At 59.9% G+C, this 55,266-nt stretch carries 55 protein-coding genes and 1 tRNA gene (2 of these 56 running past the window's edge); 21 read left to right on the top strand and 35 right to left on the bottom strand.

The window, feature by feature from the left end; translation table 11 throughout:
- Positions 1 to 805 carry the 5' portion of an ABC transporter permease gene (locus tag ACQZ6F_RS23425; RefSeq protein WP_449094278.1) on the bottom strand. Its footprint begins 260 nt before the window's first position, so only the first 805 of its 1,065 coding nucleotides appear in the window; it begins with the start codon at positions 803 to 805; its stop codon lies beyond the left edge, outside the window.
- A 171-nt stretch (positions 806 to 976) separates the two neighbouring features.
- On the bottom strand, positions 977 to 2,002 hold the full coding sequence (locus ACQZ6F_RS23420; protein ID WP_449094277.1) for a substrate-binding domain-containing protein: 1,026 nt from the start codon (positions 2,000 to 2,002) through the stop codon (positions 977 to 979).
- Positions 2,003 to 2,249: 247 nt separating this feature from the next.
- On the opposite strand from ACQZ6F_RS23420, the gene ACQZ6F_RS23415 reads away from it, so the two are divergent.
- Both ACQZ6F_RS23415 and ACQZ6F_RS23410 read left to right on the top strand, forming a co-directional pair.
- Complete coding sequence (locus ACQZ6F_RS23415) at positions 2,250 to 3,497, top strand: ROK family transcriptional regulator (protein ID WP_449094276.1); 1,248 nt, start codon at positions 2,250 to 2,252, stop codon at positions 3,495 to 3,497.
- Complete coding sequence (locus ACQZ6F_RS23410; RefSeq protein ID WP_449094275.1) at positions 3,481 to 3,915, top strand: RbsD/FucU family protein; 435 nt, start codon at positions 3,481 to 3,483, stop codon at positions 3,913 to 3,915. Before ACQZ6F_RS23415 ends, ACQZ6F_RS23410 begins: the two co-directional genes overlap by 17 nt.
- 3 nt (positions 3,916 to 3,918) lie before the next feature.
- Here ACQZ6F_RS23410 and ACQZ6F_RS23405 read toward each other — a convergent pair whose 3' ends face one another.
- The 5 genes from ACQZ6F_RS23405 to ACQZ6F_RS23385 form a co-directional block, all read right to left on the bottom strand.
- Positions 3,919 to 4,956 carry a 4-hydroxyproline epimerase gene (locus tag ACQZ6F_RS23405; protein WP_449094274.1) on the bottom strand — a complete coding sequence of 346 codons (1,038 nt, stop codon included), beginning with the start codon at positions 4,954 to 4,956 and terminating at the stop codon, positions 3,919 to 3,921.
- 163 nt (positions 4,957 to 5,119) lie between these two features.
- Positions 5,120 to 6,385, bottom strand: a complete 1,266-nt coding sequence (locus ACQZ6F_RS23400) for an alpha/beta hydrolase (RefSeq protein WP_449094413.1) — start codon at positions 6,383 to 6,385, stop codon at positions 5,120 to 5,122.
- 625 nt (positions 6,386 to 7,010) lie between these two features.
- The gene (locus ACQZ6F_RS23395; protein WP_449094273.1) at positions 7,011 to 7,892 is read right to left on the bottom strand and encodes an aldo/keto reductase; all 882 of its coding nucleotides are present in this window, start codon (positions 7,890 to 7,892) and stop codon (positions 7,011 to 7,013) included.
- Between the two features lie 247 nt (positions 7,893 to 8,139).
- Entirely contained in the window at positions 8,140 to 8,796 is a 657-nt protein-coding gene (locus ACQZ6F_RS23390) for a TetR family transcriptional regulator (RefSeq protein WP_449094272.1), read from the bottom strand.
- A gap of 11 nt (positions 8,797 to 8,807) precedes the next feature.
- Positions 8,808 to 9,506, bottom strand: a complete 699-nt coding sequence (locus tag ACQZ6F_RS23385) for a class I SAM-dependent methyltransferase (RefSeq protein WP_449094271.1) — start codon at positions 9,504 to 9,506, stop codon at positions 8,808 to 8,810.
- A 229-nt stretch (positions 9,507 to 9,735) separates the two neighbouring features.
- Here ACQZ6F_RS23385 and ACQZ6F_RS23380 point away from each other — a divergent pair, with 229 nt between their 5' ends.
- A complete protein-coding gene (locus ACQZ6F_RS23380; protein ID WP_449094270.1) occupies positions 9,736 to 10,683 on the top strand; it encodes an oxidoreductase in 948 nt (315 codons plus the stop codon).
- Between the two features lie 46 nt (positions 10,684 to 10,729).
- On the opposite strand, the gene ACQZ6F_RS23375 is transcribed toward ACQZ6F_RS23380, so the two are convergent.
- On the bottom strand, positions 10,730 to 11,203 hold the full coding sequence (locus tag ACQZ6F_RS23375) for a BA14K family protein (RefSeq protein WP_449094269.1): 474 nt from the start codon (positions 11,201 to 11,203) through the stop codon (positions 10,730 to 10,732).
- 138 nt (positions 11,204 to 11,341) lie between these two features.
- On the opposite strand from ACQZ6F_RS23375, the gene ACQZ6F_RS23370 reads away from it, so the two are divergent.
- Both ACQZ6F_RS23370 and ACQZ6F_RS23365 read left to right on the top strand, forming a co-directional pair.
- A complete protein-coding gene (locus ACQZ6F_RS23370; RefSeq protein WP_449094268.1) occupies positions 11,342 to 11,791 on the top strand; it encodes a MarR family winged helix-turn-helix transcriptional regulator in 450 nt (149 codons plus the stop codon).
- A complete protein-coding gene (locus ACQZ6F_RS23365) occupies positions 11,788 to 13,341 on the top strand; it encodes an MDR family MFS transporter (RefSeq protein ID WP_449094267.1) in 1,554 nt (517 codons plus the stop codon). Before ACQZ6F_RS23370 ends, ACQZ6F_RS23365 begins: the two co-directional genes overlap by 4 nt.
- An 86-nt stretch (positions 13,342 to 13,427) precedes the next feature.
- Here the strand turns inward: ACQZ6F_RS23365 and ACQZ6F_RS23360 are convergent, their stop codons facing one another.
- The 6 genes from ACQZ6F_RS23360 to ACQZ6F_RS23335 all read right to left on the bottom strand — a co-directional run bounded on the left by ACQZ6F_RS23360 (position 13,428) and on the right by ACQZ6F_RS23335 (position 20,823).
- A complete protein-coding gene (locus ACQZ6F_RS23360; protein ID WP_449094266.1) occupies positions 13,428 to 14,288 on the bottom strand; it encodes a WcbI family polysaccharide biosynthesis putative acetyltransferase in 861 nt (286 codons plus the stop codon).
- Positions 14,289 to 14,345: 57 nt separating this feature from the next.
- The gene (locus ACQZ6F_RS23355) at positions 14,346 to 15,329 is read right to left on the bottom strand and encodes a GSCFA domain-containing protein (RefSeq protein ID WP_449094265.1); all 984 of its coding nucleotides are present in this window, start codon (positions 15,327 to 15,329) and stop codon (positions 14,346 to 14,348) included.
- A gap of 68 nt (positions 15,330 to 15,397) precedes the next feature.
- Positions 15,398 to 16,255 (bottom strand): WcbI family polysaccharide biosynthesis putative acetyltransferase, encoded by an 858-nt coding sequence (locus ACQZ6F_RS23350; protein ID WP_077468587.1) that lies wholly within the window; start codon positions 16,253 to 16,255, stop codon positions 15,398 to 15,400.
- 708 nt (positions 16,256 to 16,963) lie between these two features.
- A tRNA-Arg gene (locus tag ACQZ6F_RS23345) sits at positions 16,964 to 17,040 on the bottom strand.
- Positions 17,041 to 17,164: 124 nt separating this feature from the next.
- Complete coding sequence (locus ACQZ6F_RS23340) at positions 17,165 to 18,685, bottom strand: sensor histidine kinase (RefSeq protein ID WP_077468585.1); 1,521 nt, start codon at positions 18,683 to 18,685, stop codon at positions 17,165 to 17,167.
- Between the two features lie 167 nt (positions 18,686 to 18,852).
- A complete protein-coding gene (locus tag ACQZ6F_RS23335) occupies positions 18,853 to 20,823 on the bottom strand; it encodes a methyl-accepting chemotaxis protein (RefSeq protein ID WP_449094264.1) in 1,971 nt (656 codons plus the stop codon).
- A 456-nt stretch (positions 20,824 to 21,279) separates the two neighbouring features.
- Here ACQZ6F_RS23335 and rpmH point away from each other — a divergent pair, with 456 nt between their 5' ends.
- From rpmH to yidC, 3 genes are read left to right on the top strand one after another with little or no spacing between them, the layout of a single operon-like run.
- Positions 21,280 to 21,414: a 50S ribosomal protein L34 gene (rpmH, locus tag ACQZ6F_RS23330; protein ID WP_034488840.1), complete on the top strand. Its 135-nt coding sequence runs from the start codon at positions 21,280 to 21,282 to the stop codon at positions 21,412 to 21,414.
- Between the two features lie 25 nt (positions 21,415 to 21,439).
- Entirely contained in the window at positions 21,440 to 21,841 is a 402-nt protein-coding gene (rnpA, locus tag ACQZ6F_RS23325) for a ribonuclease P protein component (protein WP_077468583.1), read from the top strand.
- Positions 21,841 to 23,649, top strand: coding sequence for a membrane protein insertase YidC (yidC, locus tag ACQZ6F_RS23320; protein WP_077468582.1), 1,809 nt, complete (start codon positions 21,841 to 21,843; stop codon positions 23,647 to 23,649). The genes rnpA and yidC overlap by 1 nt, the downstream gene beginning before the upstream one ends.
- A 71-nt stretch (positions 23,650 to 23,720) precedes the next feature.
- Here yidC and ACQZ6F_RS23315 read toward each other — a convergent pair whose 3' ends face one another.
- Together ACQZ6F_RS23315 and ACQZ6F_RS23310 are read right to left on the bottom strand one after the other, a co-directional pair.
- Positions 23,721 to 24,695 carry an alpha/beta hydrolase family protein gene (locus ACQZ6F_RS23315; RefSeq protein WP_449094263.1) on the bottom strand — a complete coding sequence of 325 codons (975 nt, stop codon included), beginning with the start codon at positions 24,693 to 24,695 and terminating at the stop codon, positions 23,721 to 23,723.
- 103 nt (positions 24,696 to 24,798) lie between these two features.
- Positions 24,799 to 25,629 (bottom strand): AraC family transcriptional regulator, encoded by an 831-nt coding sequence (locus tag ACQZ6F_RS23310; protein WP_449094262.1) that lies wholly within the window; start codon positions 25,627 to 25,629, stop codon positions 24,799 to 24,801.
- Between the two features lie 174 nt (positions 25,630 to 25,803).
- Between ACQZ6F_RS23310 and yihA the strand changes: the two genes are divergently transcribed.
- Positions 25,804 to 26,463 (top strand): ribosome biogenesis GTP-binding protein YihA/YsxC, encoded by a 660-nt coding sequence (gene yihA / locus ACQZ6F_RS23305; RefSeq protein WP_077468580.1) that lies wholly within the window; start codon positions 25,804 to 25,806, stop codon positions 26,461 to 26,463.
- 74 nt (positions 26,464 to 26,537) lie between these two features.
- Here the strand turns inward: yihA and ACQZ6F_RS23300 are convergent, their stop codons facing one another.
- The 3 genes from ACQZ6F_RS23300 to ACQZ6F_RS23290 form a co-directional block, all read right to left on the bottom strand.
- The gene (locus ACQZ6F_RS23300) at positions 26,538 to 27,095 is read right to left on the bottom strand and encodes a fasciclin domain-containing protein (protein WP_077468579.1); all 558 of its coding nucleotides are present in this window, start codon (positions 27,093 to 27,095) and stop codon (positions 26,538 to 26,540) included.
- A gap of 107 nt (positions 27,096 to 27,202) precedes the next feature.
- Positions 27,203 to 27,916: an anti-sigma factor gene (locus ACQZ6F_RS23295; protein WP_449094261.1), complete on the bottom strand. Its 714-nt coding sequence runs from the start codon at positions 27,914 to 27,916 to the stop codon at positions 27,203 to 27,205.
- Complete coding sequence (locus ACQZ6F_RS23290; RefSeq protein ID WP_077468577.1) at positions 27,913 to 28,452, bottom strand: sigma-70 family RNA polymerase sigma factor; 540 nt, start codon at positions 28,450 to 28,452, stop codon at positions 27,913 to 27,915. Before ACQZ6F_RS23290 ends, ACQZ6F_RS23295 begins: the two co-directional genes overlap by 4 nt.
- A gap of 181 nt (positions 28,453 to 28,633) precedes the next feature.
- On the opposite strand from ACQZ6F_RS23290, the gene argB reads away from it, so the two are divergent.
- Complete coding sequence (argB, locus tag ACQZ6F_RS23285) at positions 28,634 to 29,521, top strand: acetylglutamate kinase (RefSeq protein WP_068397540.1); 888 nt, start codon at positions 28,634 to 28,636, stop codon at positions 29,519 to 29,521.
- Between the two features lie 57 nt (positions 29,522 to 29,578).
- Here the strand turns inward: argB and ACQZ6F_RS23280 are convergent, their stop codons facing one another.
- Positions 29,579 to 30,421, bottom strand: coding sequence for an oxidoreductase (locus ACQZ6F_RS23280; protein WP_449094260.1), 843 nt, complete (start codon positions 30,419 to 30,421; stop codon positions 29,579 to 29,581).
- Between the two features lie 145 nt (positions 30,422 to 30,566).
- Here ACQZ6F_RS23280 and ACQZ6F_RS23275 point away from each other — a divergent pair, with 145 nt between their 5' ends.
- Positions 30,567 to 31,463 (top strand): LysR family transcriptional regulator, encoded by an 897-nt coding sequence (locus ACQZ6F_RS23275; RefSeq protein WP_449094259.1) that lies wholly within the window; start codon positions 30,567 to 30,569, stop codon positions 31,461 to 31,463.
- Here the strand turns inward: ACQZ6F_RS23275 and ACQZ6F_RS23270 are convergent, their stop codons facing one another.
- The gene (locus ACQZ6F_RS23270; RefSeq protein ID WP_449094258.1) at positions 31,464 to 32,234 is read right to left on the bottom strand and encodes an isocitrate lyase/PEP mutase family protein; all 771 of its coding nucleotides are present in this window, start codon (positions 32,232 to 32,234) and stop codon (positions 31,464 to 31,466) included.
- A 214-nt stretch (positions 32,235 to 32,448) separates the two neighbouring features.
- Here ACQZ6F_RS23270 and ACQZ6F_RS23265 point away from each other — a divergent pair, with 214 nt between their 5' ends.
- Entirely contained in the window at positions 32,449 to 33,153 is a 705-nt protein-coding gene (locus tag ACQZ6F_RS23265) for a pyrimidine 5'-nucleotidase (RefSeq protein WP_077468573.1), read from the top strand.
- A gap of 113 nt (positions 33,154 to 33,266) precedes the next feature.
- A complete protein-coding gene (locus ACQZ6F_RS23260; protein ID WP_449094257.1) occupies positions 33,267 to 33,971 on the top strand; it encodes an EF-hand domain-containing protein in 705 nt (234 codons plus the stop codon).
- 65 nt (positions 33,972 to 34,036) lie between these two features.
- On the opposite strand, the gene ACQZ6F_RS23255 is transcribed toward ACQZ6F_RS23260, so the two are convergent.
- Positions 34,037 to 34,909 (bottom strand): LOG family protein, encoded by an 873-nt coding sequence (locus ACQZ6F_RS23255; RefSeq protein WP_068397553.1) that lies wholly within the window; start codon positions 34,907 to 34,909, stop codon positions 34,037 to 34,039.
- A 212-nt stretch (positions 34,910 to 35,121) separates the two neighbouring features.
- On the opposite strand from ACQZ6F_RS23255, the gene dapD reads away from it, so the two are divergent.
- From dapD to ACQZ6F_RS23240, 3 genes are all read left to right on the top strand, one after another.
- Positions 35,122 to 35,979 (top strand): 2,3,4,5-tetrahydropyridine-2,6-dicarboxylate N-succinyltransferase, encoded by an 858-nt coding sequence (gene dapD / locus ACQZ6F_RS23250; RefSeq protein WP_068397555.1) that lies wholly within the window; start codon positions 35,122 to 35,124, stop codon positions 35,977 to 35,979.
- Positions 35,980 to 36,134: 155 nt separating this feature from the next.
- Positions 36,135 to 37,328, top strand: coding sequence for a succinyl-diaminopimelate desuccinylase (dapE, locus tag ACQZ6F_RS23245; protein WP_449094256.1), 1,194 nt, complete (start codon positions 36,135 to 36,137; stop codon positions 37,326 to 37,328).
- Positions 37,315 to 37,914, top strand: coding sequence for a hypothetical protein (locus ACQZ6F_RS23240; RefSeq protein WP_077468570.1), 600 nt, complete (start codon positions 37,315 to 37,317; stop codon positions 37,912 to 37,914). Before dapE ends, ACQZ6F_RS23240 begins: the two co-directional genes overlap by 14 nt.
- A 44-nt stretch (positions 37,915 to 37,958) precedes the next feature.
- Here ACQZ6F_RS23240 and truA read toward each other — a convergent pair whose 3' ends face one another.
- The 5 genes from truA to def all read right to left on the bottom strand — a co-directional run bounded on the left by truA (position 37,959) and on the right by def (position 41,071).
- On the bottom strand, positions 37,959 to 38,765 hold the full coding sequence (gene truA, locus ACQZ6F_RS23235; protein WP_449094255.1) for a tRNA pseudouridine(38-40) synthase TruA: 807 nt from the start codon (positions 38,763 to 38,765) through the stop codon (positions 37,959 to 37,961).
- The gene (fmt, locus tag ACQZ6F_RS23230) at positions 38,765 to 39,712 is read right to left on the bottom strand and encodes a methionyl-tRNA formyltransferase (protein ID WP_449094254.1); all 948 of its coding nucleotides are present in this window, start codon (positions 39,710 to 39,712) and stop codon (positions 38,765 to 38,767) included. The genes truA and fmt overlap by 1 nt, the downstream gene beginning before the upstream one ends.
- A gap of 76 nt (positions 39,713 to 39,788) precedes the next feature.
- Positions 39,789 to 40,208 (bottom strand): PIN domain-containing protein, encoded by a 420-nt coding sequence (locus tag ACQZ6F_RS23225; protein ID WP_449094253.1) that lies wholly within the window; start codon positions 40,206 to 40,208, stop codon positions 39,789 to 39,791.
- A gap of 21 nt (positions 40,209 to 40,229) precedes the next feature.
- Positions 40,230 to 40,490, bottom strand: a complete 261-nt coding sequence (locus ACQZ6F_RS23220; RefSeq protein WP_449094252.1) for a FitA-like ribbon-helix-helix domain-containing protein — start codon at positions 40,488 to 40,490, stop codon at positions 40,230 to 40,232.
- A gap of 65 nt (positions 40,491 to 40,555) precedes the next feature.
- The gene (def, locus tag ACQZ6F_RS23215) at positions 40,556 to 41,071 is read right to left on the bottom strand and encodes a peptide deformylase (protein ID WP_077468566.1); all 516 of its coding nucleotides are present in this window, start codon (positions 41,069 to 41,071) and stop codon (positions 40,556 to 40,558) included.
- 186 nt (positions 41,072 to 41,257) lie between these two features.
- On the opposite strand from def, the gene ACQZ6F_RS23210 reads away from it, so the two are divergent.
- The 3 genes from ACQZ6F_RS23210 (at position 41,258) to ACQZ6F_RS23200 (ending at position 45,975) form a co-directional block, all read left to right on the top strand.
- Entirely contained in the window at positions 41,258 to 42,436 is a 1,179-nt protein-coding gene (locus ACQZ6F_RS23210) for a DNA recombination protein RmuC (RefSeq protein WP_449094251.1), read from the top strand.
- A gap of 99 nt (positions 42,437 to 42,535) precedes the next feature.
- A complete protein-coding gene (locus tag ACQZ6F_RS23205) occupies positions 42,536 to 43,435 on the top strand; it encodes a ribokinase (protein ID WP_449094250.1) in 900 nt (299 codons plus the stop codon).
- Between the two features lie 194 nt (positions 43,436 to 43,629).
- Positions 43,630 to 45,975: a methyl-accepting chemotaxis protein gene (locus ACQZ6F_RS23200; RefSeq protein ID WP_449094249.1), complete on the top strand. Its 2,346-nt coding sequence runs from the start codon at positions 43,630 to 43,632 to the stop codon at positions 45,973 to 45,975.
- Positions 45,976 to 46,047: 72 nt separating this feature from the next.
- Here ACQZ6F_RS23200 and ACQZ6F_RS23195 read toward each other — a convergent pair whose 3' ends face one another.
- Positions 46,048 to 46,992, bottom strand: coding sequence for a nucleoside hydrolase (locus ACQZ6F_RS23195; protein ID WP_449094248.1), 945 nt, complete (start codon positions 46,990 to 46,992; stop codon positions 46,048 to 46,050).
- 230 nt (positions 46,993 to 47,222) lie between these two features.
- On the opposite strand from ACQZ6F_RS23195, the gene ACQZ6F_RS23190 reads away from it, so the two are divergent.
- Both ACQZ6F_RS23190 and ACQZ6F_RS23185 read left to right on the top strand, forming a co-directional pair.
- A complete protein-coding gene (locus tag ACQZ6F_RS23190; RefSeq protein ID WP_068397579.1) occupies positions 47,223 to 47,654 on the top strand; it encodes an Hsp20 family protein in 432 nt (143 codons plus the stop codon).
- A 45-nt stretch (positions 47,655 to 47,699) separates the two neighbouring features.
- On the top strand, positions 47,700 to 47,957 hold the full coding sequence (locus ACQZ6F_RS23185) for a BQ00720 family protein (protein ID WP_068397582.1): 258 nt from the start codon (positions 47,700 to 47,702) through the stop codon (positions 47,955 to 47,957).
- 161 nt (positions 47,958 to 48,118) lie between these two features.
- On the opposite strand, the gene trmB is transcribed toward ACQZ6F_RS23185, so the two are convergent.
- From trmB to ACQZ6F_RS23150, 7 genes are all read right to left on the bottom strand, one after another.
- Positions 48,119 to 48,820, bottom strand: coding sequence for a tRNA (guanosine(46)-N7)-methyltransferase TrmB (trmB, locus tag ACQZ6F_RS23180; RefSeq protein ID WP_174070075.1), 702 nt, complete (start codon positions 48,818 to 48,820; stop codon positions 48,119 to 48,121).
- Positions 48,817 to 50,070: a methionine adenosyltransferase gene (gene metK, locus ACQZ6F_RS23175; RefSeq protein WP_068397592.1), complete on the bottom strand. Its 1,254-nt coding sequence runs from the start codon at positions 50,068 to 50,070 to the stop codon at positions 48,817 to 48,819. Before metK ends, trmB begins: the two co-directional genes overlap by 4 nt.
- Positions 50,071 to 50,258: 188 nt before the next feature.
- Positions 50,259 to 50,678 carry a helix-turn-helix domain-containing protein gene (locus ACQZ6F_RS23170; RefSeq protein WP_034489843.1) on the bottom strand — a complete coding sequence of 140 codons (420 nt, stop codon included), beginning with the start codon at positions 50,676 to 50,678 and terminating at the stop codon, positions 50,259 to 50,261.
- Positions 50,679 to 50,830: 152 nt separating this feature from the next.
- Positions 50,831 to 52,432, bottom strand: coding sequence for an apolipoprotein N-acyltransferase (gene lnt, locus ACQZ6F_RS23165; protein WP_449094247.1), 1,602 nt, complete (start codon positions 52,430 to 52,432; stop codon positions 50,831 to 50,833).
- 78 nt (positions 52,433 to 52,510) lie between these two features.
- Positions 52,511 to 53,680, bottom strand: coding sequence for a hemolysin family protein (locus tag ACQZ6F_RS23160; RefSeq protein WP_449094246.1), 1,170 nt, complete (start codon positions 53,678 to 53,680; stop codon positions 52,511 to 52,513).
- 25 nt (positions 53,681 to 53,705) lie between these two features.
- The gene (gene ybeY / locus ACQZ6F_RS23155) at positions 53,706 to 54,212 is read right to left on the bottom strand and encodes an rRNA maturation RNase YbeY (protein ID WP_077468558.1); all 507 of its coding nucleotides are present in this window, start codon (positions 54,210 to 54,212) and stop codon (positions 53,706 to 53,708) included.
- Positions 54,213 to 54,230: 18 nt separating this feature from the next.
- Positions 54,231 to 55,266 carry the 3' portion of a PhoH family protein gene (locus ACQZ6F_RS23150; protein WP_068397604.1) on the bottom strand. The gene runs 17 nt beyond the window's last position, so only the last 1,036 of its 1,053 coding nucleotides appear in the window; the start codon falls outside the window, past its right edge; it ends in the stop codon at positions 54,231 to 54,233.

Genomic DNA, 55,266 nt, shown 5'->3' with positions numbered 1-55,266 from the left:
GGCCGATCGAGACCCAGGCGGCGAAGCCTGCGATCAGTCCCGATATGCCATAGACGGCCAGCAGCACTTTCCTGGTCTGGATACCAGCCAATTTTGCCGCTTCCGGATCATCGCCGACGGCATAGACATGCCGGCCCCATGCTGTGTGATTAAGGACGTACCAGAGACCGACGACCAAAAGCACCATGGCGATAACGCCGAGGGTGAGAACGGCTCCCCCGACACGGAAGCTGAATGCGAAGAGATGCAGCAGCGGCGCCTGTTCGTCGACGTCGGTATCGCGGATGGTCTCATTGGCGGAATAGATGAAATTCGTCGCCATGACGATATTCCAGGTGCCGAGCGTCACGATGAATGGCGGCAGCTTCATGTTGGCGACGAGGAAACCGTTGAGCAGGCCGCAAAGGCCGCCCGCGACCAGGCCCGCAATAACAGCGACCGGTGTGGGCAGGCCATAAGTAACGGCGAAGTTGCCCATGACGACAGAGGCAATCACCATGATCACGCCGATCGACAGATCGATGCCGGCGGTCAGGATGACCAGCGTCTGCGCTGACGCCAGAATGCCGACGATGGCAATCTGCTGCAGGATCAGCGTGAGCGTATAGGCGGAGAAGAACTTCCCGCCGATGGTGATACCGAAGATGATGATCGCCAGCACGAGCACAATCAGCGGCACGGCGGCCGGTGTCGAGTGCAGGAAATGCTGCATGCGCTTGATAAGAGAGACATTCTGATGTTCGAACGAGGCGACATTCTTGTCGCTTCCATCGAGAACCTGTTCGAATTCCTGTGCTCCGGACATTTTGTTCCTCCGCCACCGCGCCGGACGCGCGGGAACCGCCGGCTGTTGGAGCCGGCCAGGATATGAGCCCGACCGACATGATTATTGCGATTGTCTGCTCCCTGTCGAAGAGCCGCGCCAGCAGGCGCATGGCGCGGCTCTCCGAGGGATCATATCACATTCGTGAAGGGCTTAACCCCAGCACTTCGCCAGGCCTTCCTTGGTGTCGATGGACTTCAGGCCGGGGACCGGCTTGTCCGTCACTAGGGATACGCCGGTGTCGAAGAAGGACTTGCCTTCGGTCGGCTTCGGCTTTTCGCCACTATCGGCGAACTTCTTGATCGCCTCGACGCCGAGCGCTGCCATCATCAGCGGATATTGCTGCGCGGTCGCGCCGATGGTGCCTTCCTTGACCGACTTTACGCCCGGGCAACCACCGTCGATGGAGACGATCAACACCTGCTTTTCGAGGCCGACCGCCTTCAAGGCCTGGTAGGCGCCGACTGCGGCAGGCTCGTTGATCGTGTGGATGACGTTGATGCCGGAGTCTTTCTGGAGAAGGTTTTCCATCGCCTTGCGACCGCCTTCTTCGTTGCCGTTGGTGACGTCATGGCCAACGATGCGCGGATCGGTTTCGTCGCCGATCTTGTTCGGATCCTTCGGGTCGATGCCGAAGCCGATCATAAAGCCCTGGTCGCGCAGAACGTCGACGGACGGCTGCGACGGCGTCAGATCGAGGAAGCCGACCTTGGCGTCCTTCACCTTGTCACCCAGGGTTTCCTTTGCCCACTGGCCAACGAGCTTGCCGGCGAGCAGGTTGTCGGTTGCGAATGTGGCATCGGCGGAGTCGGCCGGCTCAAGCGGCGTGTCGAGTGCGATGACGAGCAGACCGGCGTCGCGGGCCTTCTTGACCGACGGCACGATGCCCTTCGTGTCGGAAGCGGCGATCAGAATGCCCTTCGCGCCATCGGCGATGCAGCTTTCAATGGCGGCGACCTGGCTTTCGCTGTCACCGTCGATCTTGCCGGCATAGGACTTCAGCGTCACGCCGAGTTCCTTGGCCTTGGCGGTAGCGCCTTCCTTCATCTTGACGAAGAAGGGGTTTGTATCGGTTTTTGTAATGAGGCAGGCGGAGACGCCTGCGGCCTTGGCCGGCGCGGCGAAGGCAACGCCCAGCGCCAGAGCTGCGACGGCTGCGGAAATAACAGATTTCTTCATTCAATCCTCCCGATGTTTAAAAAGCCGGACCTCCCGGCAGCTCCGGGCCCGAACCCGGCTTAAAGATGCGCCATGCCTGTCAGATTAGTTCCGAAAGACCTCCTCCCAGGTCATATGCGCGTCCTCGACGGTCCGTATCTGAGCCTAAAGATTTACATCTGTCAATAAATAAATCCGATTGAATTATTAATTGGATATGGCATTCTGGTAGAAAATAGGGCATGGCCATGGTGGAAGGAGCAGGCCCATGTCTCTCGTGCATGACCCGGAGGACGTACACACCACGCCAGCAATTCTCGACCCCAGCGGGGGCGCGAACCAGCTTGGTGTGCGTGCTCACAACGAGCGGCTCGTGCTGTCGCTCGTGCGCCGCCACAGCGCGTTGTCGAAAGCCGATATCGCCCGTCGCAGCGGCCTTTCTGCCCAGACCGTCTCCGTCATTATGCGGGCGTTGGAGAAGGACGGGCTATTGTCTCGCGATGCGCCGGTGCGCGGCCGTGTCGGCCAGCCGTCCATCCCCATGCGACTCAATCCGGATGCGGTGCTCTCGCTCGGCGTTAAGATCGGTCGACGCAGTGCCGATCTGGTGCTGATGGATTTTGTCGGCGGCATCAGGATGCAGCTTCATCAAACTTATCCCTACCCCCTTCCACAGGATATCATTGCCTTCATCACGGCCGGCATCCAGCAGCTTGAAGCGCGACTGAGCAGCGAGGAGCGGCGGAGAATTGCCGGGATCGGCATCGCCGCGCCGTTCGAATTGTGGAATTGGGCGGAACAGGTGGGGGCGCCGCCCGGCGCCATGGACGTATGGCGCGGCTTTAACCTGCAGACGGAAGTCGCATCGCGCGTCAGCTATCCGGTCTTCCTGCAGAACGACGCCACCAGCGCCTGCGGCGCCGAACTCGTCTTCGGCGTTGGTTCGCATTACCCCGACTTCGTCTATTTCTTCATCGGTTCCTTCCTCGGCGGCGGCATCGTCCTCAATTCGTCGATCTTCGTCGGCCGCACCGGTACAGCCGGCGCGCTCGGCCCCCTGCCCGTGCGCGGACGCAACGGCGAAAACCGCCAGCTCCTGGAAATCGCCTCGATCTTCGTGCTTGAAAACCTGTTGAGGGATCACGGTTTCGATCCGCGCCCGCTCTGGTACTCCGCCGACAACTGGATCGATTTCGGCGAACCGCTGGAAATCTGGATACAGGATACGGCCAAGGCACTGGCGCAGGCGATCGTTGCTTGCGCCTCGGTCATCGATTTCAGCGCCGCCGTCATTGATGGCGGCTTCCCCGATTGGGTGCGCGAACGCGTGGTGCGCGCAACCATCAAGGCCGCCTCGGAGCTGGATCTGCAAGGCGTCGTCATGCCCGAAATCATCGAAGGCGCTGTGGGACCGCAGGCGCGGGCCATCGGCGGCGCCAGCCTGCCGATCTTCGCGCGCTACCTCATCGACCAGAACGTCCTCTTCAAGGAGATAGAGCATGCTGAAGGGCATTGACCCGCTGTTGAGCCCGGAACTGCTGGCGACCCTGCGCGCCATGGGCCATGGCGACGAGATCGCCCTCGTCGACGGCAACTATCCGGGCCTAGAACATGCGCGCCGCCTCATCCGTCTCGACGGCCATGGCGTCGTCCGCGTGCTCGACGCCGTGCTCAGCGTGATGCCGATCGACGATTTCGTGCCGCAGGCGATCTTCCGCGCGACCGTGCGCCAGGATCGCGATGCGGTCGATCCTGTTCATGCCGAAATGATCGAGTGCTGCGCCCGGCATGTGCCCGGGATCACGGTCGTTCCCCTGCTGCCGGCAGAGTTTTACGACCGGGTGAAGCAGGCGCATGCGCTGATACAGACCAGCGAGCCTCGGCTCTACGGGAATATTATTCTGCGCAAGGGCGTGATCTATCCGAAGGGATAGTCTTTAGATTTCCCCCGCCGAAGGCCCCCAGACATCCGTCATCGCGAAACCATCCGCCATCGGATCGAACGGGTCGAGCGCCACCTGGCTAAGGCCGAAGGTGAAGCCGCGACCGGTGATGGCGGGAATGATGGCCGGCTTGCCTGCGACTTCCGTGACCGCCTGCAGGCTCACCTCGAACTCCGAGCCGATGATCGAGCGGGATTTGAAGACATCGCCGACCTTTGCCTTGCCGCGTGCATGCAACGTCGCCAGATTGGCGGAATTGCCGGTGCCGCAGGGCGAGCGGTCGGCGCGGCCGGGCCACATGGTCGTGCAAGTGCGGATGGCGCCGTCTGCATCGACATCGCGGAACATGACATAGGCAACGCCCGATATCGCCGGGATTTCCGGATGGACGACCGACTTTGTGTGATTGATCGCATCCTTGAGCACCATGCCGGCCTGCACGAGGGCGGCCGCATTTGCCTTCTCGATCGTCAGGCCGATCTGGCCGACATCGACGAGCCCATAAAAAATGCCGCCATAGCAAAGATCGAGCTTGATCTTGCCCCATTGCGGCGTGTCGATCTCGACATCCAGCTCATGCACGAAGGAAGGCACCATGGTCAGCCGCACCTTCTCGCAGCGGCCCTCGCGGCAGGTCGCCGTCGCCCGCACGAGGCCGGCCGCCGTCTCGAGCGTGACAACCGTTTCCGGCTCCTTCATCTCGACAATGCCGGATTCGAGCAGCGCCGTCGTCACGCAAATCGAATTGGAGCCGGAGCTGGCATGCGCCTGATCCGGCTGGAGAATAATGAAGGCTGCATCGGCATCCGGATGTTTGGCCGGCAGCAGCAGGTTGACGGAGCCGATCGGTGCACCGCGCGGCTCCAGCACGAGAAAGCGACGGAGCTCCTGACCCTTGGGATCGGTGTTCAGCCAGTGCAGTTGCTCGGCAATGCTGTTGCCGGGGATCTTCGGCACGCCGCCAACGGCAACCCGGCCGATTTCGCCCTCGCAGTGAACATCCAGCAACTGGATCGTGCGCTTCCATCTCATCTCATCTGCTCCAATCAGACGTGCCGCGTGATGCCGTTATCGATCATCAATAAACCATGTCGCCCAATGGGCGCCCCTCTCTGATATATCAGATCGCGCGAGCTGGCTATTGCGTTTTCAAAAAGTAATGAAGACGGTTGTTGCAGGTCGGGGCATGCGGCTTTTACTGGCCCAATGCCTCTCCGACATTGCTGCCGGTCGCTTGCACGCTATCGCCGACAGAGCCGAAGGTGTTGCCGGCGGAGGCACCGACGCGACGCCATTGCTCGCCGTAGTTCTGGCGCGTGCGCGGGTCGAAGATGGCGATCGGCGCGCTGACGGCGGCACCGGCGACGCTACCGACGGTCTGAGCGGCACCCATGGCAACCGCGCCGACGGCATCGCCGATACCGACATCGGAATCGGTAATCGTCTGTCCCGCAATCAACCGAGCGCCGATGAGCTTCACCACCTCCGGGCTTTCGGCGAATTTACCATGATTGAGCCCGTCGCCGGTCTTGAGCTGGGTGAGATCGAGTACGGTGATCCCCTGTTTTTCCAGCTCGCTGCGATAGGGCTCGGCCGTGGGATCGATCTGGCCCAGGCGATCGATATTACCGGAAATGCGCCTGGACAGCGACAAGGCACGGTCATCGCGCGAGACGAACAGTGTGAAATGCGGCTTGTCCTTGCCTAGCGCTGCAAACTGCCTGCCGAAGACATCGACATCAAGATCCGGCGACGCCAGGATGACATTCTTGATCTTCGGCGCAACGCGGCCATTGCGTATCGCCATCTGCCTCAAGGATTCGACGGCAAGCCAGCTGCCCATCGAATGGGCCATGACGGTTATTTCGCCGACTGACGGATCGGCGGCGACGCGGCGCAACAGTTCCTCCAGCGAATCGCGGGAATAGTTGGTGCTTTCCTTGTCATAGGCATAGTCGAAGATGCTGGCGCGCGACGGCCAGGTGAAGACGATCGGCGCAACGTCGGCATGCGAATCGTGGACGATCTGCGCGAAGCGATAGACCGCATCCTCGTAGCGGTTGTTGAAACCATGCACGAAGATCAGCACCCGCTTGTTCTTCGGCAGCTCCGTATGCAGCCAGGCTCGCCCGTCCGCTTCGGTCGCCAGCGGCTTCACCGCCGTCGTCACGAAATTCTTCAGGGGGTTGCCGGGCAAACGGCTCGGCCATTGCACCTGGCCGACCTTGCGGTTGGCTTCCGGCGGGATCGAGATGCTGACCGCGTCAACCTTCAGCCCAAGGCCGCGCTCGCCCGAGAACAGGATCGCCGGATCCTTATCCGGCAAGCGCGTTGTCGCGACCAGCAGGTCGACCTTCGATGTGCCCGGCACATTTTCGCTGATCGGCTGCATGACCCCGATCGGACGGCCGCAAGCCACCAGAGAAAGCGTCACGAAGACGGCGGCAGCCCGGAGAAGCATCCCTCTCCATCGGCCCGAACCTGCCATACGCTGCATCATGCAACCTCTTCCTACGCCTGAATGTCGCGCCACTCTACGCATCGCCACCTTGGGCGCAAGCGGGCAAAGGTGTTCTTGATCACATGAAGCGATGCTAATTCGTAACGACATTGCAAAGGCGCAACGCCGTTGATCGAAGCTGAAATGCCGAGAGAAAGGAGAATAAAAAAAGAGCCCGACGCGGGAGGAGGATGCGTCGGGCTCTTGATCCGGATTGGCAACTGGGAGGAGGAGGAGTGTTGCCAATCAATGAAGGAGCGCTGGGAGGAGGAGTGCGCTTCCTTCGAGACAAATAGATATAATGCTGGCGCATTCATGAAAAGGCAGGCTTTCGCAATGCAGCAATGCAACAAGCGCATTGCTTTTACGCGAAAACACCGGAAATGCCGCATATCTCCAGCCATTCCGGTATTCCGCCGCCTAATTTACAGTCGTCGGATAGCAGGGATCCGCGATTCACATCATCGTGATCGCAAGCATCGGCGTACAATGTCACCCAGATTCCCCGCGAGGCGGCGGAGATGTTTTCTCCGCCGCCTCGCCGTTGTCGATTGGACGATGGGACTTTGTTGAAGCCCCGATGGCCTCACGCCGCCTTGAACGCCTTCTTGCCCTCGGCATCCAACGCAGCAAACTCCTCGTCGGAAAGCACGATGTTCACGGCCGAGGTGTTCTCTTCGAGATGCTTGACCTTGCCGGTGCCCGGGATGGGCAGCATCACGGGGCTACGCTTCAGCACCCAGGCGAGCGCGATCTGGCTCGGCGCAGCGCCATGCTTCTTGGCGATGGTATCGAGAAGCGAGCCTTCCTTGGCCAGATCGCCGGCGGCCAGCGGAAACCAGGGAATGAAGCCGATATTGTGCTTCTCGCAATAATCGAGCACGTCTTCGCTAGTGCGATCGACGAGATTGTAGCGGTTCTGCACCGTTACGACCTTGAAATGCTTCGATGCGGCTTCGATGTCGGCAACCGAGACTTCGCTCAGGCCCGCGTGGCGGATGATGCCGTCGCTCAACAGCGATTTCACGGCATCGAATTGCTCGGCCGCCGGCACCTTCGAATCGATACGATGAAGCTGCCAGAGGTCGATCCGGTCGACGCCGAGATTGCGCAAGCTCTTATGCGCCTGCTGGATGAGATATTCCGGGCGGCCCAAAGGTACCCAGACATTCGGGCCGGTGCGGGTCAATCCGCCCTTGGTGGCGACGACAAGGCCGTGACCATAGGGGTGGAGAGCTTCCTTGATGAGACGTTCGGATACGTCCGGGCCATAGGAATCGGCCGTGTCGATGAAGTTGATGCCGAGTTCCGGCAGGCGTTTCAGGGTGCGGACTGCTTCCGCATGGTCCTCGGGCTCACCCCATATGCCGGCACCTGTGATGCGCATGGCACCGAAGCCGAGACGATTAACGGGGAGATCGCCGCCGATCTTGAATTGACCGGACTTGGCTGCGTCGAAATCTGACATGGTTATGGTCCCTTTGCTGATCTGAAATATGAATAGAGTTCCCGGCAACGGAACGGCCGAGACCTGTCGAGCAAATTGAGCTGGTCGCGAAGAGGGGAATAAGGCCGCGACGCCTTAGTACATGGGTCGGCAGTTCAGCATATGCAATGCGCTGCCCCAAGACGGCCTGTTCTTTCCGGAATGCAGTGATCGGCGCGGCTCGTTTCAGCATGCAATTGCCGGGGGCCATCGCCAGCCCTCATCGAGCCTAGCGGTCCGACAAATATTGCTGCGCGTGCACGCCAAGATCAGCAAGCGCCCCCCAAAGCTCATCGAACATGTTGCGGGCGAAGTCTTCCAGCGAACTCCCTTCTTGCGGCGCATCGTTCCAGCGTTCGCCGCCGATGCGCAGCATGCTGACAACGGCAGCCGCAAGCACACTCAGGCGGAACCGTTCCTTATGGTCACCGCGACAACGGGCATGCAGCGCATCCGCGAGTTTTCTTTCGAGCTTGGCATATTTCAGCTGGTCGCGGGCCCGAAGTGCCGGCGTGTCACGGATCAGGACTGCGACGGCAAGGTGCCGCGGATCCGAGATAGCGGCGTGCAAAGCCGCGTTGATCGCCGCTTCGATGACGTTCACAAGCGACGCGTCCGGGGGCTGAGCTGCGACGGCATCGATCAACTCGGAGGCAAAGCTGTCCTGCCAGGCGGCAACCACGTCTTCCTTGCTGGGAAAATAGTCGAAGAAGCTGCGCTTGGAGACATCGGCGGCCTCGGTGATGTCTTCGATCGTCGTATTGTCGAAGCCGCGCTCAAGAAAAAGCGTCAGGGCCTCGTTTTCGATACGCTCCCGGGTCTGGCGGCGCTTCCGTTCACGCCGCCCTTCCCTCACCGCGACATCGACGCCAGGCAAATCCGCCATCTGCTCCCCCGTTATGCACTTGCTTCGGGCCGTCCCATATCGGCCTTGCCGGCTTCCGCCGCATATGCAGCGATTCCCGCGCCCGTCTCGGTGCTACGATATTTGGAGCCGTCAATCGAGAGCTCAAGCGGATTTTGCCGTGATATCCTGTAGACGCCTGCGGGCGGGATGTTGCGCACGGTGCCGCCAATGCGCTTGCCTCTAAGGCCCAGGCTTTCCAGAACAGGCCGAGGAACCGGACAACGCGGGCCATAGGTGAACTGATAGAAGGCGCCGTCCGGTTTCATGGTCTCGAAGGCGCCGCCGACAATCGCCGCGACTTTGGAAGGCGGCATGGACAATAGCGGCAGACCGCTGATGACGGCACCGAAAGGTGCGCCGTCAAACAGGCCACAATCCCCGAGCTGCGCCGCATCCATCTGCACCACCCGGGCTTGGGGAAAGCGGGCGCGCAGCCGAACGGCAAACTCCTCGCCGAATTCGACGAGGGTCAGGGCACTTTCAGGAATCCCGCGGGCGAGGAGCGCGCGCGTGAACACACCGGTGCCGGGACCGAGTTCCAACACCGGGCCGTCAAACGGATCGATCTCCTGCGTCATCAGCCTGGCCAGGCGCTCACCCGAAGGCGCGACGGCGGCAACCCGCATCGGATCGCTTACCCAGGAGCGGAAAAACTGCACAAAATCGGAGCATGATGTCTTTGTCGTCATTCCGCGAATCCAATCTCCGGCTACGAAAGCAAGCGTGGCGCGATCAGGACCGAGCAGCATGGCAATTCAAAGGCGCGCCACACCATCAGAGTGTCCAGAATCGCTGATATGCCAGCGCAATCACCTAATTTTTCTCTTTAATTATTTTCATTAATTACAAACTTGCATTTAGTGCAATAAATTACCAGATACAATAGGCGACGCCAAGTCCCTTCACAGGAGTTCCGCAATGCCAGATTGGTCCGTGAAAGACATTCCTGCGCAAGCAGGCAGAATTGCAGTTATCACCGGCGCCAATAGCGGCATCGGCTATGAAGCAGCCAAGGCGCTGGCAGGCGCCGGCGCAAAGGTGATGATCGCCTCACGTAATGAAAGAAAGGGCGCAGAGGCGCTCGCCAATATCCGCTCGGCAACGCCGGATGCGGATATAGCCTTCGAGCCTCTCGATCTTTCCAGCCTCGATTCGGTCGCCCGTACGGCCGATCGCATCGCGGCCTCCGTGCCGCGCATCGATCTTCTCATCAACAATGCCGGCGTCATGGCCATTCCGGATCGGCACGAAACGGAAGACGGTTTCGAGATGCAGATGGGAGCCAATTATATCGGGCATTTTGCCTGGACGATGCGACTGCTGCCCAAGGTCTTCGCCGCCGACGCTCCGCGCGTGGTCACGGTCAGCAGCGGTGCACACCGCGGCGGCAAGATCCATTTCGATGACCTGCAATGGAAAAAGAATTATGGCGCTTGGCGCGCCTATTGCCAGTCCAAGCTGGCAACCCTGCTATTTAGCCTGGAGCTCGATCGCATCGCTCGATCTCGAGACTGGAACCTGAAGAGCGTTGCCGCCCATCCCGGTTACGCAGTCACCGGCCTGCAGAGTGCCGGCCCACGCATGGGTAGCACCAAGACCAGCTCTCTCGAACTTCTGATGAAAATCATGCAGCCGATGTTCTCACAATCAGCTGCGGCCGGTGCATTGCCGACCCTTTACGCCTCCACGTCGCCAAACGCAGAAGGTGGTGTCATGTATGGCCCAAATGGTCTCTTCGAGCTTAAAGGTGCGCCGGTCCGCGGCAAGATTGCCGCACATGCGCTCGATCCGGCCATCTGGCGGCAGCTTTGGGAGGTTTCGGAGCAGCTGACGGGATTGACGATGCCTGTCCCCGCAACAGCTTGAGGTAAAGCCCTCTCCGCAACGCGGAAAGGGCTTTACCTATTTCCGGTCAGCCACTCACGCACTGACGGCGCGGACCGTTGGTCGGCTGATAGGTATTGTCTGAGGCGCGGTAGGTCTTGTAGCGGCTGGCGCACCAGCGAACATGAGCGCTGCCGCGGGGCGGATGAGAAATGGCCCCACCGATGATCGCACCGGCCGTGAAGGCGGCCAGCGGATACCAGTAGCCGTCGTGATAGCGGCGATAGCCCGGGCGTGCGTAGCGATAGCCGCGGTGGCCATGCCAGTAGCCGCCGCGATAATGCGGACGGTAGTGTGGGCGGAAATGGGGTCGATGCGGCCGATAGTGCCGGTTGTGATGACGATACTGTACGTCGATCACACCGGCAGCCTGGGTGCTTGTCTGCGTAGTCGCCGGCTGAACCATCGGCTGGATCGGGCCAGCAGCAGCCGGATCGAAAGATGAAATCGCCATCAATGCACTTAATGCAGTCACCGTTACCGTTGTCAGAAGTCGTTTCACAGCTCTTCTCCTCTTGAGTCGCAACACCGATGAACAACGCGCAATGATTGAAAATGTTTCACAATATTACCGCTTGCGCAAGTACAAGGACTCGACATATAGATAGGAAGCCTACCTATCTAATATCGATCGAAACTAATGGATAAATCCGACCCTCCCCACGCGCTCGAAGAAGCACAGGCGCTCGCCGAAGCGCTGCGCCCCGCTCTCCATCGCCTGTACCGGCAGCTACGGCGCGAAAGCGACGATCCCGGGCTTTCGCCGCTGCACGCCCTGCTGCTCTTTGCCATCATGCGCCAACCGGGCATCGGCGTCGCCGAGCTGGCGCGGATGGAGAAGCTGCGCGGTCCGACGATATCCGGGCATGTGAAGGTAATGGAGCGGGACGGCCTCATCATGCGTTCGGAACCAGACCCCAGCGATCGCAGGCGCAACGGCCTGATCGCGACCGAGAAAGGTCAAGACATCATGCGCAGCATGAAGCAGAAGCGAACCGACTGGCTCGCATCGGAACTGGCCAAATTATCACCCGAAGAGCGTGCGGCCATCCGCTCCGCGGTTGGGCCGCTTGGGGAAATCGGACAATGAGCGGCGCCCCCCTGAATACAATTCCCCCACTGACGTCAGCCGCTGATAATCCGCCCGATCGCCGCGAGATTCGCGCCGTCATTCTCGGCCTGATGATCGTTCTCGGCCTTGGCGCCATCGACCAGAGCATCGTCGCCACCGCGCTGCCGCGCATCGTCAGCGATCTCGGCGGCTTGACCCATCTCTCCTGGGTCGTCAGCGCCTATGTGCTCGCCTCCACCAGTACCATGCCGCTCTACGGCAAGCTCAGCGACCAATATGGCCGCAAACCGATGATCTATGCGGCGATCCTGATCTTTCTTCTCGGCTCGGTCCTGAGCGGCATGGCGCAGACGCTACCGCAGCTCATCATTTTCCGGGCTATCCAGGGCATCGGCGCCGGCGGATTGATGCCGCTGGCGCAGATCATCATCGGCGATATCGTGCCGCCGGCTAGGCGCGGACGCAATCAAGGCTCGATCGCGGCGGTCTTCGCCATCTACAGCGTCATCGGCCCCATTGCCGGCGGCGTCATTACCGATCTCCTGTCGTGGCACTGGATCTTCTACGTCAACCTGCCGATCGGCGCAGTCGCCCTCGTCATGATCGGCCGCGCCCTCAAGCGACCGCATCAATCACACAGCCGCCGCATCGACTATCTCGGAGCAGCCTTGCTGACGGCCTGCACGACCAGCTTCCTGCTGGTGCTGGCACTCGGCGGCAATGAATGGGCCTGGAATTCGCCGGAGATTTTCAGCCTGTCCGCACTCGCCCTGGCTCTCTGCGTTCTGTTCATCTTCCACATCCGGCGGGAACCGGAACCGGTGCTGCCACCCGATCTGTTCCGCAACCGGCTGTTCGTCGTCGCCTGCCTCGTGCTGGCCCTGACCTTCATGGGCATGCTGGGGGCAAGCCTGTTCTTTCCGCTGTTCTTCCAGATGGTCATGGGTGTGAGCCCGTCGCATTCCGGCCTGTTGACCGGCCCGCTGATGGTCGGCGTCGTCATATCGTCGATGCTCAACGGCCGCGTGCTGATGCATCGCTTCGGGCGCTACAAGCCGGCGCAGCTCTTCGGCCTCAGCCTTGCAACCATCGCCTTCGCGGTGCTTGCCTGGGCCGCAGCGACCAGCCAGGGCTTCTGGGTCATCGAACCGGCCGTCTTCGCGCTTGGCCTGGGGCTGGGGCTCGTCATGCCGACGATGACGATCGCGGTGCAGAATGCCCTGCCCTTCGCTCATCGCGGCGTCGGCACGGCGACGCTCGCCTTCTTCCGCTCGCTCGGCGGCCTCATCGGCGTCACAGGCTCCGGCGCAATTCTTGCCTACCGTGTACAGAATGCCGGCGGCTTGCTGGATGGCGTGCATATGTCATCGCTCACCGAAGCCAGCCTGAAGCAGCTCGCCAATACTTCCCCCGAAGTCCATGCCGCCGCCATCGCCCTCTATCGCCACGCCATCGCCATGACCTTTGCAACGGGAACGGTGATCGTGGCATTGGCGCTGGTGGCACTGCTGTTCCTGCCGGAACTGCCGCTGGCGACGGATCATGGAGAGGCAACCTCAAGAAAGTGAGGACAACGGCTCCGCTCTCTTCGCAAGAAGACGATTGCCGCCGCCGTCTAAACGATATGCGCGATGCCGTATCGGCATCGAGCATGTCAGTGCTGGTTTTCTTCAGCTATCACGGATCGTACCAGCTCGAAGCGTTGGTGAAAACGCGGATCGACGGTGATCTCGTCGATAGGGAATTTTGAGTAGGCCGCAAAGCTCTGCTCCATGAAATCCTCCAGCGAGATCAGCCTGTACTCCTGATATCGCTTGAACATATAGGAGCCTTCAACGCCGAGGGCTTCTGCAATCTCCGGATAGACCGGAAAACACACACCCGTCATGATCAAATCTGCCGGTACGATATCCGTGGGATTGGGCTCGATCCCGCAGGATTGAAGATATGTGCGGGCAATGTCGTGGATGGGACGCGCTTTTGAGTGATCAATGCCGTGCATGAAGCTCTCCCGGCGCGCCCAGGATCTGAATGGAGCCGAAATATCCAGCCCGTATCGAGCGAAATTGTCCATCAACTGCTGACGCTCGCCCTCCCAGCGATTCAAAAATCCGCACCGTTCAAAAATATCGCGCCGGAAAAGGGAGCATGTTCTCTCAACACTCAACCCCGCTCTGAAGGCTGCCAGTCCTATCATCGAATGATAGGCACCCATGACACCGTTGAAAATATGACCCCGCATGAGGGTGAAACAGACATCCGGATGATAGGCGTCAAACGCTATGGAAGGTATTCTGTCCAGCTTCGCCGCGGTTGAGAAATCACAATAGGCTTGCTCGATATAGGGATGGATGATCACCCTGTCATAATCCGGAATTTTTTGCTGATAGCTGTTGAGATCCGCCTTCAGGTGCCAGATGGTGACATCATCGATCTCAACGTCATTGGTAAGCAGCCGCAGTGAGTTTGCCAGATTGTGCGTCTGTGCGTTCGAAATGACCAACCACGATTCCACGAAAAACTCCCATCCATATCTTGTGTGAGCGACGAACCCGTAGCCGTTGCCCTCACATCAGGGGCGCAAGAGTTCGATTTCGCGCTCTTCACAGACCACGTCCTGAAATTCGGCGACGGGAGGTGGCAACATCTCGACCTTCCTGGCCGATGCCTCGGCCGGCTGGGATACGTAATGTCGTACGAAACATCGCATCACGTGCGCTACGCCAAGGTGATTTACCTCGCGATAGTCGTCCTCGTAATAGAGGCCGCCCGCATAGCTTCCGGTGATGATTTCATAGGAGGGAAAATAGTCCACCCAGCCGAAGCGTGAGAGCATCTGTTCGGCTGCCACCCGCAACACGGATTTGCTGTAGGTTGTCGAAACCAGGACGCTTCGGTTCTCATAAGTCGCGACCAGCGGCACCGGCGACACGGTGAGCAGCACTTTCACCTGGGGATTCACTGCTTTCAGTTTCTTGAGAAAAAGCGACAGATCATCGTTCACATTGTCGAGGGTAAGATTGATGAACTCGTGCTGATCGGGGTCGAAAGAACCAGCGGTGACGCCAGGCGCCAACGGAAAGATGGAACCGTCCGCCTTTGATCTCCATGCCTCGGTAAGCCCGAGAGTGAAAACCAGAACGTCGGAATCGACGAAAACCGACCGAACAGCCGCAAGATGGCGCCTGCGCGCCTCGGCAACGGCCTCGGCTGTTTCATAACCATCCGGCTCGATCTGCGGGCGATAGGGATCGACAAACCTGCCGTCCTTGCGCAACCACGCCTTTTTCAAGGGAACACGACCCTCGAACACCTCTTCGAAAAGTTGAAGCAGTTGCCGTGCCGTGTAGATATTTCCATATCGCGCGGAGAAAACGCCGAAGTTGCGCTTGGTGCGCTCCGCTTCGGGAAGCTCGCTTCCCTTTTCGGTAATGAAATAATGAAAGCCGATACGCTGGATTTGTCGCGAAATATGCTGAGCGAAACAGCTGCCGGCGGTTGCGACTTTTGACGTCTTGTCGATCGTGAATCTCGGATTGACGATAGGGTCGAACATGTGCGTTTCCACCCGTGCGACAGACCGCCGCCATAGTTGGTAATCCTGAATTCCCGCATATGGATTAGTCATGCATGTATCTCCGCCACAACGCTTGTGACCTGTTGAAAACGACTGCGAAAACCGGGCTCGACCTGAATCTCGTTCAGATCGTATCCCCGATAGACCTCGAAGCTGCGCTCGATGAATTTCTGCAATGAGATCAGCTTGTATTCGCCCGCAAGCTTGAAGAGATAGGAGCCATTGACGCCGAGCGCCTCTCCGATCTCGGGATAGACTGGTAGGCAGGCTGCCTCCACCATCGTGTCAAACGGCAGAATATCTGTCTTGTTAATCTCCACGTTCTGATTTTTGAGAAACGCCCGCGCGATATCGAAAATCGGCTGCGCCTTCGGGTGCCCCAAACTGTGCATGAAAATTTCCCCGCGTGACCAGCGCCGGAAAGAATTCGATAAATCGATTCCGAAGGTTGCGAATGTTGAAATGAGCCTATCTCTCGCGGGCTCCCATCGCGCAAGAAAACCGCACCGCTCATAAACGTCGCGGCGAAACAGCTTCAGTGTCTGCTCGACGTTCAACTCCGCCTGAAAGGCCGCGAGCGCGATCATCGACTGGCTAGCGGCCATCGGCTCGGTAATACGCGTCCCCCTTGCTCCGGCAAAACAGAAATCCGGGTGGTAGGCGTCAAATTCCAGGTTCGGAATCCTTTGGAGATTCCGTGCCGTCGAGAAGTCATAGCCGCTAAGCTCGACCTCGGGATTTACAATCACCCGATCATAGGTCGGGATCTTCTCCGCATAGTCCTGCGTATTCCGCTTGAATTGCCACACATCGACGCAATCAAGATGGAAGCTGTTGCTCAACAACTGCAACGAACGCGCAAGACCATACGTGTTGCAATTGGAAACCAACAGCCAACGCTCCATGGCACGCCCCTAACATATGCGCATTGACATCAAAATCCCGCCCACGCGATGCCGAATAGATAGCCCCTATGCTATTCATGGTTCGCAATGCGCAGTCCCCGGTTCTCTTGTTATCGGAAAGACAGAAGAGTTATTCTTCAGTTGTAGAAAGTGTAGAAAGACCTGTCTCAGCTGGCTCCATTGATGCTCCCAAAGCAATTGAGCGGTGCGTGAAGTAAACTGGCTGTGTCTCTACAATTCTATACAGATAGCGTCGTCCCCAGTCCGGTAGCGTCATATCGTGGAAACGCGCCAGGATTTCAGGCCACTGGCAGCTTCGCCAAAACCGAGTACAGGCTGGCGTCAGCCTTTCTATGCAAGGTAGATGAGCCAGCCCGCCGAAGACCCGCAAGGGAGAAATGATCGCGCAGCGCTTGTTTGCCAATCACCACCAGCGCGACTGCGGCTCGGCAGTGGCGGGGTACGCAGCAACATCAGCGCCCTCGATAACAAGATGAAAGCTTCTGGCGTTGCGGTTCTTGCTGATGGCCTTGAGCCGGCAAACCGCGGGAGCTCGATACCGTCTCGCTCCGAGGACGAGGTGCTCATCATCGGTGCGGAACACGGATGTGTTCTCCGTGTCGGCTACAGATTACTCAAGACGGAACGATACATTCACTTCGCGCAGCAATCTGCTGCGTTCTCACTCAAAATAACCTTTGGAAGAAATGGCGCACCCGAAGAGATTCGAACTCCTGACCCCCAGATTCGTAGTCTGGTGCTCTATCCAGCTGAGCTACGGGTGCGTGCCGAAACGGAAGGAACCGTTTGGTGTGGCGGTTCTCTAAAGCCTCCCTTGAGGGAATGCAAGTGGATTTGTGAAAAAGATCGCAATTTTCGTGCAAGATGCCGGCAAGCATCTGAAAATACTTAGCTTTCTTGGAAGCTCCGGCTGCGGTAGTCGTCAAGGGATACCGGACGGTCGGGAATTTCGATTCGGAACTGCGTTCCCGCCGCCGGCTTTTCCACCAGCGCAATGGTGCCGCCATGGGCCAGCACCAACTCTCTCGCAATCGCCAGGCCAAGGCCTGTGCCGCCGGAGCGCGCCGAGCCACGGAAGGCGGTGAAAAGGTTTTCGCGGGCTTTCTGCGGCATGCCGGGGCCGGTGTCATCGACGGTGATGCTGACGACGCTGCCGATTCGATGTGCCGAGACGGTGATGCGCCTGATGCTGTCCGGCGTGATCTCGCCGAAAGCGATCAACGCCTGATGAGCATTGCGGCAGAGATTGTGGATGACGCGGAACAGTTGCTCGCTGTCGGCGTCGACCTCCAGCTCGGGGCTGAGCTGCTCGACGAATTCTATGCCGCTTTCGGGATCGATCGCCAGGATATCGCGCACCTCGCCGATAAGCTCGACGAGATGAATCTTGCGCCGGCGCGGCGCGGATTCGGAGGTCTGGCCGTAGGACAGAACCTCGGTCGTATAGCCGACGGCGCGGTCGATGGTGCGCAGCAACTTGGGTGCAAAACGCTTGACCATAGGATCATCGACATCGACCAGCCTGTCCGACATCAGCTGCGCAGCCGACAATATGTTGCGCATGTCGTGGTTGATCTTCGACACGGCGAGGCCGAGGGCGGCCAGATTTTTCTGTTGTTTCAGCGTCTTCTGCAGCTGCGACTGCATCGAGGCGAGATGACGGCCGGCAACGGCGAGCTCATCGCCCCCCTTGTCGGGCACCAGCACGCGGCCTGGATCTTCCGGATCGTCCGAATAAGCCTGCATGCTGTCGGTGAGGCGGCGGATCGGCCGGATCATCATGCGATTGATCGCAAAGAAAATCAGCGTCGCGGTGAATAGCGAGATCAGGATCGACATGAAGAAGACGCTGCCGGAATAGGCGAGCATCGCATTGCGCAGGCGCGTATCTTTCAGCACCACCTCGATGCCGCTGCCGGCATCGCCGCCCACCGGGCCGAAGACGCGGATGATGCGGTTGCCACCGAACAGCAGCGTGTCCAGCGCATCCTTGATGGCCGTCAGCTGCGACACATCGCTCAGATCATACATGTCGTCGACGGAAGCCGGCATCTCGGCCGTCGCCAGCAGGCGAGATGTGCCGTCCTTGCGCAAAACGATGGCCCGGGTGCCCGTGGCCATCAGAGTTTCCTTCTGCAGCGCGCGGGGCAGCTCGGCCGGCTGCAGGCCGTCGATGACGATTGCGGCGGCGGCGGCCGTGTTCAGGCGATCTTCCAGCCAGCGCAGCCGCATATTGGCAACGGAGGGCACGAAGATCAGCACTTCGGCGATAAGAATGAAGCCGACGGTGAGGATGAGAAGCTTGCCGGAGAGGCCGCCGAAAATGCCGGTAGGCCTGCAAAACTGGGACAGTCGACCCTTCTCGGCCTTGCCGGCCTTCGCGGTATCCCTGCCCTGCTCACTATCCATTTCAATTGTCCCGCTTCGCCGCTAAGCGACCTGATGGCGACGTATCGAAACTAGATAATAGGTGATTATGGGCTTTTTTCCAATCGCTTCCCGGCTTTGATACCGCAACAGGCTCGGCAAGGGTGGTGGCGGCGCTCAAGCAAGGCCGCACCGCCCTGCCAAAGAGATCAGAATTCTTCCCAATTCTGCGTCGTGGCGGCTGGCGACCGGGCGGCATTGCCGCCAAAGGCCGTGGCAACCTTGTCGATCATCCGACGGGCCGGCGAGGCCGCCGGACGGTGTGTTTCGGCGCGTGCCGGCACCGGGGCGGACGGGGCGCCTCCATCAACCTTGAAGCGGGAGACAAGCCGCACCAGACCATCGGCTTCGCCCGCCAGACGATGGGTCGCGGCCGAGGTCTCCTCGACCATTGCCGCATTGCGCTGCGTGACCTCGTCCATCTGATTGACGGCCTTGTTGACCTCGGACAGGCCCGTTGCCTGTTCCCGCGCCGCCGTCGCGATGGAATGGATGTGGTCGTTGATCTTGAGCACGCGGGCTTCGATGGTCGCCAACGCTGAGCCGGTGTCCTGCACCAGCTTGACGCCGACCTGCACCTGATCTCCCGATTTGCCGATCAGCGCCTTGATGTCCTTGGCCGCGGTGGCGGAGCGCTGGGCGAGCTCGCGTACTTCCTGGGCAACGACGGCAAAGCCCTTGCCCGCCTCGCCGGCGCGCGCAGCCTCCACGCCGGCGTTCAGCGCCAGCAGATTGGTCTGGAAGGCGATATCGTCGATGACGCCGATGATCTGGCTGATTTCGCCGGACGCCTGCTGGATCCGGCCCATGGCGTCGATGGCGTTGCGAACCACCGTGCCGGAGCGCGCGGCATCGTCCTTGGCTTCGCTGACCATGACACTCGCCTCGCGCGCCCGTTCCGTCGAGTTCTGGACGACGGAGGTGATCTCATCAAGCGCCGCCGAGGTTTCCTCGAGAGCGGCGGCCTGCTGCTCGGTGCGCTTGGAGAGGTCGTCGCTGGCGTGGCGCATCTCGTTGGTATTGGAGTTGATCGAGCTTGTCGTCTCGCGCACCTCGCGCATGGTGCCCTTGAGCGTCGCAAGCGTCGCGTTGACGTTCTGCTGCAATTCCGCGAAAGCGCCCTGGAATTCGCCCTTCATGGCCTGCGTCAGATCGCCATCGGCCAGGCTTGCGATGACGCGACGAACCTCGCCGATGCCGACATCGACGCTGACCAGCAATTCATTCACATTGCTGGCGAAGCGATTGAGGTTGGCGTCACCATAATCCCTATCGATGCGACGACTGAAGTCGCCGGCGGCCGCAGCTGAAACGGCCAGCGACATGCTCGATTGAAGCTCATCGCTTCTGGCGCGCATGGCCGTTTCCTCGGCATTCATGCGGCGAACGGCCTTGCCATTTTCCTTGAAGACATCGACAGCCGCAGCCATCTCGCCAATTTCGTCAGGACGACCGGCAAACGGCACGTCGATATCGAATTTGCCGTCAGCAACCTGCTTTATGGCGTCCGTTACCTTGCGGATCGGGCGGCTCAAATGAACCGTGCCGATATAGGCGCCCAGACCAACGCCGGCGCCGATGCCGGCGATCATGATGCCAAGGACGACCCAAAGAACATTGCCGTGGAAGGTGGCAATTTCACTTTCAGCCCTGGCAAGCTCTGCCTTGTCGGTCTGGACGACGGCATCGATCTCAGCCTGAAAGGCTTTGCGATTGGCGCGGTTCGCCTCGTTGTTGCCCTGTTTGCTGGCTGCATCGGGACCATCCGTTACGCCGAGGCGCGCCGTCTCCGTGCGGAAGCCACGAAACTCTTGGGCGCGGGTCTGCAATTTGGAAAATTCCGCTTTTTGGTCGTCGGGGACCAGAGGCGCCCAGGCCGCAAGTACCTTGTCGATCTCATCAAGATCGCCCATCAATCCGTCGGCGAAGCTCTTGGAATCCTTCGCCGAAGCGGCGGCGTAAATACCGCGCGCTTCCATGACGACTGCGGTCACGTAGCGATTGAGGTGCTCACCCATATAGGCGCGGCTGGCTGTCTGCTCGTAACTCTGTAATTTCTGGTCATATTGATGCAGAGCATAAAGAGCGGTGCCGCCGATCAAGAGCGCCGCGCCAGTCATAACTGATACAAGCAGATTTATTTTGCCGCGAATTTTCACAATATACCTCCGGCGCCGAGCCCATCCCCCAGAAATCGATGGGTTTTCCCAGCATTTACCTAGATATCGGCTAAATTGATTAATGTTATATTGCGGTAATTTTAATCAAAACAGGCCTATCCGGAGCTATTTCGTCTTTATATTTCAGTGACTACTGAATTATATTGCTAGCTTGGTAATCGAGCAGACGGAATGATGGACCAGCGTGCAACAATGGGCGATCGACCGGCTGAAATCCCTGATTCAAAGGAATTTACGGCGGTATAATTGACTCTCCGGGCCTTGATCCGTATAAGCCCGCGCACGTCCGGTCACGGAGCCTGCATTTGCGGGCCAAGTCCGTTCGCCATAATCAACAACGCTGCTTGCTGTTAAGGCAAAGCTCAAGAAGGGCCGCACTCCGCGGTGTTTAAATAAATGAAGCGTACCTATCAACCATCCAAGCTTGTTCGCAAGCGTCGCCACGGCTTCCGTTCGCGTATGGCCACCAAGGGCGGTCGCGCGGTTCTTTCCGCTCGCCGTAGCCGCGGCCGCAAGCGTCTTTCGGCCTAACGGCCGAAATGCCCGATAGTCGAGGATGGCGGGCAAATTGACGAATGAACGACCCAATAAGACTGTCGGGCGGCTGAAAAGCCGGCCGCAGTTCCTTGCAGTCCGCGAAGGTGAGAAGCGCAGAGGCGGCTTCTTCCTCCTAGAGATGCTGGATCGCAAGCTCACCGACGCCGACCCCCGCGTTGGTTTTACCGTTACAAAAAAACATGGCAACGCAGTGGAGCGTAACCGCATGCGGCGCAGGCTGAAAGAAGCCGTGCGGCTTCATGCCGGGTTTGCAATGCAGCCCGGACACGACTATGTGGTTGTCGCGCGGCGCGATGTGCTGACCGCACCTTTCGAAAAATTGGCAAGCGAACTCGTAAGCCGCATCGAAACCAGGCCGAAACATCGGCGGTCGGAAACGGACCGCTCCAGGAAAGTATGATGGAAAACAAACGCAATTACTTCATTGCAATTGCACTGTCAGTGCTGATTGTTCTTGCCTGGCAGTTTTTCTACATGAACCCGCGCCTTGAAGCGCAGCGCCAGGCCGAACAGGCCGCCAAGCTGCAGCAGCAGTCGCAGCAGGCCCAGCAGACGACGCCAGCAGCCGCTGGCGCAGGCGCTGCGGTCAACGGTTCGCTACCGGCAGGCGGCCAGACCGCGCCGACGGTGCTGTCACGCGACCAATCGGTTGCCAAGACCGCTTCTTCGCGCATCACGATCGATACGCCTGCACTCGCCGGCTCCATCAACCTGGAGGGCGCGCGCCTCGACGACCTCAGGCTCAAGACCTATCACGAAACCGTCGATAAGAGCAGCCCGATCATCACGCTGTTCAGCCCGGCCGACACCAAGGATGGTTACTTTACCGAGCTCGGCTATGTCGGCAGCGACGCCACCGGCGCAGTCCCCGGCCCTTCGACCGTCTGGACCCTTTCGAGCGGCGACAAGCTGACCGACAAGACGCCGGTGACGCTGACCTATACCAATGAGAAAGGCATCACCTTCTCGCGCACGATTTCCGTCGACGATCGCTACATGTTCACGATCAGCGACAAGATCGCTAACAGCGGCCAGGCACCGGTTTCGCTGTCGAGCTATGGCCGCGTAACCCGCTACAACAAGCCGGAGACGCCATCTGCCTACGTTCTGCACGAAGGCTTCATCGGCGTCATCGGCGATGACGGCCTGATCGAGACCAAGTATGCGGCAACCGAGAAAGAAGCCACGACGCCTGCCAAGTCGACCGGCGGCTGGCTCGGCATGACGGACAAGTACTGGGCCGCAACCATCGTGCCGCCGCAGACGACGGCCTATGATGCCCGCTTCTCGCACTTCAGCGAGGGCACGCCGCGCTATCAGGCCGACTATAAGCAGGACGCCATCACGGTTGCTCCCAACCAGTCGATCGAGTTGAAGAACCTCGTCTTCGCCGGCGCGAAAGAAGTACCGGTCATCGACCGCTACGAAACCAGCTACTCGATCCCGCGCTTCGACCGCCTGATCGACTGGGGCTGGTTCTATTTCATCACCAAGCCGATGTTCAAGCTGATGGATTTCTTCTTCCGCTACTTCGGCAATTTCGGCGTCGCCATCCTCTGCACCACCATCGTGGTCAAGGCATTGTTCTTCCCGCTCGCCAGCAAGCAATATGCTTCGATGGCGAACATGAAGCGCATGCAGCCGAAGATGGAAGAGCTGAAGGCGAAATTCGGCGACGACCGAATGGGGCTGCAGCAGGCGACGATGCAGCTCTACAAGGAAGAGAAGATCAATCCGATCGCGGGCTGCTGGCCGGTGCTCTTGCAGATTCCGATCTTCTTTTCGCTCTACAAGGTGATCTACATCACCATCGAGATGCGCCATGCGCCGTTCTTCGGCTGGATCCAGGACCTTTCCGCTCCGGATCCGACCTCGATCGTCAATCTCTTCGGCCTGCTGCCGTTCGCGGCTCCCACCATCCTGCATCTCGGCGTCTGGCCGATGATCATGGGCGTCACCATGTTCCTGCAGATGCGCATGAACCCGACGCCGCCTGATCCGACCCAGGCGATGATCTTCACCTGGATGCCGCTGGTGTTCATGTTCATGCTTGCAAGCTTCCCGGCCGGCCTCGTCATCTACTGGGCCTGGAACAACACGCTCTCGGTCATCCAGCAGTCGATCATCATGAGACGCCACGGCGTGAAGGTGGAACTCTTCGACAATCTGAAGGGCCTGTTCAAACGAAAACCGGCGCCATCGAAATGAACCAAAAAGCCCCGCTTCGGCGGGGCTTTTCTTTTTCGGGAAGGATTTGGTGTTGCGACGAGGTCATCGTCTCAAGGCGCATGACCTGCATTGAGATGCTGGCGGAAGAACGCCAAAACCTCATCATCGAAGGACTTGTGGAACGCAGCCCTGTCAAAACCTGCCTGATCGGAGCAAATCTCCGGCTGTGATCTGGCCAAGGCCGGCGGGCATGGCGCCAGGAAGGCGAAATGCGCCGAACCAGGCACGATGTGAAAGTCGGGTTTGTTCGGCAAATTATCATCAAGCATTGCGACGCTCTTCGGCAGCACGCCGTCGCCTCCCTGCTCGGAACTCCAGAGCTGGATGGGGGCTTTGACGGCCCGCAGGCTCGCCTTCATCGAGAAGAAGCTAAGCGGATCGGCAAGGACAAAAGCCTTGATGCGCGGGTCTCGTGTGAGCGGCGTTACCGGTATTTCGTTTCGGCGGATTTCGCCGCAGATCGGGGCCGGTTCGGGGCATGAGACGGTGGCATCGCGGAAATCCGGAACGGCGCCGGCAAGCACCAGACCGGTATAGCCGCCGCGGGAAAAGCCAAAGAAGCCGATGCGGTCCGGATCGATCTTGGCTCTCTCTTTCCACCCCGTCAGCAGAAAATCGATAAGGCGCTTCACGTCCTGCGGTCGCTGGAACATGATTGAGATATCGCCGGCCCGGCTGGGATCGGAGAAATTGTCGCCGGGATGATTGAGCGCGACCACCAGGAAGCCCTTATCCGCAAGCGTCTCGGCGACATCGTGATGATTGAGGGAACCGCCGCCATGGCCATGCGAGATGACGACCAGTGGCAGCTTCTCGCCTGTAATGGCACAACCGCGGACGGCCGGGACGGTGATCGGCCCGAGTTGGAGTTCGTTTGCCTGGGTCGCGCAGGGCGACCAGACAAAGCCGTTCAAGGCAGGATCGTCGGCGCTGGCCGGCACCTCGATCGGCATCAGACCCGCCGCCTGAACCGCTGTTGCCACAAATCCGAGGGCGATGAGAAAGCCAATTTTGATAAGGTGCATTTCCTTCTCCAGAGAATATCGAAAAACACAAAGAGATAGAGTTCGGCGAATCCCCTCAGGGTCAGCCGCTCGTTCGAGATAGAGATGTGAGATGGTTGGGCGCTTAGGCGCTGTCGGCGCCGCGAATTGGGATTAGCAGATAGGTGGCAATTTCATGCTCCATCACCTTGGCCGGATGATTGAGGTAAAGCTCGATGACCGGGCGATCGTCGGGTTCGAAACCGCTCTGCGGCAGCCAGCTGCCGAAGAGCGTCTGAAAGGTCGAGGAAATCAAGGCATAAGGTCCCATGAGCCGATAGCTGGCATAGCGTCCGCCCGGCACATCATATCGCTCAAGCCCTTCTGTCGCGTTGCTATGGTCCGGAAGAACCACTCCCGCGAAATACCGGAACCCCTCACCCTGTTCCGGATCGCCGGAACCAACGCCGACACGGACGAGATCGGTCCACGCCAACCCGGATTCCGATAGTTTTTGCGCGAGACGACGGAAAGTATGAGGGATGGTCTGGGCCGGGCCTTCGTGGTGCAAGCCGAATAGCGTCGCCGGCGGCCGATCGCCCACCGTCACCGAGGGCAGGTTTGCCGCAATCGCTTGCTGCTGCTGTTGGAAAGCGGTCGGGCTCAGGCCCGTCAGGCTGCGGAAGGCGCGCGCGAAGCTCTGAGAACTGTCATAGCCGGCCTCCAAAGCCGTCTCGGTAACCGAAGCGGGGCTTGCGGCCAGCTGATATGCCGCCTGCGCAAGCCGCACCCGCCGTATGGTGGCGGCAACGCTTTCGCCTGTCATTGCGCGATAGAGCCTGTGAAAATGAAAGGGGGAAAAGTGCGCGACTGCCGCCAGGCTTTCGACGGAATGCGGTGCCGACGGATCGACCATGATTGCCTCGACGACCCGCGCTATGCGCCGACGATAGCTCTGTTCAGTGACTGTTTTCATGGTACCGAGCTTTAGCACGATCTGCGTGGTTCAGCGGTGCAGCAATTGCGGATTTTGCCTCGTCGCTCTCGAAATGGAAGAGATGCTCCAGCGCCAATCCAGCGATCAAAACTTGACTTTCACGGATAAAACCCCGAAGCCAGACCACTCATTCAAGCAAAAGACCGCGAGCGCATGGCAGACCAGACGATAAAAGACGACAAGCCGCTTTTCGGGCGTCCGTGGATCTTCATCCGCGGCGTGCCGGCGATGAAGTTCCTGCCACCGGAAGGACCGGCGGAAGTGGCCTTTGCCGGACGCTCGAATGTCGGGAAATCGTCGCTGATCAATGCGCTCGTCGGCCATAAGGGCCTGGCACGGACGTCGAACACGCCAGGCCGCACGCAGGAGCTCAATTACTTCGTTCCTGATGGCTTTTCGGGCGAGAATGGCGATCTGCCGCCTATGGCCCTGGTGGACATGCCCGGCTATGGCTATGCGCAGGCCCCGAAGGAACAGGTCGACGCCTGGACAAAGCTGGTGTTCGATTATCTGCGAGGGCGCACGACGCTGAAGCGCGTCTATGTGCTCATCGACAGCCGTCACGGCATCAAGAAGAACGATGAGGAGGTGCTCAGCCTGCTCGACAAGGCCGCTGTTTCCTATCAGATCGTCCTGACCAAGACCGACAAGATCAAGGAAGCCGGCCTGCCGAGGCTGCTGGCCGAAACCGCCGAAAAGACCCGCAAGCGCGCGGCCGCCTATCCCGGCATTCTCTCCACCTCTTCGGAAAAGGGCGATGGCCTCGAGGAGTTGCGCGAGGCGATCAGGCTGACGGTTGGAATTCCCGTCTGAATATCATATCGATTGAATGTGGTCGCCGCCCCGAGCTTGTGCGAGGGGAGCGGCGACCACGTTATCTTTGATGATTACATCTTCGGCAGCAAGACCTTGTCGACGACGTGAATCACGCCATTCGACTGCTTGACGTCGGCGATGGTGATGTGGGCCGTGCCGCCGGCTTCGTCGGTCAGGGTGAGCTTGCCGCCCTTGTCCATGGCCTTGATAACGCAACCACCGACCGTCTTCAGGTCGTATTCGCCGCCATTGCTCATCGACATTTTCTTGATGGCGGCAGCCATATCGTCACCGGAAACGACATGGCAGGTCAGGATCTTCGTCAGCGTTGCCTTGTTTTCGGGCTTCAGCAGATTTTCGACGGTCCCGGCCGGCAGCTTCTTGAAGGCTTCGTTGGTTGGAGCAAAGACGGTGAACGGGCCCTTGCCTTCGAGTGTATCGACAAGGCCTGCTGCCTTCACGGCCGCAACGAGGGTCGTATGGTCCTTCGAATTGACGGCATTCTGGATGATGTTCTTGCTTGCATACATCGCTGCGCCACCGACCATCGGGTCCTTGGCGTAAGCCAGGCTCGCGCCGGCCGAAACCATTGCAGCCACAGCACCGATGCGAATCACGGACTTGATCATGACTTTTCCTCTTCCTCTTTTTTGCCCCGATCAGGCGGGGTCAGAAGAAGATACGGTGGGTGCGGAAAAGAGTTTCAGCCGCGATTGTTTTTCGAGGGAAGGTTTCGTCAGGGAAGATGAATGGTGCCCGATGCCACCACTTCGCCCGTGGGTTTGCCGGTCGGCGAGCCGCCAAAGGGCTCGACGCTGACCGCGATGATGGCGCCCTCGGTCAATTTACCGTGAAGTTCCGGCGGCAGGGTGATTTCGCCCTCGCCTGTTTGCGGCAGGATACCCAGCGCCTCAGCCGGATCGCTACCACGAATCAGCCAGAGTTCCAGCGATTTCTCTTCCGGCTTGCCGGCGGCGACGGGTGTCACCTTCAAGCGGCCGTTGGCGACATCATAATTAGCCAAAAGATTGATGGCATTGTTCTGGCCGGCCAGCGAAGCGCTGAGCTGCTTACCAGCTGCAGGCCGCAAGGCAGCCTCATTGGTGATCGTAAAGACCAGGACGCCCGCGACCAGAAACAGCGACCCAAACGCGACGGAACGCCAGAGCGTGAGGGAATTCCAGAGATTGGCGCCAAGTGCAGAATTCCCGAAAATGCGCTTTTCGATCTTCGGATACACCGAAGCGGCAGGTGTTACTCTCTCGTATTCCTCATTGAATTCAGAGAGGTTCTGTTCCCAGCGGTTGACGATGGCGGCAAACTGGCGATCGCTGCGCATGCGCCGCTCGACCTTCTGCCGATCCTCCAGCGAGAGCACGCCAAGCACGTATTCTCCGGCCAGGACTTCGTCGCGGGAGCGGCCTCCCTTGCTTTGATCGGGCATACTCATCGGTCCATGCACTCTCTTAGTCTGATCAGGCTTCGTCGCAGCCAGGTGCGCATCGTATTCAAAGGCACCGAATGTTGATCGGCGAGTTCCTGGTAGCTCAAGCCCTCGACATAGGCACCACGAACAGCCCGCGCACGATCAGCTTCCAACTCTTCCATGCACCTGTCAATGCGCCTGCCCTCTCCCTTGACGATTGCTTGTTCTTCAGGGTCGGGTTCGGTGTCGGCAAGGTCATATGCAGCATCGATTTCATCAGCAACAGGCTTGCGGGCACGAATGAAATCGATCGATCTGTTACGGGCGATCGCCGTCAGCCAAGGCATTGCCGGTCCTTCGGACACGGCAAATTGCTCGGCTCGCTGCCAGATCTTCACGAAAACCTCCTGCAAAACCTCTTCTGCGTCCGTCTTGTTAGCAATGATACGCAGGCAGACGCCGTAGAGTTTCGGACTCGTGCTCTTATAAAGGGCGGCAAAAGCCTTTTGGTCACGCATGGCGACGCGGCCGATAAGCGTTTCTATCTCCTCGCTCGCCATTCGATTCCCCGCTTGCGGCACATTCGACAATCTTTAAGAGAAAAGTCTCCGCTGGCAAGCGCGGCAGCGAAATCAATTTCACCAGTTCCAATATGACGCCGAGCAAACTAATCCTGACATCATTATTCCCTCTGTCAAAAACTTGAGATAAAAGGCCGCGAACAATTTCGAAGGGTGCACCATGTCCGAAGCCCACAGCGAACTCCAAGCCAGCCTGCTCGCACAGGCGCTGCCCTACATGCAGCGCTACGAAAACAAGACCATCGTTGTAAAATACGGTGGCCACGCCATGGGCAATGTCGAGCTCGGCAAGGCGTTCGCGGCGGATATCGCACTTCTGAAGCAATCCGGCGTCAACCCGATCGTCGTGCATGGCGGCGGCCCGCAGATCGGCGCCATGCTGACGAAGATGGGCATCGAATCGAAATTCGAAGGCGGCCTGCGCGTCACCGACCAAAAGACGGTCGAGATCGTCGAAATGGTGCTCGCCGGCTCGATCAACAAGGAAATCGTCGCGCTCATCAACCAGACCGGCGAATGGGCGATCGGCCTTTGCGGCAAGGACGGTAACATGGTCTTCGCCGAAAAGGCGCACAAGACCATCAAGGACCCGGATTCCAACATCGAGCGCGTGCTCGATCTCGGCTTTGTCGGCGAAGTGGTCGAAGTCGACCGCACGCTGCTCGACCTGCTTGCAAAGTCGGAAATGATCCCAGTCATCGCTCCGGTCGCTCCCGGTCGTGATGGCGCCACCTACAATATCAACGCCGACACCTTTGCCGGTGCGATCGCCGGCGCGCTCAGCGCCACGCGCCTGCTCTTCCTGACGGATGTCCCGGGCGTGCTCGACAAGCAGGGCCAGCTCATCAAGGAACTGTCCGTCTCCCAGGCGCATGCGCTGATCGCCGACGGCACGATTTCCGGCGGCATGATCCCGAAGGTCGAAACCTGCATCGACGCCATCAAGGCCGGCGTTCAGGGCGTCGTCATCCTCAACGGCAAGACGGCGCACTCGGTCCTGCTCGAAATCTTCACCGAACACGGCGCCGGCACGCTGATCGTTCCATAGGAAAAACGCCCCTTCCTTTGCAGGAAAGGGCGCGTTTTGCCGTCGGCAACGATGGCATCAGCCGAAGTCGGTCGAGCGGGTGAGATCTTCCCAGGCGGTTATCTCCTCGCTGAAGGCGGCAATTCTTCCGCGCACGAGGTTTAACGCGTCCGTCCCGAGCAAGAGATGGGCGGGCGGATTTTCTGAAGCTACCAGCGCCAGTATCGCGGCCGCCGCCTTGTGCGGGTCGCCGGCCTGATTGCCGTTCTTCTCCTCGCGCGCCTTTCGGATCGGATCAAACAGTTGATCGTAATCCGAAATGCTGCGGCCGGAGCGCACCATGGAACGGCCCGCCCAATCCGTGCGGAACGAGCCGGGCGCAACCGCCGTCACATGGATGCCGAAACCCGCTACCTCTTTCGCCAGCACCTCGCTGATGCCCTCCAGCGCGAACTTGCTGCCGCAATAATAGGCGATGCCGGGCATGGTAATGAAACCGCCCATCGAGGTGATATTGATGATGTGGCCGGTGCGGCGGCGACGCATGAAGGGCAATACCGCCTTGATCATCGCAACGGCGCCGAAGACGTTGACATCGAACTGGCGCCGCATCTCGTCGAGCGGAGATTCCTCCAGAGTGCCCTCGTGACCGTAGCCGGCATTGTTGATCAAGACATCGATCGGACCCACCTCCTCTTCGATACGTGTAATGGCGGGCTCGATCGCGGCAAAATCGGTCACATCGAGCAGAAAGGCCCTGGCTCGGCCCGGCTCCATGGCCTCGAATTGCGTCTTGCCCTCGGCATTGCGAACCGTGCCGACGACAAGGTGGCCGGCGCCAAGCGCCGCTTCGGCGAAGGCACGACCGAAACCAGAGCTGACGCCGGTGATAAGAAAAATCTTGTTGTCTTTCGAACTCATGGAGAACTCCTGGCTGTTGGCGCGGCATACCCGATGAGCAGCCGCGTTCCCCTAAGTGGATCCGACCTGGCCAGCAGTCCAATATATTGCGGTGGCTTTGTTCATATCTTAAAGATATTTCGCTTTTGAATCGGAATATGGACCGATGGAACTACGCCACCTCAGGTATTTTCTCGCCGTCGCCGAGGAGCTGAATTTCACCCGCGCCGCGCGGCGCATAGGCATCGGTCAACCACCGCTCAGCAATCAGATCCGGGATCTCGAGGACGAAATCGGAGCGCCGCTGTTTCGTCGCATGCCGCATGGCGTGGAATTGACGGAGGCGGGGCAAGTCTTCCTGCCGGAAGCACGCACGATCGTGGCGAAGGCCGGAGAGGCAAAGGCGCTGGCGCTGCGAGCGGCGCGTGGCGAGCTCGGGCGATTGCGGGTCGGCTTTACCGGCTCGGCGGCTTTCAGCCCCATCGTGCCGTCATCGGTGCGCAGCTTTCGCCGCGCCTATCCGGAAATCGATCTGACTTTGGAGGAAGCGCATACGACGCGGCTGCTGGAGCGGCTTGGCGCCGAGGAACTGGACGCCGTCTTCATCCGGCCGGGCCACGCCGATCCGCCCGCTTTCCGTTCGCATGCGCTCGGCGAGGAAGCCATGGTGATCGCCCTGCCTTCGGGGCACCCTCTGGCGGAGGCGGAGAGCCTGCCGCTGTCGTCCCTAGCCGACGAGCCCTTCGTGCTCTTTCCTCGTACCGCCGGCCCCAGCCTGTTCGACGGGATCATTGCGGCCTGCAGACAGGCAGGCTTCGAACCGATCCTGGGCCAGATCGCGCCGCAGATCACCTCGATCGCCAATCTGATCGCCGTGGAACTCGGCGTCTCGGTGGTGCCGTCGGCGGTGGCGCAAATCCGGGTTCCCGGCGTTACCTATGTTCCGATTGCGGGGAACGGACCGGTGGCGCGGCTGACGCTCGCGACGCGCCGCGATGAGCGCTCCGCCGTCGTGCAGAATTTCATCGCGCGCGTGCTGGCGACCAAAGCCGAGCTCGTGTGATCAGGACGGACGATAAATCCCCTCGGCCTCGCTTTTCAGCATTCCCATGACCGAGCGGTAGGGCGCCGGGCCGTAGCTGATGCGGCTGACGCCCAAGCCAGCCATGGTCATGTTGTCCGGGGTTGTCGGGCGCACCATGATGTTAACAGGCAAGGAAGAGTGTTCGCAGAGCGCGGCGATCAGCTCAGGCTCGACGAGGCCCGGTGCAAAGAAGCCGCTCGCTCCGGCCTCGGCAAAGGCATCGGCGCGGCGATAGGCCTCGTCCAGCAGGATCTGATGGTGTGCCATATCGCTTTCCTGAAGAAAAAGATCGGTGCGGGCGTTGATGAACAACGGTATTTCCCGCCGATCAGCCATCTCCCTGATGGCGCGGATGCGTGCCGCCTGCAGCTCGATCGGATGGACGCCATGCCCGCCGACTACCTGATCCTCGAAATTGATGCCGATGGCGCCGTGATCCATGATCTTTTCGACATTGGCCGCGACGGCCTCGGGCTCCACCGCGTAACCGCCTTCGAAATCCACGGAGAGCGGCAATGGGCTCGTCACCGAAATCAGCCGGGTCGTCACCGCCAGCAACGATAGCGGTATCGCCTCGCCATCGCCAAAGCCGTTGGCTGCGGCAACGGACCAGCTTCCGGTCGCGAGCGCCTTGGCACCCGCCTCCGTGACCGCCTTGGCCGAACCGGCATCCCAGATGTTGAAAAGAACGAGCGGCTCACCCTTCTTGTGCAGCCGCGCGAATTCCAGCGCCTTTTCCACCTCACTCATCGCATCCCCTCCGAAAAGCCCAGGCGGGCGAATTTCTCTCCACGACCCCAAAGAACGTAAGCTTTTCCTCACCTTGCAAATAGAGCAAAACCCCGGAAATCAATGGTAGAATCATAGCCGGCATTAGATCGCGCGACAATATCTGCAAGGAAGCTCACATATCGGCATGAATATTTCCTTTTCCTTGCAGCGGGCGGCATGTCATAAGGCGGCCATGAGCCAGACAAAGACGCTATCCGAGCCTTCGGACTTCTCCGACATCCGCGATTGGGTGTTCGATCTCGACAACACGCTCTATCCGCATCATGTCGATCTCTTCGCGCAGATCGACAAGAACATGACGGCCTATGTCTCGGCCCTGCTGCAGATGGAGCGTGAAGACGCCCGCAAGCTGCAGAAGCAATATTACCTCGAGCACGGCACAACCTTGCAGGGGCTGATGATCCATCACGGCATCGATCCCAATGAGTTCCTCGAAAAGGCCCATGCGATCGACTATTCGGCGCTGACGCCGCAGCCGGAACTGGCCGCCGCCATCAAGGCGCTGCCGGGACGCAAGTTCATCTTCACCAACGGCAGCGTCAAGCATGCCGAGGCGACTGCCGGTGCACTCGGCATCCTCGACAATTTCGATGACATCTTCGATATCGTCGCCGCCGATTTCGTGCCGAAACCGGCCGGCAGCACCTATGACAAGTTCATGAGCCTCAATCGCGTGGATACGAAGAAGGCTGCCATGTTCGAGGACCTGCCGCGCAACCTCACCGTGCCCAAGGCGCTCGGCATGAAGACCGTGCTTCTGGTGCCCCAAAATCTCGAAACCGCCATTGTCGAATGGTGGGAGCAGACAACCGGTGAAGACGATCACATCGACTACGTCACCGATGATCTCACGACCTTCCTCAAGGCCCTGGCTTAACCATTCCTTAGGATGGGGTTACGAAAGTTTCATCCGCCTTACAGAGGTTTAATTGGTTGTTTTGGGCCGCCAGCCGTATCGTTTGACCATTCCTCGACACGAAAGGAAAAGCGATGAACGGGAAAAAACTTCTTCTGACCGGGCTTTCCGCAACCCTTCTTCTGGGTGCTGTGGCGCAGGGCGCACTTGCCGCTCCTCACGATGGCAATGATTGGGGCGGCCGTCATCACGGTCATCACCAGGGCCGCTGGCACAGGCCGCATTTTTCGCCTGAAGTCCTTTACGTGCGCATGCTGAAGGAATTCGGCAATCCTGGCGACACGAAGCTGACCAAGGATGAGGTCAAGGCCGGCGTCGACAAGATCTTCGACCAGATCGACGTCAACCATGACGGCCAGATAACCCCCGGCGAATACAAGACCTATCGCCAGGCGCAGATCAAGCAGTGGAAGGCCGAGCACGCCAAGGCCGACGGCGATCAGGCCCAAAATGCCCAGCCGCAGGCTAATCAGGCCCAAGGTGATCAGGCACAGAACAGCCAGGCTCCGGCCGCCGATCAGTCCAAGGGCGATCAGGCCCAGAATGACGATAACAAGGGTGACAACGGCAATCGTCATCACCGTCCGCATGGCCGCTTCGCGCACGAAGGTGGCTTCATGCGCGGCGCCATGATCTTCCGCTTTGCCGATACCGACCAGAGCGGCCAGATCAGCAAGAAGGAAGCTGAAGACGCCATGAACAAGCTCTTCGATCGTCTGGACCGCAACCACGATGGCGTGGTCAACCTGGACGACATGCCGGGCCGACCGTTGCTCTAAATCAAGCAACACTCCCCGCCGATCAAAGGACCCGCCTTCGCGCTTCGAGGCGGGTCTTTCTTCGCTCAGTGGCCGTTTTCGTGCTCGTAGAAGTCCGTAACGATCTTCCAGGCGTCATCTGCGGTGTCGACGAAGCTGATCAGGTTCACATCGTCGGGCGCAATGGTGCCGAATTCGGCAAGCGCGTCGAAATTGATGATGCTGCGCCAGAACTTCTCGCCGAAGAGGATCAACGGAAGACGCTCCATGCGGCCGGTCTGGATGAGCGTCAGGCATTCGAACAGCTCATCGAGCGTGCCGAAGCCTCCAGGAAACACGGCGATCGCCTTGGCGCGCACCATGAAGTGCATCTTGCGGATCGCGAAATAATGGAAATTGAAGCTGAGCTCCGGCGTGACGTAGACATTCGGGGCCTGCTCATGCGGCAGGACGATGTTGAGGCCGATCGAAGGCGCACCCTCTTCGGACGCGCCGCGATTGCCCGCTTCCATCACGCCCGGCCCGCCGCCGGTGACTACGACATATTCATGGAAATCGAAGCCTGCCGAATAGCGCGAGCAAAGCCGGGCGAATTTGCGCGCTTCCTCGTAATAGACCGATGCGGCCTCGAGATTGGCGCGCTGCACGTCGTTGCGCGCCGCCCAGGCATTGGTGCCGGGTGCGGGGATGCGCGCGCCGCCGAACATGACGACGGTCGACTTGATGCCGCGTTCGGTCAGGGACATTTCGGTCTTCAGCAATTCCAGCTGCAGGCGGATCGGCCGCAACTCCTCACGGCAGAGAAAATCCTCATCCGCATAGGCAAGCCTGTAGGAAGGCGACATCGACTGCGGTGTGCGCGGCACGGATTCAGCTCGCTTCTTGTCCGCCGAACTCGTCTTCAAGGGGTCCCATACCCCATCCTTGCGCCGCAGCTTGCCGTTCTTCGCCTTGCTCATTTAATCTTGCCTTTCAAATCGATCATGCCGGCCGCTCTGCTTGTGGCAGTGACGGCCAAGCCCTTGCATATGTCCCTACAGCGGCCCGATGCCAAGCTCAATCGGCGCGGAAAAGACATTCCATTTTCGGCATCCATGCTATAGGACCAATCGACCCTCTCCGGACCCGCTGCCGGAAACCACGATAGCCACTGACGTTTTAAGGAATTCCCATGAGCGCAACCGATCTCGCCTCTCTCGAAAAGACCATCGAGGCTGCCTTCGACAATCGCGACAATGTGAACACGTCGACGCGCGGCGAAGTTCGCGACGCCGTGGAATTGGCACTGAATCTGCTCGACGGCGGCAAGGTCCGCGTGGCCGAGCGTGGTTCGGACGGCAATTGGACCGTCAACCAGTGGCTCAAGAAAGCCGTGCTGCTTTCCTTCCGCCTGAACGACATGAAGATCGTCGAAGGCGGCTCTGGCGGTGCGACCTGGTGGGACAAGGTTCCCTCGAAATTCGAAGGCTGGGGCGAGAACCGTTTCCGTGAAGCCGGCTTCCGCGCCGTGCCGAACGCGGTCGTGCGTCATTCCGCCTATATCGCTCCGAACGCTATCCTGATGCCGTCCTTCGTCAATCTCGGCGCTTATGTCGGCGAAGGCACCATGGTCGACACCTGGGCGACCGTCGGTTCCTGCGCGCAGATCGGCAAGCATGTACACCTGTCCGGCGGCGTCGGCATCGGCGGCGTGCTGGAGCCGATGCAGGCCGGCCCGACCATCATCGAGGACAATTGCTTCATCGGCGCCCGTTCCGAAGTCGTCGAAGGCTGCATCGTTCGCCAGGGCTCCGTGCTCGGCATGGGCGTTTTCATCGGCAAGTCCACCAAGATCGTCGACCGCGCCACCGGTGAGATCACCTATGGCGAAGTGCCGCCCTACTCTGTCGTCGTTGCCGGCTCGCTGCCGAACAGCAATCTGATGGCGAACGGCCAGCCGGCTCCCAGCCTTTATTGCGCCGTGATCGTCAAGCGCGTCGACGAACAGACCCGTTCCAAGACCGGCATCAACGAACTGCTGCGCGACTAAATCTGAATTCGGGAGCGTGGTGGCCACATCGCGCTCCTCTCATGCTTGCCGGGTGAGCATGCCCGTGCGATTGCTGGAATCGCTGCAAAGATTTTCGACTCGTTGTCGATCCTTTGCCATCGCTTTGCCATTTCCCGCCGGATAAGTTGCCTCCGATGACCGTTACAAATCCCGTCACCAACCTGCAAACCCTGATCCGCTGCGCCTCCGTGACGCCGGCCGAGGGCGGCGCGCTGACCGCGCTTGCCGACATGCTGCTGCCGCTCGGCTTCAAGATTGAGCGCATGACGGCCAGTGAGCCGGGAACACCCGACATCGAGAACCTTTATGCGCGGCTCGGCACCGAGGAGCCGCATCTGATGTTTGCCGGGCATACGGATGTCGTGCCGGTCGGCGACGCCGCCTCCTGGAGCCATCCGCCCTTTGCCGCCGACATCGCCGATGGCGAGATGTTCGGCCGCGGCGCCGTCGACATGAAGGGCGGCATTGCCTGTTTCGCGGCGGCAGTGGCGCGCCATATCGAGAAGCATGGGCCGCCTGCCGGCTCGATCTCCTTCCTGATCACAGGCGACGAAGAGGGACCGGCGATCAACGGCACGGTAAAGCTGCTGCAATGGGCGGCGGAGCGCGGCGAAAAATGGGATGCGTCCCTTGTCGGCGAGCCGACCAACCCCGACCGCCTCGGCGACATGATCAAGATCGGCCGGCGTGGCTCGATCTCCGGCTTCATTACCGTTCACGGCGTTCAAGGCCATGCCGCCTATCCGCATCTGGCCGACAACCCGGTGCGCAGCATCATCAAGCTGACCGAAGCGCTGCTTGAGCGCCCCTTCGACGCCGGCACGGATAATTTCCAGCCGTCGAACCTTGAGGTGACGAGCATCGATGTCGGCAATGCCGCCACCAATGTTATCGCCGCCAAGGCGACCGCCGCCTTCAACATCCGCTTCAACGATACCTGGTCGGTCGAGACGCTGAGGGCGGAAATCCTCGCCCGCCTGGACGCGGCTGCAGCCGACCAGACGCTGCGCCCCGGACGCTCTCCGACCAAATACGATATCGCCTGGTCAGATCGTCCGAGCCAGGTCTTCCTGACACGCAACAATGCCTTGATCGCCTCTCTGTCTTCAGCTGTCGAAAACGTTACGGGCCAAAGGCCGGCACTCTCGACGACCGGCGGCACATCGGATGCCCGCCACATCAAGGACTATTGCCCGGTCGTGGAATTCGGCCTTGTCGGCCAGACCATGCATATGGTCGACGAACGCGTGGCACTCTCGGATCTCGAAACGCTGACCGAGATCTACCAGACCTTTATCCAGCGCTGGTTCGAGAATGCCGACATTTAAGGAAGTCCAATACTATCTGTCCGGCCTCTGGCTGCTGATCCGGATGGATGCACGCGGCTTCCAGTATCTGGACATATCGGATCGCGGCATGTTGCGCTCCTTCTGGGCCATCTTCTGGAGCCTGCCGTCGATCGGCATTTCATGGTTATGGTTGCAGCAGGCCTATCTCTCCGCCATGCCGCCGGAAACATCGACCGGCATGGCGTTCTTCATGAGGCTGGCATTGGTTGAAGCAGCGAGCTGGCTGATACCGCCTATCCTCGCCGGCGTACTGCTTCTGATCTTTCGCTTCGGCGACAAGTTTACGCCAATCGTCGTTACCGTAAATTGGCTTTTCGTGCCGGCGAACTATCTGAACGCACTGGTCCTGGCGATGATCGTCTTTATCCCCGGCTCAACGGGTTTGGCAGCAATTCTTTCGCTGGCATTGGCCATGGCCACCATTTTTTCGTTGGCGCGCATCCTGAGGATGATTTGCGGCACGCATCCGCTTTTTGTCGGCACGCTGACGCTGATGCTGCTCATCCCAAACCTGTTGCTGACGGATTTCCTGCAGCGCTTCCTTGGCATATATCCACCGGGCTAAACCGGCAGTATCCTACCCACGGACGACTTCACCGGATTGCGGGATCATGACAGATCGTCATCATCATCGGCACACTCCTTCGGTTCGCCGGGCAAACCGGCATCATCCGGATAGTCGACCTGCATGAAATAAAGCCCGTCCGGTGGGGCTACCGGGCCGCATGCCTTGCGGTCCCGCGCCTCAAGAGCGGCGCGCACGTCGTCGGGCGTCCACTTGCCCTCGCCGGCCAGCTTCAACGTTCCAGCGAAGGAGCGGATCTGATTGTGGAGGAAGCTCTGCGCCGTCGCGCGGATCTCGATCAACTCGCCGCTGCGCGTGACATCGAGCCGGTCGAGCGTGCGCACCGGGCTGTTTGCCTGGCAATGTGCCGAGCGGAATGTCGTGAAATCGTGCCGGCCGACAAGCGTCTGCGCGGCGGCATGCATGGCCTCGTGGTCCATTTCCTTCGGCACCCACCAGGCGCGCCCGGCCTCCAACGCCAGGGGCGCACGACGGGTGATGATGCGATAGAGATAATGGCGGCGCATAGCCGAAAAACGCGCGTCAAAGCGAGCGTCGACTTCGGCAACATCAAGAATGGCAACGCGCTCGCCCGCAAGCCTCAAATGCGCATTCACCGCCTTGCACAGGGTAAAGGGCTCCCACTCCTTGGCAAGGTCGGCATGCATGACCTGGCCCATGGCATGGACGCCGGAATCGGTGCGTCCCGCCCCACGGATGGAAACCGTCTCCCCCGTCAGCGACAGGATGGCGCCTTCGATTGCGCCTTGTACCGAGCGACCGTTGGTTTGACGCTGCCAGCCGACATAGGGCGTGCCGTCATATTCGACGGTCATTCTGTAGCGCGGCATCAGGCCGGCTCCGAAGCAAGCACGGTGCCCGGCGCAATCGGCGTTCCGCGCAGGAAATCGGCCGATGCCAGCAGCTTGCCGCCGGCCTTCTGCAGCTTCGTCAGTCTGACAGCACCTAGAGCGCAGGCAATGACGAGATCGTCCGTCAGCACAGTGCCGGCAACTCCGCTGCCTTCGGCCAGTTCCGAGCCGAGCACCTTGATGCGCTCCGGCCGACCGGCAATCTCGGCCTCGAACCAGGCCCCAGGGAAAGGCGAGAGACCGCGGATGTGATTATGAACATCGGCCGCAGGCTTACCGAAATCGATGCGCGTCTCGCCCTTGTCGATCTTTGCGGCATAAAGCACGCCGTCGGCCGGCTGGGCGCTCAGTGGCAGCTCGCCGTGCTCCAGCTTGTTCATCGCCTCGGCCATGGCCTTCGCGCCGACAAGCATCAGCCTGTCGTGGAGCTCGCCCGCAGTCATCGTCTCGCCGATCTCGACCTCGCGCGTCAGGGCGACGGGGCCGGTGTCGAGGCCCTTGTCCATCTTCATCACCATCATGCCCGTCTTGCTGTCGCCGGCCATGATCGCCCGCTGGATTGGCGCGGCTCCGCGCCAGCGCGGTAGCAGCGAAGCATGGCCGTTGTAGCAGCCGAGCCGCGTGCCGGTCAGAATGGCCTCAGGCAGCAGCAGGCCATAAGCGACGACCACGGCAACATCGGCATCCAAATCGCGAAACCGCTGGCGCTCGTCTGGATCCTTGAAATTCACAGGCGTGAACACCGGCAGGCCGAGCAATTCAGCGGCCTGATGCACCGGCGATTTCTGCAGGTCCAGCCCCCGCCGCCCACCGGGGCGCGGCGGCTGCGTATAGACGGCACGAACCCTGTGGCCCGCATCGATCAGCGACCGCAATGTCGGCACGGAGAATTCGGGCGTTCCCATGAAAATGATGTTGAGCGACATGCGATCCATCCGGCTGAGATATCAGGTTTCGTGTGACTGGCGCCGAAAACGCTGCGCGTTGTCAGGGGTCAACAGGTTAGCCGTCTTCAAACGGGTTTATGAGCTTGAGATCAAGCCCTTCGAAATCTTTTGTATTGCGCGTCGCCAATGTGGCGCCATGCGCGAGACAGATGGCAGCGATCATGGCGTCCTTCGTTTCCATCCGCCGCCCCATTTTGTGCCGCAGGGCAGAAACTATTCCATACTGATGCGCCGCACTGCTGGAAAATCCAAGGACACGGCCGGAAAATTCGGCCTCTATCGCCTCCAACTGAGCAATCAACGCGGCCTTACGCTTTCCCTCGGCCAAGAGCTCCAGACCGAAGCGAATCTCACCTATCGTAACCGTCGTCACGAAAATGGTCTCGGCGGCGAAACCATCGAGCCATGACAATATCCGATCGCTATACAACCGCCCTTGAAGTTCGGACACGACGTTGGTGTCGAGCACAATCATCTGAAGTATCCCAAGGAACGATCACTCAAACCGCGGCGGTTCGCGATCAGGTGCGTGCCGGAAGGCGGCAATTGCATCGATCTCTTCTTCGCTCAGTTTCTCACCGCCGAGAATGGTTCTCAGCCGCTGCCCTGCGGAACTGTTGGAATCCTGCTGGCGTCCAAGCGACTGGCGCAACAGATCAATCGCCTCGTCGGATAGACTGCGGCCATGCCGATTGGCATTCGCCTGCAATTGCTTCTTCAGCGTGTCATCGATGCCGCGCAGCAAAAGATCGCTCATGGGCGCCTCCATTTGATATCAATGATATCATAGGCGCTGCAGCCCAATCTTTCAATGACTCGAGATCAGAGAGCCTTCGCCTTGGCGGCCTTGGTGAACTTCTTGATCACCATTTCGCGCTTCAGGCGGGAGATATAGTCGATGAACAGCACGCCGTTCAGATGGTCGATTTCGTGCTGCACGCAGGTTGCGAGCAGGCCGTCGGCTTCTGTCAGCTGTTCCTTGCCGTCGCGATCGAGATGCTTGACGGTGACCCGGGCCGGCCGCTCTACTTCCGCATAGTAATCGGGAATGGACAGGCAGCCTTCCTCGTAGACCGAACGTTCGTCCGAAGAGGTGACGATTTCCGGGTTGATGAAAACCAGCGGCTTCTTTTCTTCGCCTTCGCGCGATACGTCGATGACAAGCATCCGGCGCGCAACGCCGATCTGGACGGCGGCAAGGCCAATGCCCGGCGCGTCATACATGGTTTCCAGCATATCGTCAGCGAGGCGCTGCGTTTCGGCATCGATGCGCTCGATCGGCTTGGAAGCCTGGCGGAGCAGCGGATCGGGTAAAATGATGAGTGGCTTGATCGTCATGACGTTTCCCATAACGCATCTTTTACTGCGATGGAATCGCCAAGATGGGCGTATCGAGGTGTTTTTTCACCGACGACGCATCGGATCTGACTAAACGGCCGAAAAATCTTGTTCACGTTTTGATCTAGCTATTCATGATGTTTTTGTTATGGTGTCCGTAAGAATTCCACGAGCATACTCGGTTCCATGTCCTTCATCCTCTTCGGCCAAGCCATCTCCGCGATCCAGGTTCTGACCGGCCTCGTCATCCTGCTCGTGATCGCCGTCCTCGTTCTTCTGATGCGCGGTCGCGGACGATCTGAGGACGACATGCTGGAATCAGAGCACAACATGGCAACGCTTTTGCGGGCGCAGGCGGAGATGCAGGGCCGGCTCGCGACCATGGCCGAGGTGTTCGGCTCGCGGCAGGCGGAGCTCAACCAGGCCATCGGCCAGCGCCTGGACGGCATGTCGCAACGGGTCACCGCGACGATCGGCGAACAGACGCGCTCGACGCACGAGAACCTGCGCCGGCTGCAGGAACGGCTTGCCGTCATCGATACGGCCCAGACCAATATCCAATCACTGGCAAAGGACGTCGTCGGCCTGCAGGCCATCCTCTCCAACAAGCAGACGCGCGGCGCCTTCGGCCAGGCGCGCATGGAGACCATCATCGCCGACGGGTTGCCGATGGGCGCTTATTCCTTCCAGCCGACGCTTTCGAACGGCTCGCGGCCCGACTGCACCATCCGAATGCCGAACGGCTCGCCGCCGCTGGTCATCGATGCCAAGTTTCCGCTCGAAGCCTGGAATGCCATTCGCGCCGCGGCGAGCCCCGAGCAGGGCAAGATTGCCGCGCAGCAATTCCGCCGAGATCTGGAACTGCATATCCGCGATATCTCGGAGAAGTATCTTATTCCGAGCGAAACCCAGGATACCGCCTTTCTGTTCGTGCCCTCGGAATCGATCTTCGCGGAGATCCACGAGAATTTCGAAGCGATCGTGCAGAAGGCGCAGCGCTCGCGCATCGTCATCGTCTCACCATCGCTGCTGATGCTGTCGATCCAGGTCATCCAGGCGGTGCTGAAGGACCAGCGCATGCGCGAGCAGGCGCATGTCATCCAGAGCGAAGTGGCGCATCTGATGGACGATCTCTCGCGCCTGGACGAACGGGTGCGCAAGCTCCAGGGACATTTCGCCATGGCGCAGAAGGATGTCGACATGATCGTCACCTCTGCCGATAAGCTGGCAAGGCGTGGCGAGAGGATAGAAGCGCTGGAATTCGAGACCGCGAAAGAGCCGACAAAGGCGCGTGCGGAGGACAGACCGAAGCCGATCGACAACCGTACCAGCCAACTCAAGCTGAGAGTAGTTGACGAGGACTGATCGCTTCGGGCAGTGTCGCGCGAAATCGGCGCGTGATCCCAAAAGACATAGGGCAGCCTTCGGGTGGGATCATGCACAACTCGCAGGGCAGGATACCGCATGATCACCATTTTCGGCTCCATCAACATGGACCTCATCGCCACGACAGACCGTCTGCCGAAGCCGGGCGAAACCGTCGCCGGCAACGGCTTTTCCACGGCCGCCGGCGGCAAGGGCGCCAATCAGGCGCTGGCCGCGCGCCGCGCCGGCGCAACGGTGCGCATGAGCGGTGCTGTGGGCAATGATGGCTTTGCTGCACCTGCGCTCGAGCTGCTCGATGCTGCCGGCACCGACCTTTCCACCACCCGCCGCGTTTCGGAACCGACCGGCACGGCCCTGATCCTGGTGGGTGGCGACGGTGAAAACATGATCGCCGTCGTTCCTGGCGCCAATGGCACGAATACCGCCGAAGACGCCGCCGCCGCCGTCGCGGCGCTGAACCCCGGCGATACGCTGATGCTGCAGTTCGAAATTCCGGTCGACGCCGTCGAGACGGCATTGAACGCGGCGAAGGCCAAGGGTGTGCGCACGGTACTCAATCTCGCGCCGCTGATCCCGGAAGCGGAACGCCTCGGCAGGCTCGCCGATATCGTTATCGCCAACGAGACCGAATTCGAGAGGCTGGCTGGCCAGGACAACATGTCGGCCGCCGAACGCGAAACTGCTCTTGTCCGCCTGCACGGCGAAACCGGTCAGACGCTGATCGTGACGCTTGGCGGCGACGGCGTCATCGCCATCCGCGACGGCGAGCTTTCCAGTGCCAAGGGCCTCGTGATCGAGCCTGTCGATACCGTCGGTGCGGGCGATACGTTCTGCGGTTATTTTGCCGCAAGCCTCGACGAGGGCCTGGATTTTCATGCCAGCCTGCGCCGCGCCGCAGTCGCCGGTTCGCTCGCCTGCCTCAAGGCGGGCGCGCAGCCGTCCATTCCCGTTGCCAGCGAAGTCGCCGAACGGCTTTAAACTCAACAAATCGTAGGCATCTCGAAGCGCAATTAATTAAATTTTTGCGCTTCCATATCATTCTCCTCTGGCCTGGCGTGCATGGCCTTGCGGCTGCGGCAGGAATTCTCACGGCGGCCCCATGACAGGGCCATCCTGCGCCGACTTTGCATCTGGATAATGCCTATCCGACGCATCGCTTTTTCGAGGAAATGATGTTCATCTTTCGTATGAAGTCGCTTGCGGCCAAGCTCATCTTGGTCACGGGGCTAGCGATCGCACTTGTTTTGCTGGTTTCCAATTTTCTATTGATTTCCCAGACCCGCGATCGCGTCCAGACCCTGACGATGGATCAGGCCAATACCGAGGCCAAGTCCATTTCCAATGAGATTGCCGCCAATATCGGCGAGATGGCCAGCGCCGCGCGCTCCATGGCCGCCATCATCGGCCGTGGCCACGAGGGCCACACTTTCGACCGCAAGGGTATCATCAACATCCTCAAGGCGAATGTCGAACAAAACGCTTTTGCCTTCGGCAGCTGGTTCTGCGAGCAGCTCGGCGCCTTCGACGGCAAGACAATGGAGCTTGCCAACAACAAGGACCAGGGCGTCAACGACAAGGGTGCCTTTACCCCCTATTGGTCGAAGACCAAGGATGGCGGCATCCAGTTCTCCACCTTCAACAATGATTATACGGCTCCATGGTGGAAGCTCGCCGCCGATAGCGGCAAGGGTTCGATCACTCCGCCCTATATGGCCGAAGGCACCGACGTTCCCACGACCATGAGCTCGATCGCCTACCCCGTGATGTCTGGTGGCAAGATGATCGGCGTCGCGGGCGTCGATATCTCTCTCGCCTCGCTTTCCACGAAGCTGCAGAAGCTGCAGCCGTTCGGCTCCGGCCGCGTGCTGTTGGTTTCCCAGGACAACAAGTGGCTGGTCGCACCGACAGCCGCCCTTTTGATGAAGGACTATAATGGTGCCGGCGCCGATACCATCAAGGCGGCACTCACCTCTTCCTCCGCAAGCATCATGAAAAACCTTTCGGATGACGGTGGCGAAGAATTCGACCGCGTCGTCTATCCCTTTGCGGTTCCGGGCCTCAACGCCACATGGGTCGTGCTCATCGACGTGCCGCATAGCGCAATCGCAGCGCCTGTGCGCGACCAGACCTATACGATGATCGTCGCCGGCATCCTGGTGCTCATCGCCGTCATGCTGGCCCTCTACGCCGCCGTTCGCGGCTTCGTACAGAAGCCGCTTGCGGGTCTTGTAGCGAGCGTCAACGGCCTCAGCGCCGGCAACTACGCAGAACCGGTCTCCGGTCAGGCGCGGGCCGACGAAGTCGGTTCGGTTGCCAAGGCATTGGAAGGCTTCCGTTTCGCGCTTGCCGACACCAAGCGCCTCGAAGGCGAAGCCAATGATCAGCGCCTGGCGGCCGAAGGCGAACGTCGCCGCTCAGAGACCGAACGAAACGACAGCGTCACCTTGCAGCGCCACATCGTCGGCATTCTCGGCCACAGTCTGGCGGAGCTTTCGAAGGGTAATCTCAGCCATCGGATCACCGACGACTTCCCCGGCGAATACGCTCAGCTCAAGCAGGATTTCAACGCGGCCCTGATCAGCCTCGAAGAGACCGTCCAAACCGTCAATGCCAGCGTCGGCAATATCGGCAGCGGTACCGGCGAGATCAGCACCAGCGCCTCGGATCTTGCCCGGCGCACGGAGCAGCAGGCGGCAAGCCTAGAAGAGACCGCGGCAGCCCTCAACGAGCTCACCGCGCAGGTGAACTCGAGTGCTGAAAATGCGCGGACAGCGGCAAGCAGCGTCAACGCTGCCTCCCAGGATGCCGAGCACTCCGGCGAGATTGTCCAGAAGGCCATCGCCTCCATGCATGGCATCGAGCAGTCGTCCCAGGAAGTCTCGCGCATCATCAGCGTGATCGATGAGATCGCCTTCCAGACAAACCTTCTCGCCCTCAATGCCGGCGTCGAAGCTGCCCGTGCAGGTGATGCCGGCAAGGGCTTTGCCGTCGTCGCCCAGGAAGTGCGCGAACTGGCTCAGCGCTCGGCCAATGCGGCCAAGGAAATCAAGACGCTGATCAATACGTCGGCGGGGCAGGTCAAGGAAGGCGTCGATCTCGTCGGCCGCGCCGGCAACGCGCTGCACAAGATCGCCCAGCAGGTGATGGAGATCAACGGCCTCATCCGCCAGATCTCCGCCTCCGCAAGCGAGCAGGCGGTCGGCTTGAAGGAAATCAACTCAGCCATGAACCAGATGGACCAGGTGACGCAGCAGAATGCCGCGATGGTCGAGGAGACCACGGCCTCCAGCGTCACACTTGCTGAAGAAGCACAGAGCCTGAAGACCCTGGTGGCACGCTTCCGCACCACGCGCAGCGTACAGGACAATGCCGGAGCACTGAGGGCAACGGCCCAGCAGATGCGGGCGCCTGTTTCTGCCCGCAGAGTTGCCTCACCTGCGGCAGCGCCGGCACGCAAGGCCATTCCCCAGACGCAGGGTGCCAATGCCCTGGCACAGGATGACTGGGAAGAATTCTGAGCCGGCTTAACAGTTTAAACGACAAAAGGGGCCGCCGGATCACTCCGGCGGCCCCTTTTCTGTATTCACCTGTCAGATGCGGGCGAAACGCTCTGTCAGCAGCGCGAAGAAGCCATCGGCATCAACATCGCGCATGACCTTGGCATTGTGCTTGCGCTCGGTAACATGCCACCAATCCACCACCGTCATGCCGACGGTCAGCTCCGATGTCACCTCGATCTCGACATTGCAATTGCGGCCCTTGAATAGCTCGGGCTTGAGGAGATAGGCGATGACCGTCGGATCGTGCAGCGGGCCGCCGTCCGAGCCATATTTTTCGATATCGAAGCGCTCGAAGAATTCCAGCATTTCGACCATGGCCTTGGCCGGCGGGGTGCCGACGGCAGCGATGCGGGCAACACGGTCCTTGCGCGTCAGCAGCTTGTGGGTGACGTCGAGCGGCATCATGACGATCGGCACGCCGGAGCGGAAGACGACATCGGCCGCTTCCGGGTCGACATAGATGTTGAACTCGGCAGCCGGCGTGATGTTGCCGCCTTCGAAGAAACCGCCGCCCATCATCACCAGTTCGCGCACGCGGCCGGCAATCTCAGGCGCCTTCTGGAAGGCCAGCGCGATATTGGTCAATGGGCCGAGCGTGCAGAGCGTGACAGTTCCCTCTGGCTCGCTGCGCAGCGTGTCGATGATGAAATCGACCGCATGGCCCGGCTGCAATTCCATGGTGGGCTCGGCCAGAGCAGGACCATCAAGGCCGGTCTTGCCGTGAACGTGCTCGGCGGTCACCAGCTTGCGCTTGATCGGCGCGTCGGCGCCGGCGAACACCTTCACATCGCGACGATTGCAAAGCTCGCAGACGATACGGGCATTGCGGCTCGTCAACCGCAGCGGCACGTTTCCGGCGACGGTGGTGATACCGAGGACATCGATCTCTTCGCGGCTGCCGAAGGCGAGAAAGATCGCCGCGGCATCATCCTGACCAGGGTCGGTATCGATAATGATTTTTCTAGGTTCGGTCATGTTTGTAATTTTCCTCCGGACAGATCGAGAGGCTTTGTCGCGAGTTCGGTCCGGCTTTGTCAAGCGCTGCCTCGCCTTGTCACAAACGATTCATCCGCAGCGGATTTTGATCTCGCAGATGCGAAGAGATGATGCCTTGCACTCATCGGCGCGTACTCCCATATTAGAGACAACCGGGTGCTGAAGATCAGGTCCGGAACGGTCGCTTGCTACCCAAGGACTTTGAGACGATGAGCCGGATGACTCCCTTTGCCAGCCCGCTGCTTCTGGGCTTCGATACTATGGAAAAGACGCTTGAGCGAATTTCCAAAACCAGTGACGGCTATCCTCCCTACAATATCGAGCGCATGGGTGCCGATCGCCTTTCGGGCGAGCCGGAGCGTTTGCGCATCACGCTGGCGGTGGCGGGTTTCTCCGAGGACGAGCTCGATGTCAGCACCGAGGAAAACCAGTTGCTGATCCGCGGACGTCAGGTTGAACAAAGCGAGCGCGACTATCTTTATCGTGGCATTGCGGCCCGGCAATTCCAGCGCGTCTTTGTCCTTGCCGACGGCATGCAAGTGCTTGGCGCAGCACTGAAGAATGGCTTGCTCTCGGTCGATCTCATTCGGCCCGAACCGGATCGTATGGTAAAGAAAATTAACATTTCGGTCTCACAGTAGGACAACGGCTTAATGCCGTTGGTCCCTCATACTGGAGGTACGAATATGCTTTTGAAAGAAGCTAACGCCCGCCTGACGCAATCCGAGCTTGCCAATATCGGCACCGGCGAGGTTGCCTACATCAGAAAGATGGATTGCAACGAAGTCTCCCGTTGCTTTCCCGAAGCTCCCGATATCGACCCGGACGTCGATCTATGGGCGCTTTTCGGTGCCGACGGCACGCCGATACTGCTGACGGACAACCGTTCCAGCACCTTCTATCGCGCCGCCGAAGATGAACTGAAGACGGTCAGCCTGCACTGACCATAGACGCCGCTCAACGGTGAGGCTCACCGTTTGCAAGGACCGCGCCGACCGGCCCAGCCGCGGCGCATGCGCATGATCCAGACCGCCTGGCATGGCGGTCCTGACGGGATGATGCGGAAGCAGCGATCGATCACCTGCTCCAGCCGTGAAACCAGCAATCAGATTTTCTTGAATGTCAGATAGGCCGAAGAACGCCCTTCGCGCCGGGCCTTTGCCTCGTAGCGCGTGCTCGGCCATCCCTCGTAGGGCGTCAGCCAATCGGCGGCATTCCGTGCGGTCCATTCGAAGCCGCCATGGGCTTGGCAATGCTGCAGCGTCCAGTTGACATAGGTGTCTATGTCGGAGGCAAAGCAGAAGAGAGCGCCAGGCTTCAGCACGCGGTGGAAGCGCGTGAGATTGACCTGCGAAACGAAACGGCGTTTCCAGTGCTTCTTCTTCGGCCAGGGATCCGGATAAAGCAGATCGATCTGATCCAGGCAGCCATCCGGCAGCCAGTCCAGCAACTGCGTGGCATCATCATTATAGACGCGGACATTGCGCGCGCCGGTCTCGTCGACCCGCGCGAGCAGCTTCTGCATCGAATTGACGAAGGGTTCTACGCCGATGAAGCCGGTGGCCGGCTGTTCCAGCGCCCTGTGAATGAGATGCTCGCCGCCACCAAAGCCGATTTCCAGGCGCAGACGTTCGGTCGGCACCTGGAAGAGGTCATTCAGTGGCTGTGGCGCCGGAGCGGCAAGATCGACAATGTGCTGCGGCAGCAATGCTTCGAGCTTTTCAGCCTGCTGGCCGCGCAAGGCCTTACCCTTGCGCCGGCCGAAGAATGCTTCCGTCGCCCGCGACCGGCGCTCGACGTCGATCATGCGGCTTCCCGGACCTTCACAGCTTCCTTGAGAGCCTTGACCAGATCGGTGCGTTCCCACGAGAACGAACCGTCGCGGCCAGCCTTGCGGCCGAAGTGACCGTATGCCGATGTCTTGGCATAGATCGGCTTGTTGAGGTCGAGGTGACGGCGGATGCCAGTCGGCGAGAGATCCATGCTTTTGCGGATCGCTGCTTCGACGTCGTCTTCGCTGACGCCCTTACCGGTGCCGTGCAGGTCGACATAAACAGAGAGCGGCTGGGCAACGCCGATGGCGTAGGACAGCTGGATCGTGCAACGGTCGGCCAGGCTGGCGGCAACGACGTTCTTTGCCAGATAGCGTGCGGCATAGGCGGCCGAACGGTCGACCTTGGTCGTGTCCTTGCCCGAGAAGGCACCGCCACCATGCGGGGCTGCGCCGCCGTAGGTGTCGACGATGATCTTGCGGCCGGTGAGGCCGGCGTCGCCGTCCGGACCACCGATGACGAACTTGCCGGTGGGGTTGATGTACCACTTGCAATCGGCAGCGATCTTCAGGTCGCCGAGCGCTTCGCGGATATAGGGTTCGACAACGGCGCGAACCTTGTTGGAATCCCAGCTATCGTCGAGGTGCTGGGTGGAAAGCACGATCGAGGTCACTTCCGATGGCTTGCCGTCGACGTAACGAACGGTCACCTGGCTCTTGGCATCGGGGCCGAGCTTTGCGACTTCGCCATCACCCTTCTTGCGGGCGGTTGCGAGCAGCTGCAGGATCTTGTGCGAATAGTAGATCGGCGCCGGCATGAGATCCGGCGTTTCCTTGCAGGCGTAGCCAAACATGATGCCCTGATCGCCGGCACCTTCGTCGCCCTGCTGGTCGGCAGCGTTGTCGACGCCCTGGGCGATGTCCGCGGACTGGGAGTGCAGGAGCACGTCGATGCGTGCCTTCTTCCAATGGAAGCCGTCCTGCTCGTAGCCGATATCCTTGATGGCGCGGCGCGCCGCAGCCTTGAACTTCGAAGGATTGATGACGTCGTTGCCGTCCTTGTCCTTCTTCATCAGGCTCGGCGGCAGGCGGACTTCACCAGCGATGACGACGCGGTTGGTGGTGGCAAGGGTTTCGCAGGCAATGCGCACGCCCCATGGATTCACGCCGGTCTTTGCGGCTTCGCGGTAAACCAGATCGACGATTTCGTCGGAGATACGGTCACAAACTTTATCCGGGTGACCTTCGGCAACAGACTCACTCGTAAACAGATAATTCGCGCGCATTCGGGATTCCCCTCAAAGAACAAATCTCTGCTTTTGATATTCGTCTCCGGCTCGAAAAACAAGCCGAACAAGGACATAAATATATCTTTATATCCCGGTCGAAGGGATAAATTTTTGCCGTAAATGCAGAAAAGGCGGCCAAAATGACCGCCTCTCGACTTCATCGGCTTTGCAGCGCCTCGAAAGGCCTACTCGGCATCCGCCTCGGCGGCGAGCGCCTTGACCAGCTCGACCACCTTGCGGCGTACCTTGCCGTCGGAGATCTTCACGAAGGCGCGATTGAGCTGCAGCCCTTCGGAAGAGGACAGAAAATCGACGACGTAATTAGAGCTGGATGCTTCGGCCAAGCCCCCCGCTGTGGCCGTGTGCTCACCCGGGGCATCTTCGAAGAAGAAGGAGACCGGGACATTAAGGATGCTGGAGATGTTCTGGAGGCGGCTGGCGCCAACCCGGTTGGTGCCCTTTTCGTATTTCTGGATTTGCTGAAACGTAATTCCAAGACTTTCGCCGAGTTTTTCCTGGCTCATGCCAAGCATGGTGCGGCGGAGGCGTATGCGGCTACCGACATGAATGTCGATGGGGTTCGGCTTTTTTTTGTTCTCAATCATCATTTTACCCTAACATAGGTTGAGTTCAGGACCTGCCACCCGGTACCTTTCTCCACCCCCTATAACGCCACGTTGCAGCCGACGCCCCCAAGGCCTCCAGTCTACGTTCAAAAGGCGGATAACGAGCACTATGCAATTTTAGGGTTTTTTGGTCAATTCACCCTCGAAATAAAACCCATGCGTGAAACGGCAGCGACCACGCCGACTAAGCCGACAATCAACCAAAAGTATGTTTTCCGGGCTTTATCGTCGACACGCGATACAGTTGCACCACTCAAGGTAGTATCGATAAACCCCTGCTGATTATAGTCAATTCCCGAAAGCACACGCCCGTGCGGATCGACGAAGGCGGAGATGCCGGTATTGGCGCTGCGAATCAGAGGAAGCCCCTGCTCCACTGCCCTCACCCTTGCCTGGAGGAAATGCTGATAGGGACCTGGCGTATCGCCAAACCAGCCATCATTCGTCACGTTCAGGATCGCATCCGCCTGCCGGATCTCCGAGGTCATCTCGTTCGGGAAAATGATCTCGTAGCAAATCAAGGGGTAGAACTTGATGCCGTCAGGCATGGTCAGCAGCTGCCGCCGTGTGGCTGCGGAAAATCCGCCCGGCAGTTCCACGACATTGTCGATACCGAGATAACTGAGAATATGCTCGAACGGCACATATTCGCCGAAGGGCACGAGATGGGTCTTGTCGGATGCGCCGATGATCTGGCCCCGGCCATCGATGACATAGATCGAATTGTAATAGCGGGGATCGACACCCGGACCCATGTCCTCGACGCGAACAGCGCCGGTGATCAGGATCTGGTCATCATCAAGCTGATCGGCGATGCGGGCGAGCGCATCCCGGTTGTCGGTCAGGATGAACGGCACGGCCGTTTCAGGCCAGACGATGATATCAGGGCGTTTGCCGCCGTTTGCAGGCGGCTGCACGGAAAGCGCCAGATGCTTGTCGAAAATCGCGGTGCGGTCGGCGGCCGTATCCATCTTCGTCTCCTGGTCGATGGACGGCTGGACAATGCGAATGACGGGCGTTGCCTTGCCTTCGACAGGCGGGGCGGCCGGCAGATTCAGCGCATAATAGCCATAACCGACATGGGCGGCAGCGATGATGATCGCAAGACCGATCCCCGGCACTCGTCCCTGGCGCGTGCCGAGCAGGGCCGGCGCCGCAAAGACGAAGACGGCGAGCACGGTGACCCCGAGCACGCCGATCAGATGCGCCGACTGCATCATCAGCGGTATGGGCATGGCGCCGTAGCCGATGGCATTCCAGGGGAAGCCGGTGAAGAGGAAGCTCCGCACCCATTCTAGCAGCCCGAAGCTGAAGGCAAGCGCCGCGATGCGGCCCATGCCGTCGGACCACAGTATCCGGGCAAGGACGGTCGCCACCCCATAGAAGACGGCGAGAAAGGCCGGCAGGCCGAGGATCGCCAGCGGCAATGCCCAGGCAAACTCGTCGGCATCGATCAGCAGCGCATGGCCGAGCCACCACAGGCCGGCGACGAAATAACCGAAGCCAAACAGCCAGCCGGTGAAAAAGGCCGGCCATAGCCGACCGAGAAAGCCGCTGTCGGGACCGGCGGCAACACCATCAAGCAGCCATACGAGCAGCGTGAAGGAAATGAACATTGCTGCAAAGAAACCGAAGGGCGGCAGCGCAAGTACACCGACCGCACCCGCCAAAATCGCAAGCAACGCGCGTTTGAAACCCCAGACGAGGATCACCCTGCCCGAAAGCCATTCCATACGCCCGCTCCGTTCAACTGCGAATCAACTGGCCGCAGTCTTTCAAAAAAGCAGCGATTTGTCCCGCTGAAGCGCCGTTTATTGGCTGGCGGCGTTGCGTTCGGTCGAAGTTTCTTCGGCAATTGCTTCCGGCGACGGCAGGCCGCGCTCGGATAGACCGGCATCGCCATCTGCCTTTGACGGCCGTCGACGGACAGCATGCCGCTTGCGGGTGATGCGCACCCGCTTGATGCGGCGTGGATCAGCATCGAGAATATGAAACTCGAAGCCCGGCAGCGCCTGCACGAGTTCCCCACGCACCGGGATGCGGCCAAGCGCGGAGAAGATCAGACCGCCAAGCGTATCGACTTCATCCACCTGCTCCATGACGTCGAAATCCGGACCGATCGCCGCGGCGATCTCTTCCAGCTCGACCCGAGCATCGGCAACGAAGACGTCTTCGGAGACGCGCTTGAACATGACTTCATCGTCATCGTGCTCGTCATCGATATCGCCAACGACCATTTCGACGATGTCTTCGTGCGAGGCCAGACCGTCCGTGCCGCCATACTCGTCGATGACAAGCGCCATCTGCGTGCGGTTGACCTGCATGCGGCGCAGGAGATCGGAGGCCAGCATGGAAGGCGGCACGAACAGGATCTTACGGATGATGCCGGCTTCAGCCAGTGTCTTTTGCAGATCGACACGAGAAAGATCGAAATTAGGCTTGACGGAGCGCGGCGCCTTCTCGGTTGTCGCCACGGCCGTCGCGGCTGCTGCAGCCTTGGCGGTGCCGCTGCGGCGCTTGTTACGGGCCTGCTTGGCGACATAGGACAGCAGGTCGCGGATATGCACCATACCACGCGGATCATCCAGCGTATCGGCATAGACGGGCATGCGCGAACGGCCGCTTTCCTCGAACAGGATCATCAGCTCGCCGATGGTGATATTCTGGTCCACCGCCTCGATATCGGCGCGCGGCACCATGACGTCCTCGACGCGTACCTCGCGGAAGCGCAGGATATTGTGCAGCATCGCCCGTTCGTCGGGAGAAAACGCATCGTCTCCGGTGGCGTTGGTCATCAACGCATCGGCGAGATCCTCGCGCAGCCGCGTGGCATCCTGCGCCGGGCGGAGAATGCGCGCAGCGCGCGCCCAGAATGAAGATTGGGATCGCTTGCCGTTGCTACTACTGCCAACCTCGTCGGAGGAGGCCGCATCGGCGCTGTCTTTGGCCTCGGGGGCCGATCTTGTCGTAAAGTCGCTCATTGTTCCTGGTCAGACAGGGTTCAAGTCAAATGGGATCTTGTCCCGCGTAGGGATCAGATAGGCCAAGACCAGCCAAAATGCGAGTCTCCAGCCCCTCCATTCTTTCGGCTTCGCTATTATTCATATGGTCGTAGCCGAAGAGATGCAAGAAACCATGCACCATCAAATGGGTCAAATGGTCGTCAAAACTCTTCTCGAGGTCGACTGCCTCGCGCTCCACCGTCTCCCTGGCGATGATGATATCGCCGAGCATCGGGCCGGGCTTGCCACCCGGCTCCAGCGGAAAGGCGGGGAAGGACAGCACATTCGTCGCCTTGTCCTGCGAGCGCCACTCCGCGTTTATCTCGCGGATGGAGGCGTCGTCGGTAAAGACCAAGGACAATTCGGGCGCCGTCTTCGGAAAGGGCTGCTTCTCATGTTTCTTGAGATAGGCCGCAGCCTCGCCGAGCACGCGCTCGGCAAGGGCCTGTAAGTCGGCTTCGGAGGGCCAATCGCCCTCCTCCACGCTGATCTGTATATCGAGTTCCGCCATGAGCTTTGAGACCGCAGATCAGATCTGCGGGTCGTTTTCCTCGCCGGGAGCGGGATACATCGAGTCGTAAGCCCGGACGATGCGCCCCACCAGTGGATGACGGACGACATCCGTATCCTTGAAGCGGACGATGGTGATGCCCTCAACGCCGTTGAGCAGCTGCAGCGCCTCCACCAGGCCGGACTTGACGCCACGCGGCAAGTCGATCTGGCTCGGATCGCCCGTGATGATCATCCGCGAATTTTCGCCGAGACGGGTCAGGAACATCTTCATCTGCATCGATGTCGTGTTCTGCGCCTCATCGAGGATGACAGCGGCATTGGCGAGCGTACGGCCACGCATGAAGGCGAGCGGCGCGATCTCGATGACGCCCGCAGTGATCGCACGTTCGACCTTGTCGCCAGGCATCATGTCGTAAAGCGCGTCATAAAGCGGACGGAGATAGGGATCGACCTTCTCCTTCATGTCGCCGGGCAGGAAGCCGAGGCGCTCGCCAGCTTCGACAGCGGGGCGCGAGAGGATGATCTTCTCGACGGCGCCGCGCTCCAGAAGCTGGGCAGCGTGGGCGACGGCGAGGTAGGTCTTGCCGGTACCGGCCGGACCGACGCCGAAGACCATCTCGGAGCGCTCCAGCGCCCGCATATAGGCGTCTTGCGTCGGCGTGCGAGCAATGATCGTCTTCTTGCGCGTCGAAATCTGCGCCATCGTCAACTTGGCTTTTCTCTCCATGGTCGGCAGCGTCAATTGGTCGTCGGCGGCAACCGCCATGCGGATTGCCCCTTCCACGTCGGAAGGTTCTACATTGCCGCCTTTTTGCAGCTTGTCATAGAGATAATCGAGCGTGCGGCGCGCCTGATTGGTGGCCGGCACATCGCCCGTGATGACGACGGAGTTTCCGCGAGCCCGGGCATCTATGCCGAGACGTTCTTCCAGCAGCTTCAAGTTCTGATCGAACTGCCCGAAAAGCTCGCTGGCGAACCGATTGTTCTCGAACGTCAGGATGAAGTGATTGGCGTCGCTCGCGGTGCGGGGCTGGCGCGATGAAGAAGAAACC

Source organism: Rhizobium sp. A22-96, from assembly GCF_053521805.1.
This window is presented reverse-complemented; position numbering and strand designations above follow the sequence as displayed.

Excerpts from the sequence above, each read along its gene's own strand:
- ACQZ6F_RS23420 (WP_449094277.1), bottom strand. The coding sequence starts at position 2,002 with ATGAAGAAATCTGTTATTTCCGCAGCCGTCGCAGCTCTGGCGCTGGGC.
- ACQZ6F_RS23415 (WP_449094276.1), top strand. The coding sequence starts at position 2,250 with ATGTCTCTCGTGCATGACCCGGAGGACGTACACACCACGCCAGCAATT.
- ACQZ6F_RS23410 (WP_449094275.1), top strand. The coding sequence starts at position 3,481 with ATGCTGAAGGGCATTGACCCGCTGTTGAGCCCGGAACTGCTGGCGACC.
- ACQZ6F_RS23405 (WP_449094274.1), bottom strand. The coding sequence starts at position 4,956 with ATGAGATGGAAGCGCACGATCCAGTTGCTGGATGTTCACTGCGAGGGC.
- ACQZ6F_RS23400 (WP_449094413.1), bottom strand. The coding sequence starts at position 6,385 with ATGCTTCTCCGGGCTGCCGCCGTCTTCGTGACGCTTTCTCTGGTGGCT.
- ACQZ6F_RS23395 (WP_449094273.1), bottom strand. The coding sequence starts at position 7,892 with ATGTCAGATTTCGACGCAGCCAAGTCCGGTCAATTCAAGATCGGCGGC.
- ACQZ6F_RS23390 (WP_449094272.1), bottom strand. The coding sequence starts at position 8,796 with ATGGCGGATTTGCCTGGCGTCGATGTCGCGGTGAGGGAAGGGCGGCGT.
- ACQZ6F_RS23385 (WP_449094271.1), bottom strand. The coding sequence starts at position 9,506 with ATGACGACAAAGACATCATGCTCCGATTTTGTGCAGTTTTTCCGCTCC.
- ACQZ6F_RS23380 (WP_449094270.1), top strand. The coding sequence starts at position 9,736 with ATGCCAGATTGGTCCGTGAAAGACATTCCTGCGCAAGCAGGCAGAATT.
- ACQZ6F_RS23370 (WP_449094268.1), top strand. The coding sequence starts at position 11,342 with ATGGATAAATCCGACCCTCCCCACGCGCTCGAAGAAGCACAGGCGCTC.
- ACQZ6F_RS23365 (WP_449094267.1), top strand. The coding sequence starts at position 11,788 with ATGAGCGGCGCCCCCCTGAATACAATTCCCCCACTGACGTCAGCCGCT.
- ACQZ6F_RS23355 (WP_449094265.1), bottom strand. The coding sequence starts at position 15,329 with ATGTTCGACCCTATCGTCAATCCGAGATTCACGATCGACAAGACGTCA.
- ACQZ6F_RS23350 (WP_077468587.1), bottom strand. The coding sequence starts at position 16,255 with ATGGAGCGTTGGCTGTTGGTTTCCAATTGCAACACGTATGGTCTTGCG.
- ACQZ6F_RS23340 (WP_077468585.1), bottom strand. The coding sequence starts at position 18,685 with ATGGATAGTGAGCAGGGCAGGGATACCGCGAAGGCCGGCAAGGCCGAG.
- ACQZ6F_RS23335 (WP_449094264.1), bottom strand. The coding sequence starts at position 20,823 with ATGACTGGCGCGGCGCTCTTGATCGGCGGCACCGCTCTTTATGCTCTG.
- rpmH (WP_034488840.1), top strand. The coding sequence starts at position 21,280 with ATGAAGCGTACCTATCAACCATCCAAGCTTGTTCGCAAGCGTCGCCAC.
- rnpA (WP_077468583.1), top strand. The coding sequence starts at position 21,440 with ATGGCGGGCAAATTGACGAATGAACGACCCAATAAGACTGTCGGGCGG.
- yidC (WP_077468582.1), top strand. The coding sequence starts at position 21,841 with ATGGAAAACAAACGCAATTACTTCATTGCAATTGCACTGTCAGTGCTG.
- ACQZ6F_RS23315 (WP_449094263.1), bottom strand. The coding sequence starts at position 24,695 with ATGCACCTTATCAAAATTGGCTTTCTCATCGCCCTCGGATTTGTGGCA.
- ACQZ6F_RS23310 (WP_449094262.1), bottom strand. The coding sequence starts at position 25,629 with ATGAAAACAGTCACTGAACAGAGCTATCGTCGGCGCATAGCGCGGGTC.
- yihA (WP_077468580.1), top strand. The coding sequence starts at position 25,804 with ATGGCAGACCAGACGATAAAAGACGACAAGCCGCTTTTCGGGCGTCCG.
- ACQZ6F_RS23300 (WP_077468579.1), bottom strand. The coding sequence starts at position 27,095 with ATGATCAAGTCCGTGATTCGCATCGGTGCTGTGGCTGCAATGGTTTCG.
- ACQZ6F_RS23295 (WP_449094261.1), bottom strand. The coding sequence starts at position 27,916 with ATGAGTATGCCCGATCAAAGCAAGGGAGGCCGCTCCCGCGACGAAGTC.
- ACQZ6F_RS23290 (WP_077468577.1), bottom strand. The coding sequence starts at position 28,452 with ATGGCGAGCGAGGAGATAGAAACGCTTATCGGCCGCGTCGCCATGCGT.
- argB (WP_068397540.1), top strand. The coding sequence starts at position 28,634 with ATGTCCGAAGCCCACAGCGAACTCCAAGCCAGCCTGCTCGCACAGGCG.
- ACQZ6F_RS23280 (WP_449094260.1), bottom strand. The coding sequence starts at position 30,421 with ATGAGTTCGAAAGACAACAAGATTTTTCTTATCACCGGCGTCAGCTCT.
- ACQZ6F_RS23275 (WP_449094259.1), top strand. The coding sequence starts at position 30,567 with ATGGAACTACGCCACCTCAGGTATTTTCTCGCCGTCGCCGAGGAGCTG.
- ACQZ6F_RS23270 (WP_449094258.1), bottom strand. The coding sequence starts at position 32,234 with ATGAGTGAGGTGGAAAAGGCGCTGGAATTCGCGCGGCTGCACAAGAAG.
- ACQZ6F_RS23265 (WP_077468573.1), top strand. The coding sequence starts at position 32,449 with ATGAGCCAGACAAAGACGCTATCCGAGCCTTCGGACTTCTCCGACATC.
- ACQZ6F_RS23260 (WP_449094257.1), top strand. The coding sequence starts at position 33,267 with ATGAACGGGAAAAAACTTCTTCTGACCGGGCTTTCCGCAACCCTTCTT.
- ACQZ6F_RS23255 (WP_068397553.1), bottom strand. The coding sequence starts at position 34,909 with ATGAGCAAGGCGAAGAACGGCAAGCTGCGGCGCAAGGATGGGGTATGG.
- dapD (WP_068397555.1), top strand. The coding sequence starts at position 35,122 with ATGAGCGCAACCGATCTCGCCTCTCTCGAAAAGACCATCGAGGCTGCC.
- dapE (WP_449094256.1), top strand. The coding sequence starts at position 36,135 with ATGACCGTTACAAATCCCGTCACCAACCTGCAAACCCTGATCCGCTGC.
- ACQZ6F_RS23240 (WP_077468570.1), top strand. The coding sequence starts at position 37,315 with ATGCCGACATTTAAGGAAGTCCAATACTATCTGTCCGGCCTCTGGCTG.
- truA (WP_449094255.1), bottom strand. The coding sequence starts at position 38,765 with ATGCCGCGCTACAGAATGACCGTCGAATATGACGGCACGCCCTATGTC.
- fmt (WP_449094254.1), bottom strand. The coding sequence starts at position 39,712 with ATGTCGCTCAACATCATTTTCATGGGAACGCCCGAATTCTCCGTGCCG.
- ACQZ6F_RS23225 (WP_449094253.1), bottom strand. The coding sequence starts at position 40,208 with ATGATTGTGCTCGACACCAACGTCGTGTCCGAACTTCAAGGGCGGTTG.
- ACQZ6F_RS23220 (WP_449094252.1), bottom strand. The coding sequence starts at position 40,490 with ATGAGCGATCTTTTGCTGCGCGGCATCGATGACACGCTGAAGAAGCAA.
- def (WP_077468566.1), bottom strand. The coding sequence starts at position 41,071 with ATGACGATCAAGCCACTCATCATTTTACCCGATCCGCTGCTCCGCCAG.
- ACQZ6F_RS23210 (WP_449094251.1), top strand. The coding sequence starts at position 41,258 with ATGTCCTTCATCCTCTTCGGCCAAGCCATCTCCGCGATCCAGGTTCTG.
- ACQZ6F_RS23205 (WP_449094250.1), top strand. The coding sequence starts at position 42,536 with ATGATCACCATTTTCGGCTCCATCAACATGGACCTCATCGCCACGACA.
- ACQZ6F_RS23200 (WP_449094249.1), top strand. The coding sequence starts at position 43,630 with ATGTTCATCTTTCGTATGAAGTCGCTTGCGGCCAAGCTCATCTTGGTC.
- ACQZ6F_RS23195 (WP_449094248.1), bottom strand. The coding sequence starts at position 46,992 with ATGACCGAACCTAGAAAAATCATTATCGATACCGACCCTGGTCAGGAT.
- ACQZ6F_RS23190 (WP_068397579.1), top strand. The coding sequence starts at position 47,223 with ATGAGCCGGATGACTCCCTTTGCCAGCCCGCTGCTTCTGGGCTTCGAT.
- ACQZ6F_RS23185 (WP_068397582.1), top strand. The coding sequence starts at position 47,700 with ATGCTTTTGAAAGAAGCTAACGCCCGCCTGACGCAATCCGAGCTTGCC.
- trmB (WP_174070075.1), bottom strand. The coding sequence starts at position 48,820 with ATGATCGACGTCGAGCGCCGGTCGCGGGCGACGGAAGCATTCTTCGGC.
- metK (WP_068397592.1), bottom strand. The coding sequence starts at position 50,070 with ATGCGCGCGAATTATCTGTTTACGAGTGAGTCTGTTGCCGAAGGTCAC.
- ACQZ6F_RS23170 (WP_034489843.1), bottom strand. The coding sequence starts at position 50,678 with ATGATTGAGAACAAAAAAAAGCCGAACCCCATCGACATTCATGTCGGT.
- lnt (WP_449094247.1), bottom strand. The coding sequence starts at position 52,432 with ATGGAATGGCTTTCGGGCAGGGTGATCCTCGTCTGGGGTTTCAAACGC.
- ACQZ6F_RS23160 (WP_449094246.1), bottom strand. The coding sequence starts at position 53,680 with ATGAGCGACTTTACGACAAGATCGGCCCCCGAGGCCAAAGACAGCGCC.
- ybeY (WP_077468558.1), bottom strand. The coding sequence starts at position 54,212 with ATGGCGGAACTCGATATACAGATCAGCGTGGAGGAGGGCGATTGGCCC.